This is a genomic window from Paenibacillus macerans (assembly GCF_050565405.1).
Lineage (GTDB): Bacteria > Bacillota > Bacilli > Paenibacillales > Paenibacillaceae > Fontibacillus > Fontibacillus macerans_B.
In genome coordinates this window covers 1-57,671 of sequence record NZ_JBNYYG010000012.1, presented here as the reverse complement: position 1 = coordinate 57,671, position 57,671 = coordinate 1, and the positions used below count along the sequence as shown (strand labels likewise).

Sequence of the window (57,671 nt, the reverse complement as noted above, 5' to 3'; positions counted from 1 at the left end):
TCAGCTCGCGAGTGTCGCGGTTCCGGCCGGGACGGCGCATTCTTTTCAAAATCGAGTCTTCGCTATGCTGCAGCGGCATATCCACGTATTTGCAAATTTTCGGATTGGTGGCCATCATGTCGATCAGCTCGTCCGTAAAAAAGCCGGGGTAAGCATAATGCAGCCGCACCCATTCGATGCCGTCCACTCGACTGACCCGATCCATCAATTCAGGCAATTTGAATTCTCCGTACAAATCAGTGCCGTAGTTGGTGGAATCCTGGGCGATCAGGCTGATCTCCTTCACCCCTTGGGCAGTCATGCCCCGCACTTCCTCAAGGATCGATTCCATTGAGCGGCTGCGGAAATTGCCGCGCATCAGCGGGATGCTGCAGAAGGTGCAGTTATTGTCGCAGCCCTCGGCGATTTTCACATAAGTCGTGTAACGGGCCGTCGTCAGCTTGCGCGGCAGCGCCTGCTCGTAGTTAAAGGCGGGATTGCCGACCAAAGCCGGCTTTTTGCCTCTGAGCGCCTCGTCCACGATCCGGTTGATATGGTGAAAATCCCCGGTACCGACGATCCCGTCGATCTCCGGCATCTCCTCCATTAAGGCTTGCTTATATCGCTGCGTCAAGCATCCGGAAACGATCAGCGCTTTGAGCCTCCCGCTCTCCTTGAGCTCGGCCATCTCCAGAATCGTATTCACCGACTCTTCCTTCGCCGCATCGATGAAGCCGCACGTATTGACGATAATGACCGTGGCATCCTCGCAGTCATCCACCAGGGAGTACCCGCGTTGATCAATCAAGCCCGACATGATTTCCGAGTCGACCAGATTTTTCTCGCAACCGAGCGTCACGATTTTAACTTTTTCCGTCATGAACATTTTCCCCCATCAGTTTTCAAGCCATGATCCCCATCATATCAAGGATTTAAACAACCTCTACAAGTATAATATTCGGGAACCGATGCTGTCAAAAATATGAAAATGGCCTCACGCAGCGCGTAAACGCCGCTAGAGACCCCGTTTGCCTTATTTGAAGTTCGTAAACTGCAAATCCACCGTCAAATCCGCTTTGCGCAGCATCTGCATGATATCCTGCAGGTCGTCCTTGCTTTTGCCGGTGACGCGGATTTGGTCGCCTTGGATCTGGCTCTTGACCTTGAGCTTCGAATCGCGAATCAGCACGTTGATTTTCTTGGCGTTCTCCTGATCGATGCCCTGCTTCAAGTTGATCCGTTGGCGCACCGTGCCAAGCGAAGCCGGCTCCACCTTGCCGTAATCCAGGTTCTTGATCGGCAATCCCCGCTTGATCATCTTCGACTGCAAAATATCAATTACGGCGCCCAGCTTATAATCGTCGTCGGAAACGATGACAAGCACGTCCTTCTCCAGCTTGAGTTCGCTTTTGGTCCCTTTGAAATCAAACCGGCTCGCGATTTCCCGTTCCGTTTGGTCGATCGCGTTGTTTAATTCCTGCATGTCCATTTTCGAGACGATGTCAAATGAACTTTCCGAAGCCATAAGTCACATTCCTTTCGCTTTCCAATCTTTTCTTGATTAAATTATATGTAAAAAATTTCGCGAAGTCGAGTGGATCCGTCACCCTAAGCCATTTCCAGCAAAAAAAAGCGCCGTTCAACCGGTTGGTTAGAACAACGCTTTGAAAGATTCCGTTGCTTGCGGGGCAAGTAAGCTCCGATTTATTCGCCGTCCGTCGAAGTGTTCCCGCTATCGTTGCCGGCGGTATTGCCTCCGGCATCCGTCCCGGTATCTCCCATTGGGCTGTCGGTGCCCGTGCTGCCGTTATCCAGATTCAGCAAGAAGCGGGAAGTCGTTTTCCCGTCCGTGATCGGCTGCCCGGCAACGGCAATCGCGGTATTGGCGGAATTGCCCGAAATAATATACAAGCCTTCCGGGGCGATGTCATACGTCAGAACGTCGCCATCCTTCGTTTTGCCGAATTGCAGCTTTTCGCCGTTTTTACTGCCTTTGCGCACTTCCACCCAGCTCTCGCCCGTTGCCGTAATTACGACTTGAACCGGATCGGTGCCGGCGTTCTGAATTTTGTATTTGGTGACGTTGCCTTCTTCTCCGTCAGCCACGACCGCGATGCCGGGCTCTCCGGCATCGCCGCCCGTATTGCCCGTGCCCGTATTGGTACCGTTACCGTTGTTCGTGTTGGCGCCTGTATCGGTACCGTTGTCTACTCCGGCGTTACCGGTGTCCGTCCCGTTCCCGCCGTTTGCGGCATTGTTGCCGCCGATGGCGTCGCCTTCCGCGACGTTGCCGGGCTTGCCGGCATTATTGCCGTTGCCCGCAGGCGCTTTTCCTTCGGTCACCGGCGTAGGATCCGTCAAATCGCCATCGGCCTTATCCGAATTGTTGCCCCAAACCGTAAAATACATATAAATTACGATCAGGATCAGCACGGCAAACGACCACATCAGCGTCGTGGAGAGCCACTTCGAATTGCGGTCGGTGTGCTGCCGGCTGCGGCGTTTCTGCATGACCGGTTCCATCGTAGGTTCCGGAGCAGTGGAAGGCACATTTTGCCGATGTTCGGCGAGCAGTTCGTCCGCATCCAAGCCGACGGCCTCCGCATACGTTTTGATAAAAGCCCGGACATAGAAGCTTCCTGGCAGAACCTTATAATCCCCCGCTTCGATGGCTTCCAAATATCGTTTGCGAATTTTCGTCATTTCTTGTACGTCTTCCAGCGACAAACCTCTGGCAAGGCGGGCTTCCCTCAACTGCTGGCCCAAATCCGACACGACCATCACCTCCTGCTATGAATTCATTATGTGGTTGTATCATTACACATCGTCCGTGTAAATTGTCGTAAACGTATCATAAACGATTTGTTCCTCCGGATTGTTACGCAACTCGATAATTATGTCGAAATTGTCATAATTGTATTCGGATTCCTTCACGAATACGTCCGGATGCTCAATGACTTTGGTCGAGGGCATGGACATCAGATCCTGCAACAATTGATGATGCTTCTCGTTGGAACGCAAAGTACTGATGATTCCGTCGATAATAAACACGTTATGAGGGTTCATTTCGTCTTCGGACAATTGGCTACGCACCGTTTGGCGAAGCAGCGTCGACGATACGAAGGTCCAGCGTTTCATGGCGCATACGCTTCCCGCGATAATCGATTCCGTTTTGCCGACGCGCGGCATCCCTCGCAGACCGATTACCTGATGCCCTTCCCGCTTGAATAGCTCGCCCAGGAAATCCACGAGTATTCCCAGCTCATCCCGGGTAAAACGGAACGTTTTGCGATCGTCGGAATCCCGGTCAATATAACGCCCGTGCCGAACCGCCAGCAAATCGACGAGCCGCGGATTGCGAAACGCAGTCACCGTTATGCTGTCCACCTTGCTTAGCATGGTGCTGACTTGTTCGATTTTACCGTCATCGTCGGTCTCCAGCAATAGTCCCCGCGTTTTCCCTTCTACGCCGTTGATCGTTAGGATATTGATCTCCAGCATTCCCAGCATAGAAGCGATATCCCCCAAAAGTCCCGGGCGGTTTTTATGTATTTTGTACTCTAAGTACCACTGTTTCTCCAACATTTCGACACCTTCTTCAATTCCTCATTAGCACCATTCGACAAAATAGGTCTAAATCCCTGCTTATTTTTTGGAAATTTTTTCAACACATATCTTTCCAGCTTTGATAACAAAAGTTCATATGTGTTTTATGATATATAAAATGAAAATGAAAGGCAAGCGGAGGATCACAAAGGGGGAAAAGCTCCCTTTTAGGGGAGCTTTTCGGTGCGAAACTATGCGTTTTTCTTGGCCAGCTTCACCATCAGACGAGCAATGGTCTTCCGCTCTTCCTCGGTCCCGACGTCCCAAATTTCTTTGAGCGCCCGGTTGGAATCGTTTTGCGGATCGACCTTGTCATCCAAAAAGCCGCCGATTTCATACGCCAGATTCGCGATAGCTTCTTCGCTGAACCCGGCTTTTTCCGCATGCTCGACGCGTTCGCCCAGGAATTTCTTCCATGTATCGAAATTTTTGAGTACTGTTGACATGATTAAATCCTCCTTCGCTTGGCGATTTAAGATCAACAGTCGTAATATGTGATTTAAACGTTCGTTTTATGCGCAAGGCTTTGCCCGTCTCAAAGAAAAATGCTGCGAAAACCGGTGAATTCAGGTAAGCCAACCGCCGTTTGGGCTAATAATTTGACCCGTGATATAGCCGGATTCCGGTAATGCCAGGAAATAAACGAGGGAGGAAATTTCCTGCGGCGAAGCCAGCCGTCCCGCCGGAATATCTTCTTTCAGCTGCCGCAGCTCATCGGCATCGAATTGCTCCATCATATCCGTGTTCACCGCGCCAGGAGCAACGGCGTTCACCGTTACGCCGGAGGGTGCCAGCTCTTTGGCCAACGCTTTGGTAAAGGCGTTGACTCCGCCCTTCGCCGCGGAATACACGGCCTCGCACGAACCTCCGGAAATTCCCCAGATGGACGAGACGTTGATGATCCGGCCGAAGCGCTGGCTGATCATGTAAGGCATAAACAGCTGGCTGCACAAGAAAACGCTTTTTAAGTTGACGTTCATGACATCGTCCCAGGTGTCTTCCGTTACGTCAGAGAGCAGTCCATAATGCGAAATGCCCGCGTTGTTAACGACAATATCGGGATATAACCCGTAATTCTCCAGCCGTTCCTTCATGCGCAATATTTGCTCCCGGCTGCGCAAATCCGCCGCTACCGTGTAGGCTTTGGCGCCCAGCTCAAGGCATTTGCGGGCCACCTCATTGGCCGCCTCGTGCGACTTCATATAATGAATCACCACGTTCATGCCGACCGCAGCAAACCTCAGCGCCACCTCAGCGCCGATCCCCCGGCTCGCTCCGGTGATGAGGACGGTCATATCCGCGATATTTTTCCCTATCCCATGTTCTTGCGTCATCTACGGGCTTACCACAAGCGACACGGCAAGCTGATTCCAGTCGATATGCTCGCGCAGCCGCGCATTGACTTCATCCAGCGTAAGCGATTCGTAAAGCGGAAGGACCGCAAACAAATCCCCGCCGCGGAAACGGTAACGGGTAAACTCGTGAGCGATGTTCTCCGGAGAATTCAGCATGCGGAGATATCCGCCGATCTTCTTCTTCCGCGCCCGTTCGAAATCCTCCTGGTGGAAGCCGGAGGCCAGCAGCGCTTCCGTTTCTTCTTTAATCGCGGCAAGCATCCGGTCCGGATCCTTCGTATCCCCGCCGATGGCCGAGAAAGCGTAATGCGGGTTGCTGTTGTACTCATGGCCGAAGCTGTCGGAAATCAGGTCCATGTCGTACAGCTTCTGATACAGCTTGGTACTTGCGCCGAACAGCAAGTCAAGGGCCAGCTTGGTGGTCAGGTCCCGGCGCACCAGTTCCGCTCCGGATAACCCCAACCGGGTCTCCTTGAAGCCGAACAGGCACTTCGGCTGCGAAACCGGCAAACGTGTTTCCCGGCGTATCTCCGAAACCTCGCGAGGCTCCGGCTCAAATAACCGGTCGATCGCTCCCTGCGCTTTATATTCTTTTTGGGCCTGATTGTTCCGGACCAGCTTGAACACTTCCTCCGGATCGACGCCGCCCACGACGAACAACAGCATGTTGCTCGGATGGTAAAACGCGTTATAGCAGGTGTAGAGCGTTTCCTTCGTGATGGTGCCGATGGATTCGACCGTACCCGCAATATCTATATGAACCGGGTGAACCTTATACATCGCTTCGATCAGGCCGAAATACACCCGCCAATCCGGGTTATCGCGGTACATGCCGATTTCCTGTCCGATGATGCCTTTTTCCTTCTCCACGTTCTGATCGGTAAAATAAGGATGCTGCACGAAATTGATCAACGTCTCCAGGTTGGCCGGAATGTTCTCGGTGGCGGAAAACAGGTATACCGTTTGGTCAAAGCTGGTGAACGCGTTGGCGGAAGCGCCCTGGGAAGCGAAGGTGGCAAAGATGTCGCCCTCCGGCTCCTCGAACATTTTATGCTCCAGGAAATGCGCGATGCCGTCCGGTACGGAAATGTCCGCTTCTCCTTCTACCCGAAAATGATTATCGATCGAGCCGTATTTGGTCGAAAACGTGGCGTACGTTTTTTGAAAGCCCGGCTTCGGAAGCACATAGACCTGAAGGCCGTTATCCATCGTTTCCCGGTATAGCGTTTCCTGCAAGGCATCGTATTGAATCGTTTCCATCCGGCTACCCCTCCTTTTGGCCTGTCAAAAAGTATATCGTGTCGAGCTGGACGGTTTCCGCGGCCTGAACGACGTCCTGCGGCGTTACCTGCTCCACCTGGCGGAGCAATTCCTCGGCCGGGCGGTCTTTGCCGGACAAAACGCGGTTAAAATCATAAGCGACCATTTCGAACGCGGAATCCTGCATTTCCAGCAGGCTGTTGCGAATCATCGCCTTGGTTTGGGACATTTCCAGCTCGCTGATCTCGCCCGCGCGCATGCTGGCCAGCTGCGCCTCGATGATCTTCAGCGCTTTCTCGTAATTGGCGATTTCAATGCCCGATTGAATGCCGACGATCCCCTTGTGGCCGTCGAAACGGGATGCGGCGTAATAAGCCAGGCTTTCTTTCTCCCGTACGTTGATGAACAGCTTGGAATGCGGATAGCTGCCGAGAATCCCGTTGTACAGAAGCGCCGAGGCATAACGGTCATCCGCGTAAGTAATCGGCGTGCGCAGCCCAAGGTTCAGCTTGCCCTGATTCACGTCGAGCGTTTCCTTGACCGTCCGCACTTCCCCGCTGCGGACTTCCACTTGTTCCAGCCGATACTCCGGCGCAATCGAGCGGCTCAGGTTAAAATGCTTCGCAACCAGCTCTTCCACCTCGGCCAGCGTCGTGTCGCCCACAACGTACAAATCGAGATGAGCCTGCGCTAACCAGCTTTGGTAAGCGGCATACAGCGATTGCGGCGTTATTGCATCCAATTCGCTCCGTTCTCCCAGCGGGTGAAGCCGGTACGGATCGTTGCGAAACATCTCTTCCGTGCAGCGCTCCGCGGCATAGCGGATCTTATCGTTAATGATCCCTTCCAGCTTCTTGCGGACCGATTCCCGTTCCGAATCCACGTAAGAAGCCCGAAACGCCCCGTTCTCCTTGGCCGGCTTGGTGACGACCTCGCCCAGGAAAGCAAAGCTTTTGCCTAGAAGCGAATCGCTGCTTTGCACGAAAGAATCATTGATCGTATCCATCCGAAATTGGACAATCTGATAATTGCCTCGTTTATATACATCAAATCCAAAGCCTGCCCCGTATAAATGCTCCAGCTGTTCCCGGAACTCCGTCGTTTCCGGGTAGGATTCCGTACCCCGGCGCAGCACGAATGGGGTGAGGGCCGTAGCCGTAACCGTTTGCTCGCTTAGCGGCAACCCTGCATAAAGGGAGACGGCAAATGTTTTGAATCGGGTTGTAGGCAGAACGTGAAGGCGGATATGGCCTACGCTGCCGCGCTCGAATACTGTTTTGTTCAAAACCAAAACTCCTTTGCAAGAGACTTTAGAGGTAGTGCCTCCATTTTCGGAACTTTCAACATTATGAAATTCAGTTCCATTCTATACCAATCCAAAGGAAAGAAGCAACCTGACGCTAAGCGGCTGCTCCTTTGATCTATCAGCTATTTACATGCAGAAAATATGCTCTCCGATCGTCTTCACCTGCGGACGGGACCAGATCCATTTCGACGTTGCCGTTTTCGGATTGAAATAATAGATACAGCCGCCGGATGGATCCCAGCCGTTTAATGCCTGCTGTACGGCTTTACGCGCCTGTTGGTTCGGCTCCAGCCAAATTTGCCCGTCCGCCACCGCGGTAAATGCACCGGGTTGGAAAATGACGCCGGAGGCGGTATTGGGGAAACTTGGCGATTTTACCCGGTTCAAAATGACCGCCGCCACCGCGACTTGGCCTTCAAAAGGCTCGCCGCGGGCTTCGCCGTATACGGCATTGGCCATGATCCGCAGGTCGTTTTCGGACAGCCCCATGGCATTCGACGGAGATAGTTCCGTGGATTCCGCTTTGGCTTGATCATTTCCGGTATTTTTCTTCTTGTCCGTGCCAGCCGCAGGTTGTTTATTGGCTCCGCCGGATTTTACGTATTCCATGCCCGGCTTCCAATTTTTCGTCGCGTTGTACAGCTTTAATTTCGTTTTCGCCCCGGCCAGGCCGTCGGCCTTCATCCCGAATTCCGCCTGGAACCATTTCAGGGCGTCGCGGGTCTTCGGTCCGAAGTAGCTGTCCAGCTCACCGTGATAAAACCCGAGATAAGCCAGCCGTCCCTGCAGCTCATACACGTCTTTGCCGAAAGCTCCATAGTCGATCACTTGCTCACTGAATGCGGGCCGCGCTTTATGCGTATTGTCTATACCTTCGTCCAGCGTATGCCGGAGCACCTGAGCACCGTATCCGATTCCGAACAAAAGCAGCACTAAACAGGAGGCAAACCATATTTTCGCTTTATTCATACGTTTAGCTCTACCTTTCTTTTAGAAGTAGTTCAAAAAGTCATCTTTTGATCACGAAGCAGGTCATGAAGTGGATTCGACATCGAATCTTGAATTCAGCCGGGGGGGCTTCATCCAACCTTCTCGGTGCTCAAAACCGTCATTTTGAACTCCACTTTTAGTGGATTAACAAGGATGGGTAACTTTAGTATGACAAGCGTCGTCCCTTCCTATGCACCCTAAAATGTCGGGCAAGCTATAAAATGAAAGGGAAGGATCCCTCCGATCCGCAAAGATCAAGAGGAGATCCTTCCCATTTTGTATTGCTCGATAGACATAAGCACTTCCCGCGGTTTGCTGCCTTCATACGGCCCGACGATCCCTCTTGCTTCCATGGAATCGATTAGCCTTGCGGCCCGGGTATACCCGACGCGCATACGCCGCTGCAGAAGCGATACGGAAGCCTGCTTGGCCTCCAGTACGATCTGTACCGCTTGATCGTAAAGCTCGTCCAGAACCTCTTCCGTTTCCTGTACTTCATCGTCCACTTCGGGTACGAGGCTTTCGTCGTATTCGGCCTGTCCTTGGCCGCGCACGTAATTCACGATCGTCTCGACTTCCTGGTCGCTCATGAAAGCGCCCTGTACCCGAACCGGCTTCGAAGCGCCCATCGGCATGTAAAGCATGTCCCCGCGGCCCAGCAGCTTCTCCGCGCCGGCCATATCGAGTATCGTCCGCGAATCCACCTGGGACGAAACGCCAAACGCGATCCGCGACGGAATATTCGCTTTGATGACGCCGGTAATGACATCCACCGACGGCCGCTGCGTGGCAATGATCAAATGGATGCCCGCCGCGCGGGCCATCTGCGCGAGCCGGGCGATGGCATCCTCGACGTCGCTCGCGGCTACCATCATCAAATCGGCAAGCTCGTCCACGATAACGACGATATAAGGAAGAATTGCGTCGGGGTTGTCTTTCATCATCTGGTTATAGCCCTCAATGTTCCGGGCCCCGGATTTGGAGAACAGCTCGTAGCGTTTTTCCATCTCGACGACGATTTTCTTCAGCGCCAGCGACGCTCTCCGCGGATCGGTGACGACCGGCGTAAGCAAGTGCGGGATTCCGTTGTATACATTAAGCTCGACCATCTTCGGATCGACCATCATGAACTTGACTTCATCCGGTTTCGCCTTGAACAGGATGCTGGTGATGATCCCGTTAATGCAAACGGATTTCCCCGAGCCCGTCGCCCCCGCCACCAGGAGATGGGGCATCTTGGCCAGGTTGCCGACGATCGTCTGGCCGGAAATGTCGCGGCCGAAGGCGATGGTCAGCTTGGATTCGGCATCCATAAACGTCGGCGTCTCCATCACTTCGCGCATCGTCACGAGCGATACTTCGTTATTCGGCACCTCGATGCCGATCGCGGATTTGCCCGGGATCGGCGCTTCCATCCGAATATCCTTCGCCGCCAGCGCCAGGGCGATGTCGTCCGTCAGGTTCACGATCCGGCTGACCTTCACGCCGATGTCAGGCTGGATCTCATAACGGGTAACCGCCGGACCGCGAACGACCTCAAGCACCCTGGCCCTGACCCCGAAGCTCTCCAGCGTGGCTTCCAGCTTGCGAGCCGTCTGCATGTAATCGGCTTGATCACCGGACTTGCCCGCCCCGGCAGGTTTGGCCAGCAAGCGGAACGAAGGCATCTTGTACGGCTTCGGCGCCGGTTTGGGCGGCAGTATTACCTCGGCGGCGGTCGGATCGGCGGATGCCACGCGAGCCTCTGCGTGTTCCGCATCCCCCGTCAGTCCTGCCCCCCCGCCGGAGGATTCCCCGGCTTCCGCATCCGCCATCCCTTCCATGGCATCTCCCACCCTATCGCGGGGCTCGGCCGAAGACGCATTCGGCGCCAGGTACGCGGCGCCATTCTCCGCTTCGTCACCGTCATCGTCATGCAGCACGCCTTCTCGCTGGATATGATCGAAGAAGTCGCGGATGATCGGACCGGTATCGTTCGCAGCACTTGCAGGCGGTTCATTGTGCATACTTCCGGCGTAGTCCAGCTCATTCCAGTTAATTGCCGCCGTTGTTGGCGCGCCGCTTTCGGCCTCGTGCGCCACCGGATCAGCCTCGGAACGATCCGAAGCCTTCCCTTCCTCATCGGATGAACGCGCCTTGAAATTCAGCAGTTGAAAAAATACCGGTTTCTTGCGGACAGCCGCGGCGACCGGCTCGGTGCCGGAAGGCTCCTCCTCCGAATCCTCATCATACAGCGTGACGGCGGGAACCGCCTTCTCCATCCGCTTAGCCTTGCCCTGGACCGGTACCGGCCGCAGCATCCGCATCTTTTTCCCCAGACTTTCGCCCAGCACGCCCAATTTGGAACGCAGCAGGCGAAACAAATCGACGTACGACAGTCCGGTCACCAGCATGAAGCTGATCGCCAGCATTACGATCATGATAAGCTTGGCTCCAGCCATTCCGAACAAGGAGTACAGCAAAGCAAACTCCAGCCCGCCCACGTAACCGCCGCTGATATCCATGCCCAGCAAGCTGAACCCGGCATCCGCAGCGGATGGATGAAACAGCGCGCCTTGCAAGTCCCGATGGATTTGCCCCATGATGTTGCCGGAAGACAACGGCACCGCCGGGGCGATTTTCTGGGCCATGGCCGAAATGGTGCTCATCAGGGAAAACGCAAGCACTGCCAGCAACACGCCGCTGCGCCGCGCATTCCAGCGATTCGGCCATTTCCGGTTGATCATGACGGCCAGTCCTATGTAAATACCGATCAAAGGGATCACAAAATAAAACTTGCCGAGAATCAATGCGGCCATTTTCGATAACGTTCTCCCGACGGCCGCCTCCCCGGACAAGGCAATAATCGATAAAGTGATCAGGATGATTCCGTAAATTTCGTATTTGAGCATACTGCCAAAGGCAGCTTTCTTCTTCTTCCGTTTCCGTGCCAAACGAAAACACCCCCTAGATGAATATTATACCATATTCACAAAGGGGGTACCTATAGCGGATCCGCGAAAAGCGCGCCCGTCTTACTTGATAAGCGTAGGAAAAAAAGCGATTTGCCGGCCCGGCGCCAAATCCGGGTTTAAATAATCGTCCAGCTGACAGCGTAACAGACGAATGATGGTCGCCCGGTTACCGGCCTCCATCCGCACCTGCATCAAAACGCCGTTTAACTCGATTTCACCATACGCTTCCTGGTTTTCGGCGTTTTCCCAATAAGCCTCCTCCGGCAAAATCGTGTAGTGGGTCATTGCGTGATCCCTCCCGCTGCGTTCGAATTACGCCGTGCTTCGATCATGGAATTCAATTGGGTCAATCCTTCTCCGATACCTCCGATCGCATCGATCAGCCCGTATTTGACCGCATCGTTCCCCCCCACCGCGGTTCCGATATCCCGGTTCAATTCCCCCGTCTTGAACATCAGCTCCTTGAACATTTCCTCCGAGATCCGCGAATGGGTCGTGACGAAACGGACCACCCGTTCCTGCATCTTCTCGATGTATTCGAACGTTTGCGGAACGCCGATCACGAGCCCGGTCATGCGGATCGGATGGATCGTCATCGTAGCGCTCTCGGCGATCAAGGAATAATCGGACGCCACCGCGATCGGCACGCCGATGCTATGGCCGCCGCCGATGACGACGGTTACGGTCGGCTTGGTCAAAGAGGAAATCATCTCCGCAATCGCGAGACCGGCTTCCACATCGCCGCCTACGGTGTTTAATATGATTAACAGCCCCTCGATTCGGGGATTTTGCTCGGCGGCGACCAACTGCGGGATGAGATGCTCGTATTTGGTCGTTTTATTTTGCGGCGGCAGCACCAAATGCCCTTCAATTTGTCCGATGATCGTTAAACAATACACATTCGATTCGCCGGGCGTCGGCACCGCCGTTTGCCCCAACTGCTGAATCATTTCGGGAACGGTGGCTTCCTTCTTCTCCGGATCGGTTTGAGGCTGAGCGGGAGGCAGCTCGGATTCGCCCCGGACCGGCGTTTTGCTAATGTCCTTATTCATCGTAAGCCTTCCTTTCGGTTTCGGCCAAGTTAGCCTAGAGTCTCTTTTCTTTACGCAACCTCTAGTATGCCGACAACCTTCTCCTCTCTATGCAATGGCCGCGAAACGCAAGAAAAACCTGGCTCCTGTTCGCCAAGCTTTTGCGATTCCTATACCGTACTGCGTTTAAAGCAAAAAAAGCCCCTTCTCCCGCTAGGAACCGTCCAATTACCGGCGAGAGAAGAGGCGACTGTGTGCTTAAAGCCAAATTCTTGTATTACGATCCTTTTTTTATACTTCCATGATGATCGGCAGGATCATCGGTCTGCGACGCGTTTGTTCGTACAGGAAACGGCCGAGCGAGTCTTTGACGTTGGTCTTCAGCGAAGCCCATTCGTTAACGTTCTCGCTCATTAATTTCTCCAGCGTGCTGGAGACGATCCGATTCGCTTCGTCCAGCAAGCCTTCCGACTCGCGGACATACACGAAACCTCTGGAGATGATATCCGGACCGGAAACGATCGTGCCGTCCTGCTTGCTGAGCGTAACGACAACCACCAGAATTCCGTCCTGCGACAGCAGCTTGCGGTCGCGCAGTACGATATTGCCGACATCGCCGACGCCGAGGCCGTCGATCAGCACGTTGCCGGCCGGAACCTTGCCGGCTTTGCGGGCAACGCCGTTTTGAATCTCGATCGTTTCCCCGATATCCACCAGGAAAATATTGTCCCGTTCAACGCCCACCGACTCGCCCAGCAACGCATGTTTGCGAAGCATCCGATATTCGCCGTGAATCGGAATAAAGTACTTAGGCCGCATCAGATTAAGCATCAGCTTCAATTCTTCCTGGCTGCCGTGACCCGATACGTGAACGCCGGAATTCGAGCCGCTATAAATGACTTCCGCTCCCAGGCGGAACAACTCGTCGATGGTCCGGCCAACGTACTTCTCATTTCCCGGAACCGGCGTTGCGGCAATGATGACGGTATCGCCCGGCAAAATATCGACCTTGCGGTGAGTCGAACGGGCCATCCGCGTCAAAGCGGACATCGGTTCGCCCTGGCTGCCCGTGCAAAGAATGACGACGCGGTCCGCAGCCATTTTGTTGACTTCCTCGGGCTCGATGATAATTCCGTCAGGTACGTTCAAATACCCCAGCTCATCGGCAATCGTCACGACGTTCACCATGCTGCGGCCGATGATCGCCAGCTTCCGTCCGGTAGCGTAAGCGGCGTCGATAACCTGCTGGATCCGGTGCACGTTCGAAGCGAACGTAGCCACGACCACCCGCTGCTGCGCTTTATGGAAAATGTCGCTCAGCACAATGCCGACGTTTTTCTCCGATGGGGTAAAGCCCGGTCTTTCCGCATTCGTACTATCAGACAGAAGAGCCAAGACGCCTTTCTTCCCGATTTCGCCCATCCGGTGCAAATCCGCATATTGATCATTGACTGGGGTATGATCAAATTTGAAGTCCCCGGTATGAACGACGTTGCCTTCCGGCGTTTCGATGCAGACGCCGACCGAATCCGGAATACTGTGATTCGTCCGGAAGAAGGTGGCTTTCATCGTCGTACCCAACTCGATGGTCGAATCGGCGTTGATCAACACCCGTTTCGTTTCGCCGAGCAGGCCCGCTTCTTTCAGCTTGTTCTCCACAAGCCCTAAGGTCAGTTTAGTCCCGTAAACCGGAACGTTCAGGTTCTTAAGCACGTAAGGCAATCCGCCGATATGGTCTTCATGGCCGTGCGTCAGCACGATGCCTCTTACTTTATCACGGTTCTCCGTCAAGTAAGTGATATCGGGAATGACAATGTCGATGCCGAGCATGTCCTCTTCCGGAAATTTCAAACCGGAATCGATAACCACGATGTCATTGGCATATTGCACGACATACATGTTCTTCCCGATTTCAGCGACGCCGCCCAAAGCGAAGATCGACAATTTTTCATTATTCATTTTTTTAGACAAGTGAATCTAACCCTCCTAATTGATTTGGACGTCGTATCAAATGTTTCATATGGAAATGGCTCCGATCACTGCTTAACGATACAATTATCGCAGGAATAAACAACCGTCTCACTATGGACGGTCTGGCCGTTTCTCAAAGTCATTGTCTTTTAGAAAAAATTTCACCGCACCCAGTCACTTGAAACCATTATACATGATTAATTTGGTAAAATACAAGTCAGCGCTTAACCTACGTTTAACGTTACCTTGCTCCATAGCAAAAAAACCGATGCCTCCTTGCATGGCATCGGTTTCTGGAAATGCAGCACATATCTGGTTGGCGATAGCGTCTTACAAATTCAGCAAGTCGCGTATCCGCAAAGCTTCCTGCTCGCTTGGCGGTACGAGCGGGAGCCGAACCGAACCGACTTTATGGCCCGTTTCGTTCAACCCGTACTTGACGGCCACCGGGTTCGGGCACTCAAAGAGGCCTTTAAATAACGGCAACAATTGACGGTGCAGCTTGCCTGCCTCTTCCACGCGGCCCGCCAGGTACCTGCTAATCATCTCCTTGATTTCCTTTCCGGCCAAATGGCTAGCTACGCTCACAATTCCGTAAGCGCCTACCGCCATCGCCGGCAGCGCCGACGAGTCGTCCCCGGAGTATACCCTGAAATGATCGGGAGCTTTATTCACGATTCCGGCCACTTGATCCAGCGGTGCGCATTCCTTGGTAGCGACGACGTTCGGAATTTGGGCCAGCCTCAGCGTCGTATCCACGCTGAGGCTGACGATCGTCCGGCTCGGCACGTTGTACAACATGACCGGTAGGTTCGTCGAGTTTGCAATGGCTTCGAAATGGCGATACAGTCCTTCTTGATTCGGCTTGTTATAGTACGGAGCCACCAGCAATGCTCCATCGACCCCGAGTTTTTCCGCTTCCTGCGTCAAATGGATGGAGTGGGCGGTATTGTTGCTTCCCGTGCCTGCGATAATTTTGCAGCGCCCCGCAGCTTGTTTTACCGCGTAAGCGAACAATTCCAGCTTCTCTTCATCGCTTAGGGTAGGAGACTCACCCGTTGTACCGCAGATGACGAGGCTTTCGGTTTTTTGCTCCTCCACCAAATAATCGATCAGGCTGGCTGTTTGGTCCCAGTCTATATTCCCTTGCTCATCAAAAGGCGTTACCATGGCTGTAATCATTCTTCCGAAATCAATCACGCCATTTCCTCCTTCCATCTCCCGCATCGCGATTTATTGGCACCTCAATAGCATTCCCTGTCCCCTCGCCTCGTACCGATTAGGACATTAACGCATTAACGCCCCAGCTCGAATTTGGCATGCAGCGCTCGCAGCGCCTGAACCATATCATCCTTATGGACAAGTACCCAAATCGTCGTATTGGAATCCGCCGATTGCAAGATTTGAATCTCCTGTTCCGTCAGGGCCTCGACGATGTTAGCCATGATCCCCGGAACGCCGTTAATCCCGCCGCCGATGACGGAAACCTTGGCGCAGCCGGAACAAATTTGCGGAGAAAGCTCCAGCGATTTCAGCACCGCCTCGGCTTTGGCCGAATCTTTGTCGAATACGGTATAAACGACTCCGGTTGGGGTCACATTAATAAAATCAACGCTAATGGCATTTTCCGCCATCGCCTTGAACACTTGCAGTTGGAGGTTATGGGCACCGTTACCCGCGGATTCAACCCGGATCTGCGTCACATTCGCCACATAGGCTATCCCAGTCACGTAACGGTCCACGATGCCCAGCTGAACGTCTTTAAATCCTTCAGGATTGGCGACCAGCGTTCCTTCGCCCTGCGAAAAGGTCGAACGAACCCGTACCGGAATCCCGGCCTGCATGGCGATTTCCACCGCGCGAGGATGAATCACCTTGGCTCCTTGATGAGCCATATTGCAGATTTCCGCGTAACTGACGTAATCCAGCGGTTTCGCGTCTTCCACGATCCGCGGGTCGGCCGTCAGGATGCCGTTGACATCGGTATAGATATCCACCATTTCGGCATGCAGCGCAGCACCCAGCGCCGTAGCCGACGTGTCGCTGCCGCCGCGGCCCAGCGTCGTGAAATCTCCGCCTTGGTTCTGCCCCTGAAATCCGGTGACGATCACCACGTCTTTATGCTGAAGTTCTTCCAGCACTCTCGTAGGAACGATGTCCAAAATTCTCGCGTTGCCGTATTGGCTATCCGTGCGGAAGCCCGCTTGCGCGCCGGTCAATACCACCGAAGTGATCTCGGCCTCAGCCAGAAGGCTGCACAGCTTGGCGGCAGAAATAATTTCGCCGCAAGCCAGCAATAAATCCTGTTCGCGCGGAGGCAAAGTGCCGTTTCCTTCGGCAACCAAATCCAGCAGCGTATCCGTCGCATAGGGATCGCCTTTCCGGCCCATGGCCGAAACCACCACGACGAGCCGAAAACCGTTGTCCAGTTCCCGGCGAATGTGTGAGATGACATGCTCTCTCGCTTCCTTTGTAGAGAGGGACGTGCCACCAAATTTTTGCACCAAAATGCGCATGGGTATTCCTCCAGTTAATAGTTGCGGAGTAAAGCGATGACTTCATTCCGTTGTTCAATTAGTTGTGCGTACGAAGGGCTAATGCTTACCCTTTAGCCGCAATGATCTCCGCGATTTGTACGGCATTCCATGCTGCGCCTTTGAGCAAATTGTCCGATACGATCCTCGTTTTAAGGGTCCGATCCTGATTCAACGCGGCGCAAACGGCCACAAAAACATCGTTTTTGCAGCAGCCGAGTTCGCCAAAGGATAAGCTTGGTTAGCCGGGTCGTCTACGACCTGAACACCGGAATTTGGCCGGAAGCCGTTTCACTTCCTCCAAATCGCAAGCCTGCCTGCGATGCGCATGCCGATTTGGAGTGGCCGTATACAACGGGAATGCGAACGCAAGTCCAGCGACTTCCATCGGCGCATCCCCGAATATTTTCTTCGTTCCGGCAAAGAGCCTCCTTTACTGCATTCAGCCCTTTGCTGGCGGCAGACTTAAACGGGATCAACCATGAAAGCGTTCAATAATTAGCGGTTGCAGCTGTTTACCTTCAAGCGCTGCATAGCAGGCTTCCGGAACCAGCTCCATATTCGCCACAAGCGAGTTTGGTTTGCCGGTTGGATTGTCTTGGCCGAACGGGACGAAATATACGTTTTTGGCCACGATCAGCTTGGCGATGTTCGCCAAATTAAAACCTAAACCGTCATTTGTCGACACCGCGATGACAAGCGGACGTCCGTTCCGCAGCTGGGCTTTGGCCGCCATCAGCACGGGACTGTCCGTTACCGCATTGGCCAGTTTGCTCGTGCTCGTTCCCGTGCAGGGAGCAATGACCATCACGTCAAGCAGCTTGCTCGGACCTAGCGGCTCCGCTTCGACAATTGAAGAAATGATATCATTCCCTGTAATATCTTTCAACTGTTTTCGCCAATCTTCCGATTTACCGAAACGGGTATCCGTCATCAGGACCGACTGGGAAATAATCGGAACCACATTCGCCCCTCCGTCGACAAAACGCTGAACCTGAGGCATCACCTCAGCAAACGTGCAATGCGAGCCTGTAATGGCATAACCTACCGTTTTCCCCTGCCAATTCACTCTTCATCCCCCCGTAAATGATACTCATCCAAAATCGACTGACAAATCGTGTTGGCCATAATGATTCCAGCCGTTTTGGGAGCGACGATTCCGGGAAGACCGGGCGCGAGGATCGCCTTGATTCCGCGCTTCTCGGCAAAACGGAAATCCGTTCCGCCGGGAGCCGAGGCAAGGTCGATAATCACGGCCCTACGGGGCAATTTCGAGATGATCTGCGCTGTGACTATCATAGTCGGAATTGTGTTAAAAATCAAGTCAACATCCCCGACATTAGCGGCCAAATCCCTTGTCGCAAAAGGCTTCCAGCCCATTTGCACCGCCCGTGCCACATCGTCCTCCCGCCTTACCCCAACCTTCACCGTCGCCCCTAAACCCTGCAAAGTGCCCGCCAGCGTAAAACCCGTTCGCCCGATCCCCAGCACGATGCAGGCTGATCCGTGAATCGTAATGTCCGTATTCTGGATCGCCATCATGACGGCGCCTTCCGCCGTCGGAATCGAGTTGTAAATGGCGACGTCGTCGCGCTCCAGCAGCTCGATGATTCGGAAGCCGTGTTCGGCGCCCATCCGCTTCAAGAAGCTTTTGGCAATTCCCGTATATACCAAAGCATCTTTCCGTACAGCCGAGAACCATTCCTGTTTGATGACAAGCTGTTCCGCGGAGAACGGTGCCGGAATGACGCCGTGATCATCGCAACCGATTACCGGAAGGATAATGACGTCAGCGCCGGCAATCAATCCGGGACTTAACGTTTCCTGTGATACTCCCGTGAGCGGAGTATCCAGCCGGTCGAAGCCTGCGACTCTCACCGTAGCATCCAGCTCCAGGCATTTGTTGATCACCTCAACCTGGCGGGCGTCTCCACCAAGGAACACAATCGTTATTCCGGTCAGCATTCTTAGATGGCACTCCTTCCAAGCAACACAGTATAGACCATCTTATGCCGCTGCCTACGAAGTGGTGAAACACGGAGCCCTATTCTTGCGCGCAGACGGCGAGAACCAAGCAGGTGTGAAATGAATCATAGCGATTGGGATACTTTTATTCGTAGGATACACCCAATATATGGTGGCGGGTCGCGCGATGCGAAAACGCGCTCTATTTCCGGTCATGTCCATAGCTTGTTTACTGCTCGTTCTGACTGTTTTTCTTGTCTCGAACCGATTTGGAGCCAAAGAACCCGAGCCTAAAATCGAGGCAGCCAAGCAAACTCAGCAGGACGTCTCCAGCAATGAACTTTCAGATTCTTCGCTATTGAGCGAGACCGAAATGAAGGAAGACCTGGACTACCTCTTAAGTACGCTGGGGCAGGTGCACCCGTCGCACATCGACGGCTGGAACGAAGAACAAAAAAACGTGATTGAGCAAATATACCGCTCGGCCTCCCAACAACCCTTGACGTTGGAACGATTTTATTTTGGGGCCGATGAGATCGTGGCCTTGCTGCATGACGCCCACACCAATATCAGCCCTGCTTCCTCCTCTACTTACTTTTTGAACCTGCCGCTGTTTTGGACCCCGGAGGGACCCGTCGTGCTGAGATCGACACCGGAACTACAACGTGGAGACCTTTTGCTCGAGTTAGGCGGGCTTACGCCACCGAAGTTGCTGGACCAGTTGTCCAAAGTGATTCCGGCGGAAAACGAAAACTGGGTGAAAGTTCAGGGCGTTTCTTTGCAGGCCAGCAAAGCTTTTCTGGATCGCCTGAACCTGTTGGAGGACGGAAAATCCCGTTTGAAAATCGACCGGAACGGCGAGATCATCGAAGCGGAGCTGCCGCTGGTTAATCGGCCGCAGTATCTTGGATTATCGAATACGCCGTACGAAGTCGGCGGAAGCTTTTTTAATTATTCGATCGACGAAAGGTTGTCCTTAGGTTTGCTGCGAATCAATACATGCGCCGTAAACGACGAGTATCTGGACACCGTGGCAGATTTCTTCGCCGAAGTCCGGCAGAAGGGCATTCAGCACATTGCCGTCGATTTGCGGAATAATTTGGGGGGAGACTCCACCGTAATTGACGTATTCATGAGTTATGTCGATGTGGACGAGTACCGGAGTTACGGCCTTGCTTCGTTACTCTCCTCAAGTCGTCGAAAAATACGGAGGAGACGTGGATAGCGGCCTTCGCCGATTCCAAAAACTAGTCATCCGGAAAACGCAAAAAGACCGTCCGATTTTTTGGGACGGTCTTTAATGTGTACGCGTGGCATGGCCTGAAAAAAGGGACTTTTTTAGCCTTATTTTGCCGTCTTTACTCTTTGCATAATAAAAAGGGGCAATTTATGGCCTTATTTCCGCCGGAAACTCGAGAAATTACGGTTTTTTAGCGTTTTGATGAAAATTAAGGGCACAAAATTCCTCTATTTTACCGAGAAGCCCTGCATTTACGAAAATAAGACCACTTTATGCCTCTATTTCCGGAGGGTACTGACCAATGGGTGCTTCCCGCTCACGATCCTCGTGGTTACTTCGTTCCGGTGTGTCCGAAACCGCCGGCGCCGCGTACGGTCTCGGACAACTCGTCCACCTGCACCAGGTTTACCTCGGGCACGATCTGGAACACCATTTGCGCAATCCGCTCGTTGCGTTTGATCGCAAACGGCTCTTGTCCCAGGTTGATCAGCAGCACTTTGATTTCGCCGCGATAGTCGGCATCGATCGTGCCCGGCGTATTAAGGCACGTAATGCCGTGCTTGTACGCCAGCCCGCTGCGCGGGCGGATTTGGGCCTCCAGCCCGCCGGGCATCGCGATCGCGATCCCGGTCGGCACGAGGGCCCGCTGACCCGGCTGCAGCACCAGATCCTCCGTAACGGCCGCATACAGATCAAAGCCGGAGGCCAGCTCCGACATTTTGCGGGGCAGCTCGATATCTTCATTCCCCGCCAAACGGTTTAGTTGCACTTCAAATGACAAGTTCATCTCTCCTTACTCCCGATATGACTTTGTCCGACGAGCCCACCATGGCGAGCGAAAAAGGCTGCTTAAACATCCCCTTCAGCACTTGGTTCACGTCGTCCATCGTCACCGCCTCGATGCGGGCGATCATTTCGTCCAGCGTATAATGCCGGCCGAGCATCAACTCGTTTTTGCCCAAACGGTTCATCCGGCTGCCCGTGCTCTCCAGGCTTAGGATCAAACTCCCTTTCAGTTGCTCTTTCCCCTTGCTCAGCTCGCTATCGGTGATCCCGTTCACGGACACGTCATGCAAAATTTCCTTCGTTAATTCAAGCACCTCTTTGGTTTGCCGCGGAGCGGTCCCCGCATAAACGGTAAACAGCCCGCTGTCGACGTGGGAGCTATGGTAGGAATATACCGAATACGCCAGCCCCCGCTTCTCGCGGATCTCCTGGAACAGCCGGGAACTCATCCCGCCGCCAAGAGCGTTATTCAGCAGCACCATGGCATATTGCTTCTCCTCGCCCACGGGCAACCCCGGAAAGGACAAGCAGATATGATTTTGCTCCGTTTTCTTGCGATGGAATTTCAAACCTCCGAGAAAATCGGGGGCCGCCAGCGGAGCGGACACGCCCCGGTTCCCGAAATCGCCGAAAACCTTCTCCAACAGCTCGATCACGCTATCGTCAATGTTTCCGGCCACGCTGATGACCGTATTTTCGATCGTATAATGCTCGCGCATATATTCCCGGAGATGTTCGGACTCCATCGCGCGCAGTTGCTCTTCGGTGCCCAGGATCGGCAGCGCCAGAGGGTGATCTCCGTAAGCAGCCTGGGATACGAGATCATGCACCATATCGTCCGGCGTATCCTCGTACATGGAGATTTCCTCGACGATGACGTTTTTCTCTTTCCGCAGCTCCTCGGCATCGAACAGGGAACGGAAAAACATATCCGACAGCACATCCACCGCGATCGGCAAATGCTCATCCAGCACCTTCGCATAAAAACAGGTGTATTCTTTGGACGTAAACGCGTTCACGTTTCCGCCGATCGCATCGAACTGCTCGGCGATATCCTTGGCGCTGAATCGCTCCGTTCCCTTAAACAGCATGTGCTCGATAAAATGCGAAATGCCGCCCAATTCGGGTCTTTCATTGCGCGATCCGGTCTTGACCCATATGCCGAACGATACCGAGCGGCAAGTCGGTATTTTCTCCATAACCACCCGGAGGCCGTTTTTTAATTGCGTTTTGTTCACGAAAGGTCCTCCTAAAAGTTTTCCAAAGCATTACCCTTTGATTTGCTCGGTTAATAAATGCATCCCTATCCTACCAAAAAAAGGCGTCCAGCTCAACTCTGCGGAACTTCGACCCGATCAGGAGAGAGCGTCTGCTCCACCGTTCCAAGCGCCAGCCCCTTGCTGCGGATCACCCGGATCATGTCGCTTAAGGCATCGCGGCTGGAAGCCGTTGGATGCATCAAAATAAGCGAGCCCGGTCCTACTTTGCTGCTGATTTTGCTGACGATGCTGGATGCCGGAGGTTTTTGCCAGTCCACCGTGTCCACGGTCCACAGCACCGTCTTTAATCCCTGCTCGGCGGCCAGCTTGACGGTTTGCATATTGAAATCGCCGGATGGCGGAGCGAACCAACGGTTGTCGACATCGAGTTTCTCTTTTAGCAAATCCTTGGTTTTGGATATCTCCAGCCGGGCCCGGGAGGCTTCCAGTTGACTCATGTTCGGGTGCGAATAGGCGTGATTTTCGATCTGATGCCCCCGTTTCTTGATTTCGGCGGCCAGTTCTCCGTTCTTCTTCAGCCAGCTGCCATCGAGGAAAAAGGTGGCCTGTACATTGGCCTTGTCCAACGTGTCCAGCATCGGAACCAGATACTCGTTGCCCCATGCCACATTGATCATGAACGCCGCCATCGGCTTGTTCGGGTTGCCCCGGTAAATCGGCTGTGCACCTAAGTCGTCCAGGCTCACCTTCGGTTTGATTTCCCGGTACACGTATTCGATCTCCGCACCCTCCGGCAACTGTTTGGCCTTCGCATAGGTTCGCTCGATATCCACTTCCCGCCCGTTGTATCCCGGCACGGCTTTCCAAACCCGATCCACCACGGCATCTATCGGCGCAATCCACCGTTTGGCGCCCTCCTCGCGGATCTTCGCTAGCAGGTCGTCTTCAAGTTCGCTTTTGCCGCCGTTTGGCGTTCCGTCATTCTTCTCTTGCCGGCCGTCGACGATATCATTGAACAGCCTGAACGCATAGCTGCCGCGCTCCGAGTCCCCGCTCCCGTTCACAAACGCCCGGATCCCGGCAAATTGGCCTAATATCATGACAAAGGCGATGCATATCGCGATGATGGCGAACTTGTTCCGACCCATGTTAGGCTCATCCCTTCAACCGTTTTAGTCCCCATCATATGTTGACAAGCCCGGATTTATGCAGAAATTAGCAAATGGCCTAGGGTTCGCGGACCGAAGCGCATTAAAAAAGAGCCAGAATGTTGGTATTCTGTCTCTTTTCCCGCATATCTTGCAGCTGCTTTGGTTAGGGTTCTTTACTTCGTGGAACTTTCCGTATCGGCGGTTAATACCGCTTTGCGGGAAAGATTGATGCGGCCTTGATTGTCGATTTCAGTGACCTTCACCGTCACGGTATCGCCGATGGCAACCACATCCTCCACTTTGCCGACGCGTTCGGTCGACAGCTGGGAAATATGGACCAAACCGTCTTTGCCCGGCAAAATTTCCACGAATGCGCCGAATTTTTCGATCCGTTTGACGGTACCCACATAAATTTCGCCAACCACGACTTCCTTCACGATGCCTTCGATGATCGAGCGGGCTTTGTTGTTCATCTCTTCGTTGGTGGAAGCGATAAATACGCGGCCGTCTTGTTCGATATCGATTTTTACGCCGGTCTCTTCAATGATCTTGTTGATGATTTTGCCGCCGGCCCCGATCACGTCGCGGATTTTATCCGGGTTGATGTTCATGATGACGATCTTAGGCGCATACGGAGACAAATGCTCCTTCGGCTTTTGGATGCGTTCCATCATTTTGGACAGGATGAACATCCGCCCGTCTCTGGCTTGCGACAAGGCATCGGTCAAAATCTGCCGGTCGATGCCGTCGATTTTGATATCCATCTGGATCGCCGTCACGCCATCCGCGGTACCGGCAACTTTGAAGTCCATATCGCCGAGGTGATCTTCCATCCCCTGGATATCGGTCAAAATCGAAACATGCTCGCCGTCTTTGATCAGACCCATCGCAACTCCGGCTACCGGTGCTTTGATCGGTACGCCCGCATCCATCATCGCCAAGGTGCTCGCGCAAATGCTCGCCTGGGAGGTGGAGCCGTTGGATTCCAGCACTTCCGAAACGAGACGGATCGTATACGGGAATTCGGATTCCGGCGGAATGACTTTCGACAGCGCGCGTTCGCCCAAAGCGCCATGGCCGATTTCGCGGCGGCCCGGTGCCCGCAGCGGACGAGCTTCGCCTACGCTGAACGGCGGGAAGTTATAATGGTGCATGAAGCGTTTGGACTCTTCCAAATCGATTCCGTCGAGGATTTGCACATCGCCCAGCGCCCCAAGCGTACATACGCTCAGCGCTTGCGTTTGCCCGCGCGTGAACAACCCGGAACCATGCGTACGCGGCAGCAGGCTAATATCGCATTCGATCGGACGAATCTCGCTCAGCTTGCGCCCATCCGGACGTACCTTGTCATGGGTGATTAATCGGCGCACCTCTTCTTTGACGATGTCGTGCAGCACTTCTTTTACATCGGCAAGCAGCTCCGGCGATTCTATGTATTTCTCCTCGAAATGAGCCACCGTCTCATCGTTGATCGCGTCGATCGCATCCTGGCGAGCATGCTTCTCGGCAATTTTCACGGCTTCCACCAAACGGTCTTGCGCAAAAGCGCGTACATCCCGGTTCACGTCTTCGTTGACGGCATGAAGCTTAACTTGCATTTTCTCTTTGCCGGCTACTTTCACAAGCTCTTCGATGGCGGCAACGATGTTCTTGATCTCGTCGTGGCCGAACATGATCGCTTCCAGCATAACCTCTTCCGGCACTTCGTTCGCTTCGGCTTCAACCATCATGATCGCGTCTTTGGTACCGGCAACGACCACATAAATGTCGCTGGCTTCTTGCTGTGCCACGTCCGGGTTAATCACGAATTTGCCGTTCACGCGTCCTACGGCAACGCCGCCGATCGGGCCGTTAAACGGCACGTCGGAGATGCTAAGCGCCGCCGAAGTACCGATCATCGCCGCAATTTCCGGCTCGCAATCCTGATCCACGCTCATCACGAGATTGACGATTTGCACGTCGTTGCGGAATCCTTCCGGGAACAGCGGACGAATCGGACGGTCGGTCAGACGGCTGGCCAGAATCGCCTTTTCGCTCGGACGTCCTTCCCGTTTAATGAAGCCGCCGGGAATTTTGCCGACTGCATACAGCTTTTCTTCATAATTGACGGTCAGCGGAAAAAAATCCAGGTCTTTCGGTTCCGACGACGCCGTTACGGTACAAAGGACCGCCGTATCGCCGTATCGCACCATAACCGCCGCATTGGCCTGCTTGGCCAGGCGGCCGGTTTCCAGGATTAGAGGTCTTCCCCCTAACTGCATTTTCACTTGATTCTCCATGAAATCCCTCCTTATCACCAATACAAGTTCGGTACTGAGTTCATTATTTCCTGCTTTGCCCCAATTCATAAGAAAAAGGACCCTCGTTGTTACGCAATACCCCGTAGTTTTTCGTGCGAAGATAGATTTGCGCGGCTTCGCCGTAAACTTCCGCTCACAACAAAAGCTCCTGACGGAGCTTATGGCTACAATCTTATCATCGCCCTAATTTGTAAAAAGCAACCCGGCCGCACACCGTACGCTTCGCCAGCGTCCGCCATGCAACTAGGCTGCTTTTATGCCAAATGTCAAATTAACGACGCAATCCAAGCTTCTCGATCAAAGCGGAGTAACGTCTTACGTCTTTGTTCTTCAAGTAAGCCAACAGCTTACGACGTTGACCAACCATTTTCAGAAGACCGCGACGGGAATGATGGTCCTTCTTGTGCGTACGCAAGTGGTCCGTCAAATTCACGATGTTCTCCGTAAGGATAGCAATTTGTACCTCTGGGGATCCGGTATCGGATTCATGAGTTTTGTGCTCTTGGATCAATTGTTGTTTACGTTCTTGAGTCAATGCCATCCTGTTCACCTCCTTTATCTCAAATCGCCGTTAGCCTCGTCGCCGGCGGTGAAACCGCGCAACCAAGCCAAGGTTCTCGTTGTCCGGCAGCAAATCTACTCAACCGCGACAACGTTACATAGTATACCATAGCTTATGGGCAAAAGTAAATGCTCTTCCGAACGCTGGACGCTAGGCGATTATTCGGCCGCGGCCAGCAAACCTTTTGCCGTTTCCGCGTCCCTGCCGATCTGCGCGATCAGTTCGTCCAACGAGCCGAACTTGCGCTCCGCCCGGATATAATGCATCAGCTCCACGGACAGGCTTTCGTCATAAATATCGCCGGAGAAATCGAAGAGATGAGCCTCCAGCCAAAATACCTTGCCGTCGTTATGGAAGGTAGGCTTGACGCCAACGTTCATCACTCCCGCATACGTGTTGCCGTTGTGGCTCGCCCGAACGGCATAGACGCCGCTGGCCGGCACCACGTAGTGCTCCTCCAGCTTAAGATTGGCGGTCGGAAAGCCGAGCTGCCGTCCGCGTTTCTCCCCGTGCATCACGGTTCCCTTCAGCGCATACGTCCGGCCCAGCCAATGGTTGGCCAGCTCGATGTCGCCCTCCTGAAGCGCTTTGCGAATGCCCGAGCTGCTTACCTTCTCCCCGTCGATCAGGAAAGGCGGTACCGTATGGACGTCCAGCGAGTTGTCGCTCAGTTCGCGCAGGATGCCGGCATCTCCCTCGCCCCGGTAACCGTAACGGAAATCAAAGCCGACGACGGCCGTATGGACCTGCAGCGGCACCAGGATGCCGGCTACGAAATTTTGCGGGCTTACCCGGGAAAAGGCATCGTTAAACTCAACGATATAGACATAATCTACGCCCAGCTCGCGCAAAATACGTTCTTTCTCCTGAGGCGGCGTCAAATACCCGTCATAATCGCCTTTCTTCATGACTTCCTTCGGATGCGGGTGAAACGTCATCACGGAAGCGGGAAGCCCGATGCGGGCCGCCAGCTGCACGGCGGACCGGATGACGCTGGCATGCCCCAAATGCAGGCCGTCGAACTGGCCGATGGCCAACACCTGCGACCTTGCATTTTTGTCAATAAATTGTTCTGTTAAAGGATAAGATAACCTTATCGTTTCCATATCGTCTCACCTGCAATTTCCCTCGGATTGGCGCATTGCTTACGTGGCCTGTTCAGGTAAAAACACTTTGACCGCCTTCACGGCCAGCGTCTCCTCTTCTACCTGGAAAATGCCTAAAAACTGCTGTTCCGGATCATAAAGCCGGATGGTCTCCCCCCGCTTGACCGCCGGGGACACAACCGCAGAAGATAATCGCTGGCCTTGCAAAGCCGCTTTTACCTTCTCCGCTGACACCGTATGCGCGGGCAGATGCTCCACCGCCTTGTCTACCGGCAGCAGATAATCCTGGAGCTTCCCTTCCGCCGCGTAACGAGCCACGTCCTCCAGGGACAGGCAGCTCCGTTCCGTCATGCCTGCGGACATCGTCCGCTTCAGCTCCGTCATCGCCGCAGGCACGCCAAGGGCTCGGCCGATATCGACGCATAGCGTACGGATATAGGTGCCTTTGGAGCATAACGCCCGGAACGATACCTGCGGATGCGGCCCCTCCGGACGGAAGCCGGTCAGCTCCAGCTCATAAATCGTGACCTCGCGGGCTTTTCGTTCCACGACCTTGCCTTCCCGGGCCAGCTCATACAGCCGTTTGCCGTCCTGCTTCAAAGCGGAATACATCGGCGGAATTTGCGAAATAGTCCCGACAAACCGTTCCAGCACGCTTCGGACCGCCTCTTCCGTAACCGATACCTGCTCTGCCCGTTCAACGACATTGCCGGTCAAATCCTCCGTATCGGTTGCCAGACCCAATACCAGCGTAGCTTCGTATTCCTTAGGCAGCTCCTGCAAGTACTCTACCATTCGCGTCGCCCGGCCCAAACATAAAGGCAGCACGCCGGTTACGGCAGGGTCGAGCGTTCCGGTGTGACCGATGCGTTTCATTCTCAAGATGCCGCGGCACTTGGCGACCACATCATGGGAAGTAAAACCGGCGGGCTTGTGGATGGGCAAAATGCCTTCATACGGCTTCATAACTGCAACCTCACCTGCTCCAGGACCCGTGGAACGATGCTGTCCAGCGTTCCTTCGATCCGCGCTCCGGCTGCCCGGACATGGCCGCCGCCGCCGAAGCTTTGGGCTACCAGGGCAACGTCAACCTTGCCGGCGGAACGCATGCTGACTTTGACGGCGTGCTCGTCAATCACTTTAAATAACAGCCCGACCTCTACCCCTTGAATATTTCGGGGATAGTTGACGATGCCTTCCATATCCTCATGAACCGCGCCGGTCGCCAGCAAATCATCGTCGGACACGGCCACCCAGCTGATTTTGCCGTCCTCGCTGAGCTGAAGGCCGTTTAAAGCCCGCGTGAGCAAACGCAGTTGCGGCAGCGTCATTTGCTCCAGCAACAGCTCCGACAGCCCTGGCCCGTCCACGCCGTATTCAAGCAGCTTCGAGGCCGCAGCCATCACTTTCGGCGACGTATTCGAATAACGGAAGCCGCCGGTATCGGTAAGCAAACCGGTATAAATGGCCGTTGCTACCGGCTCATTTAATTCAAGCCCCATATAAAGAATAAGTTCGAATAAAATCTCTGCGGTAGCAGCCGCCGTCGGCACCACTAAATTGACTGCGCCATAGCGGTCATTGGTTGGATGATGATCAATATTCAGCAATCGGGCCCCTTCGGCAAAGAATTCCTTCGTTTTCCCGACCCGTTTGAAATCGGCGCAGTCGACGCATATCACATGATCGAATTTCCGATCCAGCGGCTCGGCCGATAGATCGCGAATTTGCTCCGCCTGCCATAAATAACCCATCCGCTTCGGAATCGGCCCTTCGTTGACCATAACGTATTTTTTACCCAGACATGACAGAAGCCAGCCCACCGCTAGGGTGGAACTGACTGCGTCTCCGTCCGGCTGAACATGCGACACTACCAGGAAATGATCATGCTCCATCAGAAATTCCTTGCTCTGACGCAGCTCCCGTTCAATGGTCAGCATTGCCGCCTCCTTTTAGAGGTAATCAAAAAATCGGCTCTTGATCTCGAAGCAAATCAAGATTTTGATTCGGCATCGAATCTTGAATTCAGCCGGGCCTTCCGTTGCTCACGTAGGCTCCGCTACTCAGACCCTAGCTTCATCCAACCTTCTCGGTGCTGAAAACCCGATTTTTTGATCTCTATTAGAATCATTTTTCTTGCTCGTGCGTTATATCGCCAAGAAGCTTCTCGATCCGGCTTCCGTAAGCGATGGATTCGTCGATTTTGAAGATCAGCTCCGGCGTATGGCGCAGCCGGATCCGCTTGCCGAGCTCGGTTCGCAAAAAACCATTGGCTTTTTCGAGACCTTTGAGCGACTCGTTTTTCTTCTCTTCGTCCCCGAACACACTGAGGTAAACTTTGGCCTGCGACAAATCGCTTGTCACATCAACCCCGGTCACCGTGACAAAACCGATGCGCGGATCTTTCAGTTCACTCTGGATGAGCACGCTTAGTTCTTTCTTAATCTGTTCGCCTACGCGGCCGGTACGATTTTTGGCCATCTATGACACCCCACCTTACTTCGGTTCAACGGTTTCCATGATGAACGCCTCAATCACGTCGCCTTCTTTAAGGTCGTTGTAATTGTCCAGGGTAATCCCGCACTCGTAACCTTGAGCGACTTCTTTGGCGTCGTCCTTGAAACGTTTCAAAGAATCGATCTTGCCTTCGAATACTACAATCCCGTCGCGGATCAAGCGCATTTCCGCCGAGCGGGTGATTTTGCCGGAAGTAACCATACAGCCTGCGATCGTCCCCACTTTGCTGATTTTGAACGTATTGCGGACTTCGGCGTGGCCGATGACGGTTTCTTTGTAAACCGGATCAAGCATCCCCTTCATCGCTTGCTCGATCTCTTCGATCGCATTGTAAATGACGCGATGCAAGCGGATGTCCACCTTCTCCTGTTCGGCCGTGGCCTTTGTCTGGCTGTCCGGACGGACGTTGAAACCGATGACGATCGCGTTCGATGCGGACGCCAGGATAATGTCGGATTCGGTAATCGCTCCGGCACCGCTGTGAATGATTTTCACGCGTACGCCTTCGACCTCGATTTTTTCGAGCGCGCCTTTGAGCGCCTCGACCGAACCCTGCACGTCGGCTTTGATAATGACGTTCAGATCCTTGATCTCGCCTTCTTTGATGTGGCGGAACAAATCATCCAGCGTGACGCGGGTGTTGACGCCAAGATCGGACTGCCGCTGCGTAATCGCACGTTTATCGGCGATCGAGCGGGCTTTGCGCTCGTCCTCGAACACCATGAGCGGATCGCCGGCTTGCGGCACTTCGTTGAGACCGGTAATTTCCACCGGCGTCGACGGCCCCGCTTCCTTCAGGCGGCGTCCCCGGTCGTTGACCATCGCCCGAACGCGTCCGAAGCAGTTGCCTGCCACGAAAGCGTCGCCGACCTTAAGCGTGCCGTGCTGTACCAGCACGCGGGCTACAGGACCGCGGGCTTTGTCGAGCTCGGCTTCGATGACCGCCCCCCGGGCGCGTTTGTCCGGATTGGCTTTGTATTCGTTCACTTCCGCTACCAGCAGAATCATTTCAAGCAAGCCTTCCAGACCCAGTTTTTGCTTCGCCGAAACATTGACGAAAATCGTGTCGCCGCCCCATTCTTCCGGTACAAGTTCATATTCTGTCAATTCCTGCTTCACTTTATCCGGATTGGCATCCGGCTTATCGATCTTGTTGACGGCCACGATGATCGGCAATCCTGCCGCCTTGGCATGGTTGACTGCCTCGACCGTTTGCGGCATCACGCCGTCGTCTGCCGCAACCACGATAATCGTAATGTCGGTCAACTGGGCACCGCGGGCACGCATCGCCGTAAAGGCTTCGTGACCCGGGGTATCGAGGAACGTAATTTTCTTATTGTTGATCTCGACCTGATAGGCGCCGATATGCTGGGTAATGCCGCCGGCTTCCCCGCCCGTCACGTTCGTTGAACGGATGGCGTCAAGCAGCGTCGTTTTCCCGTGGTCGACGTGGCCCATGATCGTCACGACCGGCGGACGTTCTCTCAAGTCCGCTTCGTCGTCAACCTCTTCCAAAGTTTCGAAACGGTCTTCCTCGACCGGAATTTTCACTTCGACTTCAACGCCGAAATCGCCCGCCAAGAGCAGGATTGTATCAATGTCCAGCTCTTGGTTAATCGTTGCCATCACGCCGAGCAAAATCAGCTTTTTGATGACTTCGGAAGCATCCTTATGCAGCAGTTTGGCGGTTTCGCCCACCGTCATCGTACCGCGTACGATAATTTTCTTCGGCGTATTGTCGATCTTCTCGCGCGGAGGCTGCTGCTGTCCGCCTCTTCCGCCGCGTCCGCCTTTACCCCCGCGGTTGTTTTTGAAGTTGCCGCTCCGGTTGTCGTCATATCCTCGCCCGCTTCTGCCGCCACCGTTATTGTTGTTCCCTTTTCTTTGTCCTTGGCCGCCTTGATTGCCTTGACCCCCTTGGGATCGGCCGCCGAAGCCATTTCCGCCGCTGCTGTTGCCGCCGTTGTTATTGCCCGGCGTGAAGCTGCGGTTTTGTTGCTGCGGGCCACGGTTCCCCCCGCCTTGTCCTTGCCGGTTTCCTGCGTCATTGCGCGGTCCGCCGCTGCCTTGGCCCGGTCCGCGATTGCCCCCCGGGGCACGGTTTGCCGAGGAGGAATTCCCTGCGTTTTGGCCACTCGGACGGCTTTGTTGAGTTCCGCCATTTGTACGACTTTGCTGATTTCCGCCATTGGGACGGTTGTTTCTTTCCTGGACAGCGGTGCTGCCGTTCTTTACATTTTGAGTTTGGTTCGGTCTATTATTCATGCTTACCTGCTTTTCTTGTTGATTTTGGTTTCTTCCTTGCCCTTGATGGTTACCCTGAACTTGACGTCCTTGTTCTCCACGAGTGCCGGAACCTTCTCCGGCCGATGTTTTCGGTGTTTGGCTTCCTCCTGCGGAAGCCGGAGCCGGCGATTTGGCGGAAGCTTCAGTACGTCCCGAATTCTCGCGCTTTGCAGCGGCGTTGCTCTTAATATCCTTAAAAAACTGTTCCACACGACCGACGGTATCGTTCTCCATGACGCTCATGTGGTTGTTGACCGGGATATTAAGGCGCTTAAGAATCGTAATAATTTCTTTGCTGCTCATGTTGAGTGACTTTGCATACTCGTACACCCTGAGCTTATCTTGTTTTTCTTGTTTACTCAATATACTCCACCTCCGACGTTTTCACGATTGCTTTACGAATCATATCGGCAAATCCCTGATCCGTCAGAGCCAGAACGACGCGTTCCGGCTTTCCGACGCTGGATCCGAGCCGCTCCCGGTCGAATCCGATCATCAAAGGGATGTTATAGGTCCCGCATTTATCGCGGAACTTCTTCTGAGTATTGGCAGACGCGTCTCCGGCCACGATCACCAGCTTGGCTTCCGCAGTCCGGATCGCTTTCGTTACGATTTCATCCCCGGTTACCAGCTTGCCGGCCCGCATGGCCAAGCCAAGTCCGGATAACGGTTGCTTATTCATCTTCATCCTCTTCCCGCGCTTGACTTGCCAGGAACTCTTCCTCAACGGCCAGAAAATCGCGAGCCAGCTGTTCATAAACCTCGGTGCCTACCGGCGCTTTCAACGCACGGTCAAGCGCACGGGTTTTGTTCGCCAGCTTGAAGCAGGCTGCTTTGCCGCACAGGTACGCGCCGCGCCCCGATTTTTTGCCCGTGAGGTCGATCGATACCTCGCCCTCCGGCGAGCGTACGATGCGGATCAACGACTTCTTGGGCATCATTTCCTGGCAGGCCACGCATTTGCGCAGCGGGACTTTTCGTTGCTTCATTCTTACCGCCCCCCGTTAGTCCACGGAGATGGAATCTTGAGGCAGTTCGCCTTGTTCGGTTCTTTCTCTTCCGAATTCCTCTTCCGCTTGGGTTTCGCTCTTGATATCGATTTTCCAACCGGTCAATTTAGCGGCCAACCGGGCATTTTGCCCCTTGATGCCGATCGCCAGCGACAACTGATAGTCCGGCACGATCACGCGGGCCATCTTCTCCGCCTCAAATACCTGCACCTCAAGCACCTTAGACGGGCTAAGCGCATTCGCTACGTATTCCTCGACGCTTTCCGAATAACGAACGATATCGATCTTCTCCCCGCGGAGCTCGTTTACGATCGTCTGCACGCGCGTGCCTTTCGGGCCTACGCAGGAACCGACCGGATCCACTTCGCTGTTGCGGGAATAAACGGCAATCTTGGACCGGAAGCCGGCTTCGCGGGCAACGGAACGAATCTCCACCACGCCGTCGAAAATCTCCGGCACCTCCAGCTCAAACAATCGTTTCAGCAATCCGGGGTGCGTGCGGGACAGCAAAATCTGCGGCCCTTTCGTCGTATTCTCCACCTTCGTGATGTAGGCTTTAATCCGATCGCCGTGCTTGAACTTCTCGCCCTGCATCAGCTCGTTCAAAGGCAGATGCGCTTCGATTTTGCCAAGATCGACGTAAATGTTGCGCAAATCCTGGCGCTGCACGATCCCGGTCACGATATCTTCTTCCTTCTCTACGAATGCATTGTAGATAAGTCCCCGTTCGGCTTCGCGGATTCGTTGCGTCACCACTTGCTTGGCGGTTTGTGCCGCGATACGGCCGAAATCGCGAGGCGTTACTTCGATTTCGGTAATATCGTCAAGATGGTAGTTCGGGTTGATCTCGCGGGCCGCCGGCAGCGAAATTTCGGTGCGCGGATCCAGCACTTCCTCAACCACGAGCTTGCGGGCGTACACTTTGATCGCGCCGGTATGGCGGTTCATATCCACACGCACGTTTTGCGCCGTATTAAAGTTGCGCTTGTAGCTCGAGATCAGCGCAGCTTCAATCGCTTCGAACAAAATGTCCTTACTGATCCCTTTTTCCCTTTCTAATTCATTCAAGGCTTCGATAAAATCCATACTCATTTGCCTCGAGTTCCCCCTTTCATAGTCCCCTGTAGGTCACACTAAAGTAAAAACGTCATAGCGACGTACTTTCGCTTCCCGCAACAAGCTCAGGCCGCGCCTCCCGCGGCATAATCCGGCGATACAAGCAAGGTCGGCGGCTGAACCAGCCGTTTCACGCTGCTTATATCCTTAAAAAATGATGGCCAATCGGGCGCTGGCGACTTTGCTATATGGAATGGCGTGACTTTTCTTCCCCATTTCCACGACAAGTTCATCGTTATCAAAGGAAAGAAGCCGGCCTTCAAACTCTTTAAGGCCGTCTACCGGTTCGTATGTAGTAACAAACACGTCTTTTCCGACCGCCTTGGACACATCCTCAGCCTTCTTCAGCGGGCGTTCCGCGCCGGGTGAAGACACCTCCAGAAAATAAGCCGACGGAATCGGATCGTTCTCATCAAGTCTTTCGCTTAGGTATTCGCTGATGCGGCCGCAGTCATCGATGTCGATGCCTCCATCCTTATCTACGAACACGCGGAGGAACCAATTGCTCCCCTCTTTGACGTATTCCACGTCGACCAGTTCAAAGCCGTTTTCCTCCAAATAAGGCGTGACCATTTGCTCCACGGTCGCTTTGATCTTCGGTGTGCTCAAGCGTACATTACCTCCATAATGGTTCATTCCTGTATACCAAAGAGTAAAGAGTGGGTTTCCCCACTCTTTAAACAACGGTTCTATCTTCATGATTGCCAAAAAAATTATAACATAGTCCATTCATAGTGACAAGTAAAAGACCTTTACTAGAGGAAGTTCAAAAAGTCATCTTCGGATCACGAAGCAAGAACAGTGGGCTTATTCGACATCCAATCTTGAATTCAGCCGGGACTTCCGTTGCTCACGTAGATCTGTCTACGCTCCGCCACTCACTCCCTAGCTTCATCCAACCTTCTCGGTGCTCCAAACCTGCCTTTTTGAACTTTCATTGAAACGGAAGTTCAAAAAGTCATCTTCGGATCACGAAGCAAGAACAGTGGGCTTATTCGACATCCAATCTTGAATTCAGCCGGGACTTCCGTTGCTCACGTAACCATCAGCTACGCTGACGTCCCTAGCTTCATCCAACCTTCTCAGTGCTCCAAACCTGCCTTTTTGAACCTTCTGAAACAGTAGTTCCAGCTTTAAAACAACGACAGTTGGTTGCTTTCCGGCAAACCGCGGAAACAGCCCAAGGAGCCGAGCAGTTCGACTACGGTCTTGCTCGCTTTGGATTTCTGCTGGAAATCCTCGATCGAGAGGAACTCGCCTTGCTCTTTTGCCGCTGCAATGTTCTTGGCGGCGTTCTCCCCGATCCCGGCCAGAGCGGAGAACGGAGGGATCAGCGAATCGCCGTCAACGGTGAATTTGGTGGCATCAGAACGATACAAATCAATGTTCTTGAAATGGAAGCCGCGGGCGGTCATTTCAAGGGCCATCTCCAGGATCGGCAGCATGTTTTTTTCCTTCGGCAGCGCTTGGAAGCCCTTCTGCTCGATCTCCTCGATTTTGCGGTAAATCGCCTCGTAGCCTTGGCAGCAAAGCTCGATATCGAAGTCTTCGCCGCGGACCGAGAAATACGTCGCATAGTATTCGATCGGATAATAAAGCTTGAAGTAAGCGGTCCGTACCGCGGAAATGACGTAAGCGGCGGCGTGCGCCTTCGGGAACATGTACTGGATCTTCAGGCAGGAATCGATGTACCACTGCGGCACCTTGCATTTCTTCATCTCCTCGATCCATTCCGGCGTCAGCCCTTTCCCTTTACGGACGCTTTCCGTAATTTTAAAGGCCAGGCCGGCGTCCATGCCCGCTTTGTAAATCAGGAACAACATGATATCGTCACGACAGCCGATGACCGTTTTGATGTTGCAGGTGCCGTTCTTGATCAAATCCTGCGCATTGCCCAGCCATACGCCGGTACCGTGCGACAGCCCGGAAATTTGCAGCAAGTCGGCAAACGAGGAGGGCTGCGATTCCACCAGCATCTGGCGGACGAATTTGGTCCCCATCTCCGGGATGCCGTAGGTAGCGACCGGCGTTCGGATCTGTTCCGCCGCAACTCCCAGCGATTCCGTGGAATTGAACATGCTCATAACCTTCGGATCGTTCATCGGAATGGTCGTCGGATCTACGCCCGTCAAATCCTGCAGCATCCGCATCATCGTCGGATCATCGTGTCCGAGAATATCAAGCTTGAGCAGGTTCGCGTCAAAGGCGTGATAATCGAAATGCGTCGTTTTCCATTCCGCTTCCGTATCGTCGGCCGGGAACTGCACCGGGGTGATATCCTCAACCTCGATATAGTCGGGAACGACGACGATCCCGCCCGGATGCTGTCCGGTGCTGCGCTTCACGCCGGTGCATCCCGCCGCCAGACGGTTCAACTCGGCGCCGCGCCAATGCTTGTTATGCTCTTCCTCGTATTTCTTGGCGAATCCGAACGCCGTCTTCTCCGCGACCGTGCCGATCGTGCCCGCCCGGAATACGTTTTTCTCCCCGAACAACACCTTGGTGTAGTTATGGGCTACGGGTTGGTATTCGCCGGAGAAGTTCAAGTCGATATCGGGAACCTTATCGCCTTTGAAGCCCAGGAACGTTTCGAACGGAATGTCCTGTCCCTCGCCCTTAAGATTGCCGCCGCAGTCCGGGCAGACTTTATCGGGCAAGTCGAAACCGCTGGGCACGCTTCCGTCCAGAAACCACTCACTGTGCCTGCACTCCGAGTTCAAGCAGATATAATGAGCCGGAAGCGGATTTACCTCGGAAATCCCCAGAAACAAAGCCACGACTGACGATCCGACCGAACCCCGCGAGCCTACGAGATAACCGTCCTGATTCGATTTCTTGACCAGTCTTTCGGAAATTAGATAGTTGGCCGAGAACCCGTATTTGATGATCGGCTCCAGTTCCTTTTCCAGGCGCTTGATGATAACGTCCGGCAATTCCTCGCCATAAATCGATTTGGCCGTATCGTAGCAGGTCCGGCGAATTTCCTCGTCCGCCCCTTCGATGATCGGCGTAAACAGCTTATCCGGGAACAGCTCCAGCTCCTCGAACCGTTCCGCCAACATCGTCGTATTCGCGACAACCACTTCAAACGCTTTGTCTTTGCCGAGAAAAGCGAACTCCTCCAGCATTTCATCGGTCGTCCGGAAGTGGGCATCCGGTTTGCGGATATCTTTTAACGGGCTGAACCCGGTAATGCCATGAATCGTAATGTCGCGGAACAGTTTGTCCTTCGGATCCAGGTAATGCACGTTACCCGTAGCCACGACGGGCTTGTCCAGCTTCATACCGATCTCGACGATTTTGCGGACGGCGGTTTCCAGCTCGGCGGGGCTGCCGACCAACCCTTTTTCCACCAAATGCATGTACATCGTCAAAGGTTGAATTTCGAGAATGTCGTAAAATTCCGCGACCGCTTCGGCTTCCTCCACCGATTTGTTCAAGACGGCTTCAAAAAACTCGCCCTTCTCGCATCCGGACATGATCAGCAAGCCTTCGCGCATCTCCACCAGCTTGGATTTCGGGATGCACGGCACCCGCTTGAAATACTCGGTATGGGACATCGAAACCAGCTTGAACAAATTTTTCTTGCCGACCGGGTTGAGCGCGTAGATGCCGCAATGGAACGGACGCGAGTTGGATAAGTCCTTGCCGACCTTGGCATTCAGCCGGTCGAGCGTGGTGTACCCCTCGATTTTGATCGCATCCTCAATGAGGCCGTTCAAGATTTCTCCGAGCGCGAGCGTATCGTCGATTGCCCGGTGGTGATTTTCAAGCGAAACCTTGTATTTGGCGGCTAACGTATTCAGCCGGTGATTTTTCATCGTAGGAAACAGCATCCGGGCCAATTCCAGCGTATCCAGTACCGGATTCTCCATCGCCGGCACTCCCAGCTCTTTCAGCTTGGCGTTGACGAAGTCCACGTCAAACCGGGCGTTATGGGCAACCAGCACCGCATCTCCGGCAAACTCGATAAACCGCCTCAGCACCGGCTCGACATCGGGCGCATCCTTCACCATGTCATCGTTAATGTTGGTCAACTGCTGAATGTTATAAGGAATCCGTTCATGCGGGTTTACGAACGTTGCGTATCTGTCGACCTCTTTGCCTTCTTGCATTTTCACGGCCGCGATTTCGATGATTCTATTCTGCGTGACGGACAGGCCGGTAGTTTCAATATCGAATACGATATACGTCGTGGTTTTCAGATCGTCGCCGCGCGGATTCAACACGACGGCCACATTATCGTTGACGACGTTCGCTTCGACGCCGTAGATCATTTTGATCCCATTCTTTTTGGCCGCTTTGGCCGCATCCGGGTAGCACTGCACGCCCCCGTGGTCGGTGACGGCAATCGCTTTATGGCCCCATTTGGCCGCCAGCTTCACGTAATCGCCGATCGGCGTCACCGCGTCCATCGTACTCATGGTGGTGTGCAAATGGAATTCGACCCGCTTCTCGGCAGCGTTATCCTTACGTCCCGGAGGCGCGGATATCTCGTTCAAATCCGATGGAATCATCACCAGTTCGGGAATTTGCATGAAGCGGTCCATCTCCACTTTACCGCGGGCTTTGATCCATTTGCCGTTCGCCAATTGGTTCATTACTTTCAAATCTTCTTTGTTCTTGGCGAACAATTTCATTTGCAGGGAATCGGTAAAGTCGGTCAGATAAAACATAAACAACGTATTCCCGTTGCGCAGCTCTTTGCGGTCCAAGCCGAAGATCGTACCTTGAATGGTGATTTTCTTCTCTTCATCCTGGATTTCCTGAATCGGTAACGGCTGTTCCTTGATGTCGTACCCGAGTTGCAGCTTGATGACCTCGCCGTCCACCTCTTCAGGCGGGGCTTCGAAGCTCTGACTCTCCATCATTTGCTGGATGACCTCGCGTTCCTCTTCGACGATCCGCTGCTGGAACTCTTCGAAAGCTTCGGCGCTATTTTCGCCGGTTTGCAGTTTGATCCGCAAGGCGAGGGCAAAGTAGGTCTCGAAAAAGGCCACGATCGCTTTGTCGATCTGTTTCTTTCGGGCCAGCTCCAATGCGGTGGCGTCACCTAGAGTGACGGTAATCAGATCCCCGTCCACCTCAAAGCCCGCCCGGGCCATCCACCCGTTAACCGACGGAATTTGCCGCTTCACCCATTCGAGGAACAGCATCCAGTATTCGCTTACGATTTCTTTGGCCGACAGATCGCTGCCGTAAGTAAACACGAAAGAGATCAGGGCGATATGCTCCATACGCTCTTTGACCCGGAGGCAAAAAGTACGATAGGCCTGCGCCGGTACCAGCGTCTCCTTATGAATGGTGATCTTCCATTCCCGATTGCTGCGGCTTACCTCCACCCGCTCGATGCGACCGTCGAGAAAGTAAGGATCGATCAGCGAAGCGGGAACCTCCGCTTGCTTCATCAATAGCTCAAGCCGGTTTCTCTTGTCTTGACTTTCGGTCATGTCTTCTCCCCCAAACCTAGTCGAATTTTGATCACGCCGCTGACCTTGAAACCTATTCGGTGCGGAATCCGACTTATAAACATGTAAAAAGCTTTCGGCGGTAAGCCGGCGGGCGCTTAAGCCTGCCGGCCGATGACTGCCGAAAGCCTCTTTGGCTGTGCCGTTTGCCCGCATTCCTAGTTCCCCTGTTGCAGCGGGACAAATGCACGTTGTCCGTCAACTGAATTAATAGGCTCTGGCAAAAACGACGGTATGTTTCGCTTTCTCCCCGCATACAAGGCATTTTTCCTTCGTGGATTGCGGATGGAACGGGATGTTTCGGCTGGTTGCCCCGGTTTCTTCCTTGACCTGGCGTTCGCAGGCTTCCGAACCGCACCAGCCGGCCAGGGTAAAGCCGCGTTTCTCTTCGATGCTGGCTTTCATTTCGTCGAGCGTATCCACGCTGTAAAAATGCTCCTCGCGGAACGCTTTCGCCCGCTCGTACATTTCTTGATGAACCTGCTCCAGCATCGTTTGGACTTCCTCCACCAGACACTCTTGCTCCACGACCTTCTTCTCGCCGCTGATGCGCGAGACAAGGACGCAAACGCCATTCTCCATATCGCGAGGCCCGAGCTCCAGACGGACCGGTACGCCGCGCATTTCGTATTCGTTAAACTTCCAGCCCGGACGCAGGTCAGCACGGTCGTCGATGCCTACGCGGATGCCGGCCTTCTTCAGTTCGGCAAACAGCTCGTCCGCTCTGCCCACAACCGCATCCCGGGTTTTCGGCGGGCCGATCGGAATGATCATGACCTGCTTCGGCGCCACCTTCGGCGGCAACGCCAACCCCCGGTCGTCCCCATGGACCATGATCAGCGAGCCGATCAACCGGGTGCTCACGCCCCAAGAGGTCGTATGTACATATTCGCGTACATTCTCGCGGTTCAAATATTGGATATCGAACGCCGTAGCGAAGTTGGTGCCCAGGTAATGGGAGGTGCCCGCCTGAACCGCGCGGCCGTCCTTCATCATGGCTTCGATGGAAAACGTGTCCACTGCGCCGGCGAATTTCTCGGAAGGCGTTTTTTGCCCGACGATAACCGGAATCGCCAAGTAATTTTCCACGAAATCGCGGTAGATTTCCAGCATTCGCATCGTTTCTTCACGGGCTTCCTGCTCGTTTTCATGCGCGGTATGGCCTTCCTGCCACAGGAATTCGCTCGTGCGAAGGAACGGCAGGGTGCGTTTTTCCCAACGGACGACGTTGGCCCACTGGTTGATCAGCACCGGCAAATCCCGGTAGGATTGGATCCATTTCTCGTACATGTGCCCGATCATCGTTTCGGACGTCGGACGGATCGCAAGACGCTCCTCCAGCTTCTCGCCGGCGGCTTCGGTTACCCACGGCAACTCCGGGTTAAAACCCTCGACGTGCTCCTTCTCCTTTTGGAAAAAGCTCTCCGGAATAAACAGCGGGAAATAGGCGTTACGATGGCCGGTTTCTTTAAACCGGCGATCCAGCTCCGCCTGGATATGCTCCCAAATTTCATAGCCGTCCGGCTTGAACACGATGCAGCCGCGAACCGGCGAATAATCCATCAGATCCGCTTTTTTGATGACGTCGATGTACCAGCGGGAAAAATCCTCTCCCTGCGGGGTAATCTCCGTGACGAATTGTTTCTCCTCGTTTGCCATATGAACCTTTGTCCTCCCGTTAAAAAAACACAAGTTTAATGTTACGCGCTTAAGGTTACGGCGATCCCCGAAGGGATCAACCATGGATCAAGCGCAAAATATCGTTATAGGTCACCGCGATCATCAGCAGGAACAACATCGCAAAACCGATGAAATGCACCATGCCTTCGCGGTTCGGATCGATCGGCTTGCCGCGCAGGGCTTCCACGCCCAGGAAAATCAAGCGGCTTCCGTCCAAAGCCGGAATCGGCAGCAGGTTAAATATCCCCAGATACAAGCTCAATATCGCTGCCCAATAAGTCAACTGAACGATCCCCTGCTTGGCGATTTGTCCCGTCACTTCAAACGTGCGTACCGGGCCGCCCAAATCATCCATGGAGAATTGGTTGATCAGCTGCTGGAAACCGAGGAAAATGGCTTTGGACATGCCGACCATTTCCTGCCCGGCAACCTGGAAGGTTTCGCCGAACGAAGCGCTGCGCGTCGGGTAGAAGGTAATGATCGTACTCCCTACTTTGCCAGCCTCGTCATCGGCTCCCTGCGGCGTAATCGTAACGGATAACGTCTCTTCGCCGCGTTTGACCGTCCATTCCATCGGTTTATTCTTCGAAGCTTGAATCATTTCGATCATTTTATTCGCATCGGTGCCTACCGGTTGACCATTGATCGTTTCGATAATATCGCCGGTACGCAGGCCCACTTCCTCGGCCGGCATCCCCGCCATGACCTCGCCGATCTGCAAATGGCTGGGCTGCTCCAGCGGAATTCCCGCCATTTGCGTATGCAGCGCGAACAGCACGAACGCAAGAATAAAGTTCATCAGCGGTCCGGCAAATATCGATAGCGCGCGCTGCCCTACCGTTTTGCTGCCGTACTGCCGGTCTTTCGGCGCGATTTGCGTTTCTTTGCCCTTAGTCACCATCATCGCTTGCGGATGCACGCGATAGTTCAACACCTCGCCATCCACATCCAGACGAACCGCGAGATCATTCTCCAGGTCGATATGCTGCACTTCGCCGCGGATCACGTTTTTACGGCTGTCCAGACGGTCCAGGTAAATTTTCCGCACCTGATCGTTGTCCAAACGCAGCGCAACGGTTTGTCCGACGGCGATCTGGATCAGCTCCGGATCTTCGCCCGCCATTCGCGCATATCCGCCGAAGGGAAGCAAACGCAAGGTAAATTGGGTTTCGTCCCGTTTAAAAGACAACAGCTTGGGTCCAAAACCGATGGCGAACTCCCGCACCAAAATACCTGCGCGCTTCGCAAAGAAATAATGTCCCCATTCATGCACCGTAACGATGACGAAAAACATGAGCACCGTCAAAAATATGATTCTTAGCATTTCCAAGCGTAAGCATCCTCCTTTGGGCCACGGATCGTCCAACGTTCCTATAGATTAATATATTCTCCGATCAGGCACAAGAGAATACCGTCACCTCCAGCTTTTGATCACGAAGTGAATCAATGAAGTTTATTCGACATCGAATCTTGAATTCAGCGGGTCTAGCGTATGCTTCCGAAGCATGTTTCCTGCGGAAACATTTCAGTTGCTCACGTAGGATTCACCTACGCTGCGCTACTCAGCCCCTAGCTTCATCCAACCTTCTCGGTGCCGAAAAGCTGACTCTTTTGATCACTTATTACAGTGTTTCGGCCAACTCCCTTGCCCAGCGGTCAGCCTCGCGGATCGTACCCAGATCGGGCTTGGGCTGTGCCACATGCTTGGACAAGGCCGTTTCTAGGATCGTCTCGATCTGCAAGAACGGAATGTTGCCTTTCAGAAAGCGGGCGACGGCTACTTCGTTGGCGGCATTGTACACACTGGTTGCCGTACCACCTATTTTACCACATTCGAAGGCCAGTCTTAAACAAGGGAACCGCTCGAAATCCATTTCCCGAAAATGCAGCTTCCCGACCTCCGCCAGCGACAAGCGTTTCGCCCCCAGTGTCCAGCGATGCGGATAGGATAGCGCGTATTGGATCGGAATGCGCATGTCCGGTGTTCCCAACTGGGCAATGACGCTTCCGTCACGATATTCAACGAAAGAGTGGATGATGCTCTCCGGGTGCAGCAAAACCCCGATTTGCTCGAAAGGAAGTCCAAACAGCCAATGGGCCTCGATCACTTCCAATCCTTTGTTGACCATCGTGGCCGAATCGATCGTTACCTTGGCCCCCATCGTCCAGTTGGGATGCTTTAAGGCATCCTCGACCGTGACATGCCGCAGCTCCTCGCGAGTCAAATCCCGAAACGATCCCCCCGAAGCGGTCAGCGTAATCTGCTGCACTTCGTCGGCATGCTCCCCGTTCAGGCATTGAAAAATCGCGGAGTGCTCGCTGTCGACCGGAAGCAGCGCTACGCCCTTCTGACGGGCCAGATCCGTCACCAGATGGCCGGCTGTCACCAGCGTCTCCTTGTTGGCCAAAGCGATGTGCTTGCCTTCCCCGATCGCTGCCAATGTCGCCGGAAGCCCTGCGCTGCCCACGATCGCGGTTACGACCGTATCGGCCGCGGTACCTGCGGCCACTTCAATAAGCCCTTGCTCGCCGTAAAACAGTTCTACGCCCTCAGGCAGCTGGGGCTTGATCCGGTCCGCCAATTCCTTCGTGGCTACCGAGGCCTTTCGGGGCCGAAACTCGTTGACTTGCTGCGCAAACAGCTCGATGTTGCTTCCCGCGGAAAGCCCTTCGACCCGAAACTGCTCAGGGTGTTCGCGCACGACGTCCAGCGTTTGCTTACCGATCGATCCGGTCGATCCGATCAACGCTATTTTTTTCATCTCGCACCTCGTGTTTATCAAATTTCGGTAGTTGTTCCTGCGATCGCGTCAAAAGCCATTGAACAGGATATGTATGAACGGGAATACCGCGATCCAACTATCGCAACGGTCCAGAATCCCTCCGTGGCCGGGCAGCAGCTTGCCCGAATCCTTGATCCCGTAAACGCGTTTGTATGCCGACTGGATCAAATCGCCGAACTGTCCCACTACGGCGGCGGAAATGCCGATCAAAACGGCTCGTCCTAACGTTAACAATCCGCCTGATGCCAAGGCGAAAAGAATAGAGACCACAACGGCCATCACGACGCCGCCCAGCGCGCCTTCCACGGTTTTGTTCGGGCTGATTGCCGGCCAAAGCTTGTTTTTGCCGAAACGCCGCCCGGTGAAATAAGCGCCGGCGTCGCTGCTCCAAATCGCGGACAACAAGAGGAACGTCCAAAACAAACCATGCCCGTCCGGCGTGCTGCGCGTTTCCGCAATCGACGCAAATCCAATACCGATATAAACGACGCCCAAAAACAAAAGCGCCATCTGTCCGATCGGCTTCTCATTCTTGGAAATGACCGTGACGGCTAAAAATAGCAGCATGAATAGCCATAACAGCGCAGTCGCATCCAGCGGCCTTGCGAGATCCAGCAGCTTCCACGGAAAGGCGAGATACAACACGCCCAAATAGCCCAAAATGGCGGTGCCTCCAAAGGCCGGCAGCTTGGTCATGCGGACGAATTCATAGTATCCGATCAGAGCCATAATTAAGATAAGTACATGATAGGTCAATCCGCCCAACCAGCACATTCCGAGGAAAAAGCCGCCGGCGATGATGCCCGTAATCAACCGCTGTTTCACCAGTCTACACCTTCCATCGCTAGGTTAATCCGCCGTACCGCCGCGTACGCCGCTGATACTCCGCCACCGCTTCCGTTAAATGCTCTTTCCCGAAATCGGGCCAATAGATCTCCGTGAACCACAGTTCGCTATAAGCCGTCTGCCAGAGCATGAAATTGCTTAGCCGCAGCTCTCCGCTCGTCCGGATCAGCAAATCCGGCTCCGGCAAGCCTGCGGACAGCAGACGGGACTCTATCGTGTCGGCGGTAATCTCCTCGACCGTGAGCTTCCCATCCTGCACCTGGCGGGCGATATCCTTGACACATTCGGTTAATTCGCGGCGGCTCCCGTAATTCAGGGCAAAGTTTAATATCAGGCCGGTATTGTGTTTCGTTCGCTCAATAGCTTCTTTCATCGCGGCAATCGTATGCCGGGGCAGTTCGTCCGTATGTCCCATCATGCGTACCTGCACGTTTTTTTCGATCAATTCTTCCAATTCAATCGCCAAGAACTCCTGCGGGAGCGACATTAGAAAATCAACCTCATCCTTCGGCCGTTTCCAATTTTCCGTCGAGAAAGCATATAGCGTCAAAACGGAAATGCCAAGTTCGTCAGCCGCGATCGTCGCTCGTTTCACGGCTTTCATCCCCGTTCGATGGCCGACAATGCGCGGTAAACCCAGCCTGCGTGCCCAACGCCCGTTGCCGTCCATAATGATGGCGACATGCTTCGGAATGTTGTCAGGAGACAAACTTACGGATGCTGGACGCTTCTTTTTTTTCCACCAGGGTTGATTGATCATTCCTTTTCCTCCAGCCGATGATGAAAAAGAGACAAAACCCCACCGTAAAAGGAGGGGCCGCAATATGTCTCTTAAACTTCCATAATCTCTTTCTCTTTCGCGGCAAGAACCTTATCCACTTCCGCGATAAACTTATCCGTCGTTTTCTGGATATCCTCTTGATGCCGGCGTGATTCGTCTTCGGAAATATCCGTTTTCTCCAGCTTCTTGATATCGTCGTTGGCATCGCGTCGAATGTTGCGGATCGCCACCTTCGCTTCTTCGCCGAATTTCTTCGTCATCTTCACGAGCTCGACCCGGCGTTCTTCCGTCAAGGCCGGAATCGACAAGCGAATCGATGTCCCGTCGTTCGCCGGGGTCAATCCGAGGTCGGATTTTTGAATCGCCCGTTCAATGTCCGACAGCGACGATTTGTCCCATGGCTGGATCATCAACGTCCGGGAATCCGGCGTGTTGATGTTGGCCAGCTGGCCTACCGGCGTCGGTGAACCATAATAATCAACCTGGATGCGATCAAGCAGCGAAGGCGTCGCTCTTCCGGCACGCAGCGTCGAAAGATCTCTTTTCAGCGCCTGAATCGCTTTGTCCATGCGTTCCTCGGCATGTTTCTTAATCGTTTGCGGCATTAATCTACACTCCCTTTGACGATCGTCCCGATTTTCTCACCGAGAACGACGCGCTTAATGTTCCCTTGTTCGGTTATGGCAAAAACGATCAGCGGAATGTCATTGTCCATGCACAGCGAGGAAGCCGTCGAGTCCATGACACCCAGGTTTTTGTTAAGCACTTCCAAATACGTGAGGGATTCATACTTCACAGCGCTCGGATCGACGAACGGATCAGCGGAATAGACGCCATCGACTTTATTCTTCGCCATCAGGATGACCTCAGCTTCGATCTCGGCGGCGCGAAGCGCAGCCGTCGTATCCGTGGAGAAGAACGGATTGCCCGTGCCGGCCGCGAATATCACGACCCGGCCTTTCTCCAGGTGGCGAATCGCCCGGCGCCGTATGTACGGTTCGGCGATTTGCTGCATGGCAATCGAGGTTTGTACCCGGGTAGGCACCTCGATTTGCTCCAGCGCATCCTGCAGCGCCAGCGAGTTCATGACCGTCGCAAGCATTCCCATATAATCCGCGGTTGCGCGGTCAATGCCCTTGGCGCTGCCCGCAATGCCCCGCCAAATGTTGCCGCCGCCGCAAACGATGGCAACCTGAACCCCAAGCTCCACCACTTCCTTCACCTGCTGGGCGATCGATGCGATCGTCTCGGCGTCGATGCCGTATCCGTTTTGACCGGATAATGACTCGCCGCTGACCTTTAAGACAACACGTTTAAACACTGGCTGTTCCAAATGTATACCTCCACCTTGAACTCATTCACAGACCATCAGGTTAAAAAAGAAGGAACACGGCGTGTTCCAACTTTCGTTGCATCTATATCATGCTGTTGCTTAATTGTTCACTTGAGACATAACTTCTTCGACGAAATTGTCTACTTTTTTCTCCAAGCCTTCGCCCAGCTCGTAACGAACGAAGCGACGGATGCTAATGTTTTCCCCGATCGTGCTGATTTTTTCGCTCAGCAGTTGGGAAATCGTTTTGTCCGGATCTTTAACGAAAGCTTGTTCCATCAAGCAGAACTCTTCGTAGTATTTGCCGATGCGGCCTTCGACCATTTTCTCCACGATTTTTTCCGGTTTTCCTTCATTCAAGGCTTGAGCTTTCAGGATTTCTTTTTCTTTCTCCAGCTCTTCGGTTGGCACTTCTTCGCGGCGAACGTAACGCGGGCTCATAGCCGCAATGTGCATCGCGATATCGCGAGCAAATTCTTTGAATTGTTCGTTTTTGGCCACGAAGTCCGTTTCGCTGTTGATCTCAACCAAAACACCGATGCGGCCCCCTGCGTGGATGTAAGACTCTACTAAGCCTTCCGTAGCGATACGGCCCGCTTTGTTGGCGGCGGCGGCCAGGCCTTTTTCGCGCAGCAGTTCAGCCGCTTTCGTCAGGTCTCCATTTGCTTCCTCAAGCGCTTTTTTGCAATCCAACATACCTGCGCCCGTTTTTTCACGTAGTTCTTTGACCGATTTAGCATCTACAGCCATGTTAATATTCCCTCCATATCAAATATAAGAAGCCTTTAAAAAAAGGGCAGTGAGAGGTTTGACACCTACCAACCACCCTTTTTCATTTAATTTATCGTTTTACGCTTGGATGCAGCGATTAAGCCGTTGTTTGCTCGCCTTGGTTCGCTTCGATTACGGCATCCGCCATTTTACCGGTCAACAGTTTTACCGCGCGAATCGCGTCGTCGTTGCCTGGAATAACGTAGTCGATTTCGTCCGGGTCGCAGTTCGTATCAACGATACCAACGATTGGGATACCCAATTTGCGGGCTTCAGCTACCGCAATGCGCTCTTTGCGAGGATCGATGATGAACAAGGCGCTTGGCAGGCCTTTCATGTTCTTGATCCCGCCCAGGAATTTCTCAAGACGTTCTTTCTCTTTGCGAAGAATGATAACTTCTTTCTTCGGCAATACGGTGAACGTGCCGTCCTCTTCCCAAGTTTCCAGCTGTTTCAAGCGGTCGATCCGCTTTTGGATCGTTTGGAAGTTGGTTAGCGTGCCGCCCAGCCAACGCTGGTTAATGTAGAATTGACCCGCGCGCTCAGCTTCTTCTTTCACGGAATCTTGAGCTTGTTTCTTCGTGCCTACGAACAGAACGGTTCCATTCTCTTCCGCAACGCTTTTTACGAAGTTATAAGCCTCTTCCACTTTCTTGACCGTTTTTTGCAGGTCGATAATGTAAATGCCGTTTCTTTCAGTGAAGATATAACGATCCATTTTCGGGTTCCAACGACGAGTCTGGTGACCGAAGTGAACGCCTGCTTCAAGCAGTTGTTTCATGGAGATTACTGCCATCTTCACGCACCTCCTAAGTTTGGTTTTATTGTGATGCTTCCTCCGCAGGTTTCATTTCCCGCCAAGACTCGCTTGCTGTTGAAGTGAGCACCCTCGACGAAATCATCCTGCGTGCGTTATAACACCGTCAATTACTATACCATAAGTAAAATGGGGATGCAACCGAAGTTTCGCGCAATTTCGCGGGCATGAAAAAAAGGCGCCTGAAGGTGCCTTATCTCGTGCTCTTTTAGTTTCCCGACGCTTTCGGCGTGATCTTCGAGATGATCGAGTCGTAATCTTCGCCTTCGCGGAAAGTGTACGTTCCTGCACGTACCTTGTAGTTGATTTTTTTCGCGACCGCCGTTTTTAGAAAAGCTTCTTTATCCGCGATCACGCCAGCTAGCTGCAAACCTTCAGCTACGCCATTCAGCGTGGTGCCGTCGACGATCTTGTACTCGACCGCAACCGGCTGGGGCTCAGCCGGCTCCCGAGGCGAATTCGTTTTGCCCGTATTGGCATCGGAAATCGGTTTCCCCTCCCCGTTATCCGGTTGGGCCGGAGAGTCCGGGGTTTTGGGCTTATCCGGCTGCTGCGGGGAAGCCGGGCTTGACGGTTGTCCCGCGGCCCCATCATCCGGCAAGCCGGTTTCCTGGCCGGAACGCTCCAGCCACTCCTGTTCCGTCAAGAGCTCCTGATCCCCTTCTACGACCTTTAGGCCAACTTGCTCGGCGGCTTGCTGAATCTGCTCCTTGGTATACAACGCCTTTCCGCTGCCTTGACCAATCAGCATAACCTGCAGCAGCAACGCTCCGGCAATGAGTCCGCAGCCGAGGCCCAGCATGAAATGACGATTTTTCATCATCGGGACTCCTCCTTCTTGGCCAGCTGCAAAATCAGTTGCACCTCGCCCCGCTGAAGCCCGACCGCTTTGGCGATCATATCGATCGATTTTCCTTTGTCGTACCATTCAAACAACTCCGGATATCTGTCACGGACATGCTCCTGGTCAGACTCCTGTTCCGTCGGCTGCGGATCCCCCTCCAAAACAACGAGTTCGGGTTCTACAGTTTGCTTCTCTACGGCTGAATCCGTCGGCAAGACCCGCTCCGCAGCAACGGTCAGCATGGACTTCTCTCCGATTAATGCTTCCAGGCTTCCCAAACGGGATTCGCTTTGCCGTGCGGAGATCTCCGCTTCCCCCAAACGTTGGCGCAGCTCCGTAATCTGCTCCTGCTGGGCCAACTGTTTAGTGGAGAAGTCTTGCTTCATCTGCGACACTAAAGCGATGAGCTCCTCGTTTTCTTTTTCGATTTCCGACATGTACTGCTCCAGGGTGGCTTCAAGGTCTCTGGCCGTATCGGTTTTGGAATTCGCCGCGGATTGGCGTCCCGGAAGCAGCAGCGCATACACCAGAGCCGCCGCTCCCAGCAATACTATGTAGAACCAAGGATCTCCGAATGACAATGTAATCCTCACCTTTTGCTGTTAAATTTGCTGCGAGACCAAAAGCCGGCCCATCCTGACCTTTGATATAATTACAAACTGAGGTCGATGTGCCGTCCTTTATAAGGATGTTCCGCCAAATGTTCCTGTTCTTGCTCACCAGGTTTGTCTCCGGAGTGGTGCTGTTCCTGCTCCTCGGCGAAGGAACCATTTCCTTCCCGCCTTACGGTCGTATTATGGGCGCTCTCGTTTACTCCGGCACTGCGCCGGCGCTCTATCTCGCTGCCTTTGACGGTTTGTACCGACAGAAGACTTTGATCGATAAGAGGGCGATGCTGCTGATCATGTTGAACACGTCCCGCCTCGCTGGTCCGAGGGACCGCGATTTGCATTTCCACGGATTTCATATTCATGGGATCACCTCATCCAAATGAAGGACATGGATAAACGTAATACGTACTCTTGTCCTGTGAGTGCCGATTCTAGATGTAAGCCGACATGGAAATATCCCCTTCACTATAGTAAAAAGACATTCGCGAGATGGGCTCTTTAATGTATTTGGTATAACGTCCGATGACAATTTTGGAACCGCCGTAGATCATTTTCAGCACATCGACCCTTGCTTTGCCGGTATCCTCCAGCGCCTTTTCGATCGACAGCATCCGTTCCTTCATTAAATTAAGCTCTTGCAGGTTCGATTTCTTCGTCATATTCAATTTAGAACGCATCTCCACCTTATCCGGCGGAAGCTTGCCCATCGAAGCCAGCTGGTCCAGCAGCGTCAGCGCTTTTTCGGTCTTGTCCATATTGGCGAGCTGGTCCTTCACTTGTTGGCGCAGCTCCTGCAGTTCGTTCCGCAGTTCCGGAAGCGCCCCTACTTCTATGGAGGTCGTCGTCGACATCGAATTACCGATAATGCGGGCGGTGACTTTTTCCCCGGCCTGGATGTTGCCCCCGACGATCAACCCTTTGGCACCGCTGCAGATCACGTCCCTGCCGGCACGAATGTTGGAATGCATGATGCTCTGCGAAACGATGACGTCGTCTCCCGCCTGAACGTTGCCGTCTTGGATGAAGGAGCTTTTGACGTTATGACCCGCTTTGATCAATCCCTTGTTGTAACCGATGATGCCTCCGGTAATCTCGATGGAACCATCCGCAAACAGCTCGGCTCCTTCAACCCCGCCAACAACGCGAATGTCCCCGGCAGCACTGATTCTGAATCCCGTCAGTACATTACCGCGGACAACGACCGTTCCCACAAAATCGATATTCCCGATACTGTAATCCACATCCCCGTTAATCTCGTATACCGGGAACACATTCAGTTTGCCTTTGTCCGTTCGCGTCACAAGACCGTCGATCGCCGCATACATGGCGGTTTGCTCCGGATTGAGGACGACGTTCTTTCCGATCTTAAATCGAGCTTCCTTTCCCTCTTTGCAGGGAATCTGCTCTCCGGTGACAGCGGTTCCGGGACGCCCCGGCACAGGGGGGACGAGTTCGGCGATGATTTGGCCTTTCCGGATATTATTCAGCCGGGTGACATCTTTCAAATCAACCTTGCCGTCATCGGACTCCGTCGGCTTATGGTGGTTATCGTCATCGATGGCCATGGCATAGCGAATCATCCCGTTTTCCCCGTGGACCGGCTCCAGCCCCATCGCAACCGGTGTCTTGCTGAAAAAGTACTCCTTCGGGTTAGCCGCAAAACGTTTGACGATATCCTCCTGAATTCCGTATTTCAAGCCCTCGCTTTGAAGATAGAGCATCAGTTCGTCCGCCGTACAGGAAAAATCGTCTTCTTTCTTTAAGAACTGCAGGTAAGCTACGGTCTTATCGTCATTAATGGTAACGCTCAGGACATGCCTTAAATCATCTGGAAGCGCCACGAAGTCGTTCCTCCTTTCATCCATCCGCTCGTTAAAAAGTCCCGTCAGTCCTCACGCATCAGCAGATCCCGCTGCTTCTCAAGGCTGCCGCGAAGCCGCAAAATCGCTTTGGAATGAAGCTGTGAAATGCGCGAAGGCGAGAGAGACATCACCTCGGCGATCTCACTTAACGATAAATCCTCGTAATACAGCAGGGAGACGACCGTGCGTTCCTTTTCGGTCAATTTCTCGATTCCTTTGGCCAGCGAATCGCGCAAATAAAACTCCCTGACTTTATAATCCGGGTTTTTTGCCTTTTCGTCAACGAGTAAAGTGAGACGAGTCTCCGATTCTTCTTCGCGAATCGGATCTTCGAGGGAACAAAGCGTCATGACGGCCACTTCCTGGAGCATGCCTTGAAACTCTTTCTCACTAATATTTAAATAAGAGCTCATCTCGGAATCCGTGACAGAGCGGAGATATTGCTGCTCCAGTTGCTGGTAGCCTTCTTCGATTTTTTTGGCTTTCTCTCTCACGGATCGGGGAACCCAGTCACCCTGCCGCAAACCGTCCAAAATCGCCCCTCTCACTCGCCACGAAGCATAGGTTTCAAACTGAAGCCCCCGCTTGTAGTCGAACTTCTCGACCGCGTCGATCAACCCCATGACTCCATTGCTGGCGAGATCATCCTTGGAAACGTTTTTGGGCAGGCCGACGGCGAGACGTCCTGAAACATAGTCGACAATATGCAGATATTTCTCGATAAGTTGTTTCTTGGCCTCCAAATCGCCGTGTTCTTTCCACTTCTCCCAAACCTCGGCATAATTCAGAGTGGATGCCTTCCGCTCGATCAAATTGCCTTCACCCTCCTTATTGTTCTGTCAGGTGACGAATGACCTTAACCAGTTCTTCAGGATCTTTGTCGTCAGGTGTCTTTACTAATTTAGGCGGACTTAGAGGCGTAAATTGCATATCCTCTTCCGTTGAAACCGGAGACGGCTTCAGCAACTCGTTTAGTTGCTCGCTTTCCTCCGGCGTGGTCAAATCGAGGTTGCCGCCCTTTCCCTGCTCGGCAAGCAGGCCCTCATCCTGGATAGCCGTATGCCCGCTCGGCATTTCCCTCAGAAACCCGAGCATCCAGCCCGCCGCAAACGCCAGCGCAAACCAGACGGCAAAGGAAATCAGACCGCGTATAAAGCTGGTCATGAACAAATTGTTCCCCGCCGATGCGGCAAACGTGATCAGAAAACCGATAAAGCCGAGCAACAAGTAATATCGCAATTTTCCTGTCATGGCTACAATTCCTTTATCCCCATTTGTACGCTTCGAACATATAATATGCCTGTTTCGCTATCCAGCTCAATCGTTCGGCCATAGTTGCCGCCGGTATCTTCGGCCAATAGAGGAATCCCTAATTCGGACAGTTGGCTCTTGCAGGATTCCACGTTCCTTGGACCGATTCGCATCGAGTCTCCGGTGCCGGCAAACGAAAACATCTGCGATCCGCCGGCCATTTTGGCGACCAGGCGACGGGGCGCCGCTCCGATCGCCAGCAATCTCTCGTACAAAGCCGGAATGGCGGTGTCCGCATATTTAGCGATATTCAGCGTCCCTTCCCGGGCGATATCGGAAGAAGGCAGCATGACATGCGCAAGACCGGCTACTTTCAATTGCGGATCAAACATCGTCAACCCCACGCATGAGCCCAGCCCAGTTGTTCGTATCAATCCCTGCTGAGTAATGACATTCAACTCGGCCATGCCTACCTTAACAATCCGTTGTTCATCGATCATAATCGACCGGTACCCCAAGCGAGGCAAAAATTTTGGCGAATGAATCCGGATCCGGAATGAGGAAAAACTGTCCTTCTACCTCATGGTGTCCTTCAATAAAGGTGGTATCGATCAGCAGGGCGGAATCACCCATTTCACCAAACTGCAGGAGTCCGTAGCTCAGGATCGCTCCTGCCATATCCAGCGCCAGAGCCGGAACGGTAGGCGACATCGAAAGCGAAGTGAAATCGGCCAGCGAGGATAAATAGGACCCTGCCAAAATATTGCCGATTTCCGATAGCGCCGACCACTCCATCTCCGTGAAGCTGTCCTCGCTTTCTACGTGGATCCCGGCGAGGCGATGCAGCAGCTTCTTGGCCGCTTCGGGGCTAAGAATGAAAAACAGGTTGCCCGGGGCATCGCCCTCTACCCGGAAGAATACGGCCAATACCAGATTTTCGGCTCCTCCGACGCGATCCGCGATCGCATCAAACGGGAGCATTTGGACTTTAGGAACCGCCATATCGATCGGCTTGTCCAATAATTTGGAGAGCGCCGTAGCGGCGTTTCCCGCCCCGATATTGCCCACTTCCTTCAAAATATCCATTTTGAAATCTTCAAACCCTTTGAACACATCCACAGTATCAGCCCTCTAAGCTTTCCAATTGAATAATTTCCTTTCGGCTAAGCACTTCGGATAGGTTCAGCATGACTAGAAGGCGTTCTTCGGAAATCCGGGCCACCCCATGCAGATATTTTGCTTTGATGCCCCCCACCACATCCGGCGGCGAATCGATCAAATCGGAATCCAGATCGATGACGTCGTTGGCGGAGTCTACGATAAATCCGACTTCCATCTCGTTGGCGGAGACGATAATGATCCGGGTTTGATCCGTATGCTCGGCTTCCGGCAGACCGAAGCGTCCGCGCAAATCAATGACGGGAATAACGACGCCGCGAAGATTGATGACCCCTTTGACGAAGGAGAACGTTTTGGGTACGCGGGTAATCGGCATCATCCGTTCGATCGTTTGGACTTTATCCACCTCGATGCCGTATTCCTCATGCCCCAACTTAAAAACGATGACTTTCAATTCCTCTCCCATGTGAAAACCCTCCCTAGAGTTTGTAACTGGCCTTATTTAATGAAAGCATTGGGATCGATGATCAGCGCTACTTGGCCGTCTCCCAAAATCGTAGCCCCGGCGACCCCTTGCACGGACGGCAAGTACTTGCCCAGGTTCTTGATGACAATTTCGCTTTGCCCAATGAAATCCTCGACCGTGAGGGCAGCCATTCGGTCCCCTTTGCGGATGACGACGATTTCCGTCTCCTCTTCTTCGCTTTCCGAGAAACCCGGTATGTCAAACAGGTTAGCCAGCGACATCAGCGGAATATGCGTATCGCGGTAAGGAACCATCGTATATCCGTGAACCTCGCGAACCTGATCCCGTTTGATCAATCCGGTTTCGACGATCGAAGACAGCGGAATCGCATATTTCTCCGCTCCGACCTTGATCAGCATCGCCGATATGATCGACAAGGTTAAAGGAAGCTGAACCGAGAACTTGGTGCCCGAGCCGAGCCTGGATTCGACGGATACGACCCCGCTGAGCGATTCGATTTTGGATTTGACGACGTCCAGTCCGACGCCGCGGCCGGAAATGTCGGAGATAACCTCCGCCGTGCTAAAGCCCGGAGCGAACAGCAGCATATACACCTGCTCATCCGACATCAAAACGCCATCGCTTTCTTTGACGATTCCGTTTTTGATGGCTTTCTGCAATATTTTCTGGCGGTCAATCCCGTGCCCGTCATCTTCAATTTCGATAAATACGTGATTGCCGCTGTGGAAGGCGCGCAGTTGGACGGTTCCCGTCTCCGGTTTGCCTGCGGCGATACGTTCGGCCGTGGATTCTACTCCATGGTCAACGGCATTGCGCAGCAAATGCACGAGCGGATCGCCGATTTCGTCAATGACCGTACGGTCCAATTCCGTTTCCGCACCAACGATCACGAGATCGATTTTTTTATCCAGCGATTTGGCCAAATCGCGAACCATCCGCGGAAAACGGTTAAATACGGTATCGATCGGCACCATGCGAAGCTTCAAGACGATATTTTGCAAATCGCTGCCTACGCGGCTCATATGTTCTACCGTTTCCGTCAAATCCGCGCGTCTCACTTCATCCGCCAACTGCTCCAAGCGCGAACGGTCAATCAGCAGCTCGCTGAGCAAATTCATCAGCACGTCCAGTCGGTCGATATCGACCCGAATCGTACGGGAAGGAGAAGGTGCTCCGCCTCCGGTCCGCGCGCCGTTTTTGTTCTCGGCGGCCGAGCCCGCCTTGTCTGCCGGTGCTGCTGCCGATTTGTCAACAGAAGGAGCAGGCGGCGCTGCGGTCGCGGCCGTTTGCTTCACTCCAGCCGTCAGTTGGGCCAACGTTTCATGATCGAGCGCTGCCACTTGGGCCGAATCGATTTCAGACAGATTCATGATCATGCTTTGCATTTCGGCAGCTTCTTTTTGGGTTATGTAATAAAGCGAGAAACTGCGTTCAAACTTTTCTTGCTCAATGTCCTGTACCGAAGGAAAAGACTTGACGATTTCCCCGTAGCGCTCCAGCAGGTCGAAGACGAGATAGGCTCGAGCAGCCTTCAATTGGCAATCCTCACGGATGGCCACGTCGAGGTACATCACTTTATGGCCTTCGGCAATCGATTGCTCCAGCACGGAATACTGGTATTCGTCCAGTTGAATGGCCGTTGTCCCCGACGTTGCGGTCCCGGAAGCCGCCGGATGGCTTGCCGGCGTATTGCCCCCCCCTTGGAAGTCCCCACGCACGATTGATTGCAGCGAAGCGACGATCGCGCTGACGTCCGCTTTCCCTTCCCCGCCTTGCGTGATATCCTGAACCATCGATTGCAGGGCGTCCAAGCTTTTGAACAGCGTATCAAAAATAAACTCTTGCATTTTCAGTTTCTCGTTCCGCACCAGATCCAGCACGTTTTCCATCTGGTGCGTCAGCGACGACAAATCCTCGAATCCCATCGTCGCCGCCATGCCCTTCAGGGTATGCGCCGAGCGGAAGATCACCTGAACGATGCTGATATCGTCAGGGTTGCTCTCCAGCTCCAGCATTTTTTCGTTTAATGATTGCAAATGATCGTTCGACTCATCGATAAACATGGATAAATATTGGTTCATGTCCATGGTGAGGCACCTCCTCCAAGAGATTCCGTTATTTCACAACTTGTACAAGCTTGGGGCCGATTTCGTATAGCGGTAACACATGGCTGACGCATTTCAATTCGATTGCCGAGCGCGGCATTCCGAACACGACGCAGGTCTCTTCGCTCTCGGCAATGGTGGAAGTCACCCCAGCGTCATATAACCGCTTCATGACTTTCGCCCCGTCGCTGCCCATTCCCGTCAGCAGCACGATATGCCGCTTTAGCGCTTGCAGCGGGAGCAGCGATTCGTACAAGACGTCCACGGACGGCCTGTGCCCGTTGCAGGGCTCCTGCTTCGTCAGATGCGCGCGGTAACCGCCGACTGGGCCAGGCACGACGTTCAAATGGAAACCTCCCGGAGCAATGTAAGCCGTACCGCTTAGCAACTCCGCTCCTTCCTCCGCCTCAACGACGTTCAGCTCGCTTAAGCTGTTCAGTCGCTGGGCCAACGATTTGGTGAAATTCGGCGGCATATGCTGCACGATGACGATCGGTGCCGGAAAATCCCCCGGAATTTTCTCCAGTACAGCTTTCAGCGCCTTGGGACCGCCCGTGGAAGTACCGATGGCGACCAAATCGGTAAAGGATGCTTTCGGGCGGCCGTGCTCCGGCCGCCCGGCTTGCGCCGCGCCGCCGGCTGCGTCCCGGGCGGCGGCCTGGGCCCCG

General features: G+C 53.7%; 53 protein-coding genes (1 of these 53 running past the window's edge). 1 reads left to right on the top strand and 52 read right to left on the bottom strand.

Annotation, left to right across the window (positions count from 1 at the left end):
• The 17 genes from rimO to dpsA all read right to left on the bottom strand — a co-directional run.
• A protein-coding gene (rimO, locus tag ACQ4N8_RS10270) for a 30S ribosomal protein S12 methylthiotransferase RimO (RefSeq protein ID WP_430704263.1) crosses the window boundary here: on the bottom strand, positions 1–859 show its 5' portion. It extends 470 nt beyond the left edge of the window; the window shows 859 of its 1,329 coding nt (coding positions 1–859); its start codon is at positions 857–859; the stop codon falls past the left edge of the window.
• Positions 860–1,012: 153 nt separating this feature from the next.
• Positions 1,013–1,504 (bottom strand): YajQ family cyclic di-GMP-binding protein, encoded by a 492-nt coding sequence (locus tag ACQ4N8_RS10265; protein ID WP_430704262.1) that lies wholly within the window; start codon positions 1,502–1,504, stop codon positions 1,013–1,015.
• A 179-nt stretch (positions 1,505–1,683) separates the two neighbouring features.
• Complete coding sequence (locus ACQ4N8_RS10260) at positions 1,684–2,760, bottom strand: helix-turn-helix domain-containing protein (RefSeq protein WP_430704261.1); 1,077 nt, start codon at positions 2,758–2,760, stop codon at positions 1,684–1,686.
• Positions 2,761–2,796: 36 nt separating this feature from the next.
• A complete protein-coding gene (locus ACQ4N8_RS10255; RefSeq protein WP_430704260.1) occupies positions 2,797–3,564 on the bottom strand; it encodes a DUF3388 domain-containing protein in 768 nt (255 codons plus the stop codon).
• A gap of 212 nt (positions 3,565–3,776) precedes the next feature.
• Entirely contained in the window at positions 3,777–4,031 is a 255-nt protein-coding gene (locus ACQ4N8_RS10250; protein WP_430704259.1) for a DUF3243 domain-containing protein, read from the bottom strand.
• A gap of 120 nt (positions 4,032–4,151) precedes the next feature.
• Positions 4,152–4,919 carry an elongation factor P 5-aminopentanone reductase gene (gene ymfI, locus ACQ4N8_RS10245; protein ID WP_430704258.1) on the bottom strand — a complete coding sequence of 256 codons (768 nt, stop codon included), beginning with the start codon at positions 4,917–4,919 and terminating at the stop codon, positions 4,152–4,154.
• Complete coding sequence (gene yfmH, locus ACQ4N8_RS10240; protein WP_430704257.1) at positions 4,920–6,200, bottom strand: EF-P 5-aminopentanol modification-associated protein YfmH; 1,281 nt, start codon at positions 6,198–6,200, stop codon at positions 4,920–4,922.
• A gap of 4 nt (positions 6,201–6,204) precedes the next feature.
• The gene (gene yfmF / locus ACQ4N8_RS10235; RefSeq protein ID WP_430704256.1) at positions 6,205–7,485 is read right to left on the bottom strand and encodes an EF-P 5-aminopentanol modification-associated protein YfmF; all 1,281 of its coding nucleotides are present in this window, start codon (positions 7,483–7,485) and stop codon (positions 6,205–6,207) included.
• Positions 7,486–7,632: 147 nt separating this feature from the next.
• Positions 7,633–8,475: a spore cortex-lytic enzyme gene (gene sleB, locus ACQ4N8_RS10230; protein WP_430704255.1), complete on the bottom strand. Its 843-nt coding sequence runs from the start codon at positions 8,473–8,475 to the stop codon at positions 7,633–7,635.
• 275 nt (positions 8,476–8,750) lie between these two features.
• Positions 8,751–11,429: a DNA translocase FtsK gene (locus tag ACQ4N8_RS10225; protein ID WP_430704254.1), complete on the bottom strand. Its 2,679-nt coding sequence runs from the start codon at positions 11,427–11,429 to the stop codon at positions 8,751–8,753.
• 81 nt (positions 11,430–11,510) lie between these two features.
• A complete protein-coding gene (locus ACQ4N8_RS10220; protein WP_430704253.1) occupies positions 11,511–11,735 on the bottom strand; it encodes a YlzJ-like family protein in 225 nt (74 codons plus the stop codon).
• Positions 11,732–12,502 (bottom strand): ClpP family protease, encoded by a 771-nt coding sequence (locus ACQ4N8_RS10215; protein ID WP_430704252.1) that lies wholly within the window; start codon positions 12,500–12,502, stop codon positions 11,732–11,734. The genes ACQ4N8_RS10220 and ACQ4N8_RS10215 overlap by 4 nt, the downstream gene beginning before the upstream one ends.
• Before the next feature lie 270 nt (positions 12,503–12,772).
• Positions 12,773–14,452: a ribonuclease J gene (locus ACQ4N8_RS10210; RefSeq protein WP_430704251.1), complete on the bottom strand. Its 1,680-nt coding sequence runs from the start codon at positions 14,450–14,452 to the stop codon at positions 12,773–12,775.
• 330 nt (positions 14,453–14,782) lie between these two features.
• Positions 14,783–15,652 carry a 4-hydroxy-tetrahydrodipicolinate synthase gene (gene dapA, locus ACQ4N8_RS10205; RefSeq protein WP_430704250.1) on the bottom strand — a complete coding sequence of 290 codons (870 nt, stop codon included), beginning with the start codon at positions 15,650–15,652 and terminating at the stop codon, positions 14,783–14,785.
• 95 nt (positions 15,653–15,747) lie between these two features.
• Positions 15,748–16,968, bottom strand: coding sequence for an aspartate kinase (dapG, locus tag ACQ4N8_RS10200; RefSeq protein WP_430704249.1), 1,221 nt, complete (start codon positions 16,966–16,968; stop codon positions 15,748–15,750).
• A gap of 493 nt (positions 16,969–17,461) precedes the next feature.
• On the bottom strand, positions 17,462–18,055 hold the full coding sequence (locus tag ACQ4N8_RS10195) for a dipicolinate synthase subunit B (protein ID WP_430704248.1): 594 nt from the start codon (positions 18,053–18,055) through the stop codon (positions 17,462–17,464).
• A complete protein-coding gene (gene dpsA, locus ACQ4N8_RS10190; RefSeq protein WP_430704247.1) occupies positions 18,052–18,951 on the bottom strand; it encodes a dipicolinate synthase subunit DpsA in 900 nt (299 codons plus the stop codon). Before dpsA ends, ACQ4N8_RS10195 begins: the two co-directional genes overlap by 4 nt.
• A gap of 187 nt (positions 18,952–19,138) precedes the next feature.
• Here dpsA and ACQ4N8_RS10185 point away from each other — a divergent pair, with 187 nt between their 5' ends.
• The gene (locus ACQ4N8_RS10185; RefSeq protein WP_430704246.1) at positions 19,139–20,176 is read left to right on the top strand and encodes a hypothetical protein; all 1,038 of its coding nucleotides are present in this window, start codon (positions 19,139–19,141) and stop codon (positions 20,174–20,176) included.
• A 346-nt stretch (positions 20,177–20,522) separates the two neighbouring features.
• Here the strand turns inward: ACQ4N8_RS10185 and dut are convergent, their stop codons facing one another.
• From dut to ACQ4N8_RS10010, 35 genes are all read right to left on the bottom strand, one after another.
• Positions 20,523–20,978 carry a dUTP diphosphatase gene (dut, locus tag ACQ4N8_RS10180; RefSeq protein ID WP_430704245.1) on the bottom strand — a complete coding sequence of 152 codons (456 nt, stop codon included), beginning with the start codon at positions 20,976–20,978 and terminating at the stop codon, positions 20,523–20,525.
• Entirely contained in the window at positions 20,962–22,215 is a 1,254-nt protein-coding gene (locus ACQ4N8_RS10175; protein ID WP_430704244.1) for a M16 family metallopeptidase, read from the bottom strand. Before ACQ4N8_RS10175 ends, dut begins: the two co-directional genes overlap by 17 nt.
• Before the next feature lie 92 nt (positions 22,216–22,307).
• Positions 22,308–23,345, bottom strand: coding sequence for a polysaccharide deacetylase family protein (locus ACQ4N8_RS10170; protein WP_430704243.1), 1,038 nt, complete (start codon positions 23,343–23,345; stop codon positions 22,308–22,310).
• A gap of 176 nt (positions 23,346–23,521) precedes the next feature.
• Entirely contained in the window at positions 23,522–25,627 is a 2,106-nt protein-coding gene (gene pnp, locus ACQ4N8_RS10165) for a polyribonucleotide nucleotidyltransferase (protein ID WP_430704242.1), read from the bottom strand.
• Positions 25,628–25,919: 292 nt separating this feature from the next.
• On the bottom strand, positions 25,920–26,189 hold the full coding sequence (rpsO, locus tag ACQ4N8_RS10160; protein ID WP_018752384.1) for a 30S ribosomal protein S15: 270 nt from the start codon (positions 26,187–26,189) through the stop codon (positions 25,920–25,922).
• 179 nt (positions 26,190–26,368) lie between these two features.
• Positions 26,369–27,316 (bottom strand): bifunctional riboflavin kinase/FAD synthetase, encoded by a 948-nt coding sequence (locus tag ACQ4N8_RS10155; protein ID WP_430704241.1) that lies wholly within the window; start codon positions 27,314–27,316, stop codon positions 26,369–26,371.
• A 39-nt stretch (positions 27,317–27,355) separates the two neighbouring features.
• On the bottom strand, positions 27,356–28,282 hold the full coding sequence (gene truB / locus ACQ4N8_RS10150; protein WP_430704240.1) for a tRNA pseudouridine(55) synthase TruB: 927 nt from the start codon (positions 28,280–28,282) through the stop codon (positions 27,356–27,358).
• The gene (locus ACQ4N8_RS10145; RefSeq protein ID WP_430704239.1) at positions 28,279–29,256 is read right to left on the bottom strand and encodes a DHH family phosphoesterase; all 978 of its coding nucleotides are present in this window, start codon (positions 29,254–29,256) and stop codon (positions 28,279–28,281) included. Before ACQ4N8_RS10145 ends, truB begins: the two co-directional genes overlap by 4 nt.
• A 187-nt stretch (positions 29,257–29,443) precedes the next feature.
• Complete coding sequence (gene rbfA, locus ACQ4N8_RS10140; protein ID WP_430704238.1) at positions 29,444–29,797, bottom strand: 30S ribosome-binding factor RbfA; 354 nt, start codon at positions 29,795–29,797, stop codon at positions 29,444–29,446.
• Between the two features lie 15 nt (positions 29,798–29,812).
• Entirely contained in the window at positions 29,813–32,482 is a 2,670-nt protein-coding gene (gene infB, locus ACQ4N8_RS10135) for a translation initiation factor IF-2 (protein ID WP_430704237.1), read from the bottom strand.
• The gene (locus ACQ4N8_RS10130; protein ID WP_430704236.1) at positions 32,475–32,801 is read right to left on the bottom strand and encodes a L7Ae/L30e/S12e/Gadd45 family ribosomal protein; all 327 of its coding nucleotides are present in this window, start codon (positions 32,799–32,801) and stop codon (positions 32,475–32,477) included. The genes infB and ACQ4N8_RS10130 overlap by 8 nt, the downstream gene beginning before the upstream one ends.
• Complete coding sequence (rnpM, locus tag ACQ4N8_RS10125) at positions 32,794–33,108, bottom strand: RNase P modulator RnpM (RefSeq protein WP_430704235.1); 315 nt, start codon at positions 33,106–33,108, stop codon at positions 32,794–32,796. Before rnpM ends, ACQ4N8_RS10130 begins: the two co-directional genes overlap by 8 nt.
• Positions 33,109–33,123: 15 nt before the next feature.
• Positions 33,124–34,221 carry a transcription termination factor NusA gene (nusA, locus tag ACQ4N8_RS10120; RefSeq protein WP_430704234.1) on the bottom strand — a complete coding sequence of 366 codons (1,098 nt, stop codon included), beginning with the start codon at positions 34,219–34,221 and terminating at the stop codon, positions 33,124–33,126.
• Positions 34,222–34,392: 171 nt separating this feature from the next.
• A complete protein-coding gene (gene rimP / locus ACQ4N8_RS10115; protein ID WP_430704233.1) occupies positions 34,393–34,854 on the bottom strand; it encodes a ribosome maturation factor RimP in 462 nt (153 codons plus the stop codon).
• A 524-nt stretch (positions 34,855–35,378) separates the two neighbouring features.
• Positions 35,379–39,695 carry a PolC-type DNA polymerase III gene (locus tag ACQ4N8_RS10110; protein ID WP_430704232.1) on the bottom strand — a complete coding sequence of 1,439 codons (4,317 nt, stop codon included), beginning with the start codon at positions 39,693–39,695 and terminating at the stop codon, positions 35,379–35,381.
• Between the two features lie 225 nt (positions 39,696–39,920).
• Positions 39,921–41,372: a proline--tRNA ligase gene (proS, locus tag ACQ4N8_RS10105; protein WP_430704231.1), complete on the bottom strand. Its 1,452-nt coding sequence runs from the start codon at positions 41,370–41,372 to the stop codon at positions 39,921–39,923.
• 76 nt (positions 41,373–41,448) lie between these two features.
• Positions 41,449–42,723, bottom strand: coding sequence for an RIP metalloprotease RseP (gene rseP, locus ACQ4N8_RS10100; RefSeq protein ID WP_430704230.1), 1,275 nt, complete (start codon positions 42,721–42,723; stop codon positions 41,449–41,451).
• Positions 42,724–43,015: 292 nt separating this feature from the next.
• On the bottom strand, positions 43,016–44,155 hold the full coding sequence (locus ACQ4N8_RS10095; RefSeq protein ID WP_430704229.1) for a 1-deoxy-D-xylulose-5-phosphate reductoisomerase: 1,140 nt from the start codon (positions 44,153–44,155) through the stop codon (positions 43,016–43,018).
• A 48-nt stretch (positions 44,156–44,203) separates the two neighbouring features.
• Positions 44,204–45,001 (bottom strand): phosphatidate cytidylyltransferase, encoded by a 798-nt coding sequence (locus tag ACQ4N8_RS10090; protein ID WP_430704228.1) that lies wholly within the window; start codon positions 44,999–45,001, stop codon positions 44,204–44,206.
• Between the two features lie 19 nt (positions 45,002–45,020).
• Positions 45,021–45,782 (bottom strand): isoprenyl transferase, encoded by a 762-nt coding sequence (locus tag ACQ4N8_RS10085; RefSeq protein WP_430704227.1) that lies wholly within the window; start codon positions 45,780–45,782, stop codon positions 45,021–45,023.
• A 71-nt stretch (positions 45,783–45,853) separates the two neighbouring features.
• A complete protein-coding gene (gene frr / locus ACQ4N8_RS10080) occupies positions 45,854–46,408 on the bottom strand; it encodes a ribosome recycling factor (RefSeq protein WP_430704226.1) in 555 nt (184 codons plus the stop codon).
• Positions 46,408–47,136 carry a UMP kinase gene (pyrH, locus tag ACQ4N8_RS10075; protein ID WP_430704225.1) on the bottom strand — a complete coding sequence of 243 codons (729 nt, stop codon included), beginning with the start codon at positions 47,134–47,136 and terminating at the stop codon, positions 46,408–46,410. Before pyrH ends, frr begins: the two co-directional genes overlap by 1 nt.
• Before the next feature lie 99 nt (positions 47,137–47,235).
• Positions 47,236–47,886: a translation elongation factor Ts gene (gene tsf / locus ACQ4N8_RS10070; protein ID WP_430704224.1), complete on the bottom strand. Its 651-nt coding sequence runs from the start codon at positions 47,884–47,886 to the stop codon at positions 47,236–47,238.
• 118 nt (positions 47,887–48,004) lie between these two features.
• A complete protein-coding gene (gene rpsB, locus ACQ4N8_RS10065) occupies positions 48,005–48,703 on the bottom strand; it encodes a 30S ribosomal protein S2 (protein WP_430704223.1) in 699 nt (232 codons plus the stop codon).
• Positions 48,704–48,932: 229 nt separating this feature from the next.
• Entirely contained in the window at positions 48,933–49,547 is a 615-nt protein-coding gene (locus tag ACQ4N8_RS10060; RefSeq protein ID WP_430704222.1) for a hypothetical protein, read from the bottom strand.
• A complete protein-coding gene (locus tag ACQ4N8_RS10055; RefSeq protein ID WP_430704221.1) occupies positions 49,544–50,149 on the bottom strand; it encodes a hypothetical protein in 606 nt (201 codons plus the stop codon). Before ACQ4N8_RS10055 ends, ACQ4N8_RS10060 begins: the two co-directional genes overlap by 4 nt.
• 71 nt (positions 50,150–50,220) lie before the next feature.
• On the bottom strand, positions 50,221–50,541 hold the full coding sequence (locus ACQ4N8_RS10050; protein ID WP_430704220.1) for a hypothetical protein: 321 nt from the start codon (positions 50,539–50,541) through the stop codon (positions 50,221–50,223).
• A 69-nt stretch (positions 50,542–50,610) separates the two neighbouring features.
• Entirely contained in the window at positions 50,611–52,044 is a 1,434-nt protein-coding gene (locus ACQ4N8_RS10045; protein WP_430704219.1) for a DUF342 domain-containing protein, read from the bottom strand.
• Between the two features lie 20 nt (positions 52,045–52,064).
• A complete protein-coding gene (locus ACQ4N8_RS10040; protein WP_430704218.1) occupies positions 52,065–52,853 on the bottom strand; it encodes a FliA/WhiG family RNA polymerase sigma factor in 789 nt (262 codons plus the stop codon).
• Between the two features lie 16 nt (positions 52,854–52,869).
• Positions 52,870–53,292, bottom strand: coding sequence for a hypothetical protein (locus ACQ4N8_RS10035; protein WP_430704217.1), 423 nt, complete (start codon positions 53,290–53,292; stop codon positions 52,870–52,872).
• 2 nt (positions 53,293–53,294) lie between these two features.
• A complete protein-coding gene (locus ACQ4N8_RS10030; protein WP_430704216.1) occupies positions 53,295–53,792 on the bottom strand; it encodes a chemotaxis protein CheD in 498 nt (165 codons plus the stop codon).
• Positions 53,782–54,378, bottom strand: a complete 597-nt coding sequence (locus ACQ4N8_RS10025; RefSeq protein ID WP_430704316.1) for a chemotaxis protein CheC — start codon at positions 54,376–54,378, stop codon at positions 53,782–53,784. Before ACQ4N8_RS10025 ends, ACQ4N8_RS10030 begins: the two co-directional genes overlap by 11 nt.
• 37 nt (positions 54,379–54,415) lie before the next feature.
• Entirely contained in the window at positions 54,416–54,877 is a 462-nt protein-coding gene (locus ACQ4N8_RS10020; RefSeq protein ID WP_430704215.1) for a chemotaxis protein CheW, read from the bottom strand.
• A gap of 32 nt (positions 54,878–54,909) precedes the next feature.
• The gene (locus ACQ4N8_RS10015) at positions 54,910–56,985 is read right to left on the bottom strand and encodes a chemotaxis protein CheW (RefSeq protein WP_430704214.1); all 2,076 of its coding nucleotides are present in this window, start codon (positions 56,983–56,985) and stop codon (positions 54,910–54,912) included.
• A 28-nt stretch (positions 56,986–57,013) separates the two neighbouring features.
• The coding region (locus tag ACQ4N8_RS10010) for a CheB methylesterase domain-containing protein (RefSeq protein ID WP_430704213.1) at positions 57,014–57,671 on the bottom strand (658 nt) is incomplete at its 5' end.

Bases quoted from the DNA above. Each gene is read 5' to 3' on its own strand.
- ACQ4N8_RS10265 (WP_430704262.1), bottom strand. From the start codon at position 1,504: ATGGCTTCGGAAAGTTCATTTGACATCGTCTCGAAAATGGACATGCAG.
- ACQ4N8_RS10260 (WP_430704261.1), bottom strand. From the start codon at position 2,760: ATGGTCGTGTCGGATTTGGGCCAGCAGTTGAGGGAAGCCCGCCTTGCC.
- ACQ4N8_RS10255 (WP_430704260.1), bottom strand. From the start codon at position 3,564: ATGTTGGAGAAACAGTGGTACTTAGAGTACAAAATACATAAAAACCGC.
- ACQ4N8_RS10250 (WP_430704259.1), bottom strand. From the start codon at position 4,031: ATGTCAACAGTACTCAAAAATTTCGATACATGGAAGAAATTCCTGGGC.
- ymfI (WP_430704258.1), bottom strand. From the start codon at position 4,919: ATGACGCAAGAACATGGGATAGGGAAAAATATCGCGGATATGACCGTC.
- yfmH (WP_430704257.1), bottom strand. From the start codon at position 6,200: ATGGAAACGATTCAATACGATGCCTTGCAGGAAACGCTATACCGGGAA.
- sleB (WP_430704255.1), bottom strand. From the start codon at position 8,475: ATGAATAAAGCGAAAATATGGTTTGCCTCCTGTTTAGTGCTGCTTTTG.
- ACQ4N8_RS10220 (WP_430704253.1), bottom strand. From the start codon at position 11,735: ATGACCCACTACACGATTTTGCCGGAGGAGGCTTATTGGGAAAACGCC.
- ACQ4N8_RS10215 (WP_430704252.1), bottom strand. From the start codon at position 12,502: ATGAATAAGGACATTAGCAAAACGCCGGTCCGGGGCGAATCCGAGCTG.
- dapG (WP_430704249.1), bottom strand. From the start codon at position 16,968: ATGCGCATTTTGGTGCAAAAATTTGGTGGCACGTCCCTCTCTACAAAG.
- dpsA (WP_430704247.1), bottom strand. From the start codon at position 18,951: ATGCTGACCGGAATAACGATTGTGTTCCTTGGTGGAGACGCCCGCCAG.
- ACQ4N8_RS10185 (WP_430704246.1), top strand. From the start codon at position 19,139: ATGCGAAAACGCGCTCTATTTCCGGTCATGTCCATAGCTTGTTTACTG.
- dut (WP_430704245.1), bottom strand. From the start codon at position 20,978: ATGAACTTGTCATTTGAAGTGCAACTAAACCGTTTGGCGGGGAATGAA.
- ACQ4N8_RS10170 (WP_430704243.1), bottom strand. From the start codon at position 23,345: ATGGGTCGGAACAAGTTCGCCATCATCGCGATATGCATCGCCTTTGTC.
- pnp (WP_430704242.1), bottom strand. From the start codon at position 25,627: ATGGAGAATCAAGTGAAAATGCAGTTAGGGGGAAGACCTCTAATCCTG.
- rpsO (WP_018752384.1), bottom strand. From the start codon at position 26,189: ATGGCATTGACTCAAGAACGTAAACAACAATTGATCCAAGAGCACAAA.
- ACQ4N8_RS10155 (WP_430704241.1), bottom strand. From the start codon at position 27,316: ATGGAAACGATAAGGTTATCTTATCCTTTAACAGAACAATTTATTGAC.
- truB (WP_430704240.1), bottom strand. From the start codon at position 28,282: ATGAAGCCGTATGAAGGCATTTTGCCCATCCACAAGCCCGCCGGTTTT.
- ACQ4N8_RS10145 (WP_430704239.1), bottom strand. From the start codon at position 29,256: ATGCTGACCATTGAACGGGAGCTGCGTCAGAGCAAGGAATTTCTGATG.
- rbfA (WP_430704238.1), bottom strand. From the start codon at position 29,797: ATGGCCAAAAATCGTACCGGCCGCGTAGGCGAACAGATTAAGAAAGAA.
- ACQ4N8_RS10130 (WP_430704236.1), bottom strand. From the start codon at position 32,801: ATGAATAAGCAACCGTTATCCGGACTTGGCTTGGCCATGCGGGCCGGC.
- rnpM (WP_430704235.1), bottom strand. From the start codon at position 33,108: ATGAAGCAACGAAAAGTCCCGCTGCGCAAATGCGTGGCCTGCCAGGAA.
- nusA (WP_430704234.1), bottom strand. From the start codon at position 34,221: ATGAGTATGGATTTTATCGAAGCCTTGAATGAATTAGAAAGGGAAAAA.
- ACQ4N8_RS10110 (WP_430704232.1), bottom strand. From the start codon at position 39,695: ATGACCGAAAGTCAAGACAAGAGAAACCGGCTTGAGCTATTGATGAAG.
- proS (WP_430704231.1), bottom strand. From the start codon at position 41,372: ATGGCAAACGAGGAGAAACAATTCGTCACGGAGATTACCCCGCAGGGA.
- ACQ4N8_RS10095 (WP_430704229.1), bottom strand. From the start codon at position 44,155: ATGAAAAAAATAGCGTTGATCGGATCGACCGGATCGATCGGTAAGCAA.
- ACQ4N8_RS10085 (WP_430704227.1), bottom strand. From the start codon at position 45,782: ATGATCAATCAACCCTGGTGGAAAAAAAAGAAGCGTCCAGCATCCGTA.
- frr (WP_430704226.1), bottom strand. From the start codon at position 46,408: ATGCCGCAAACGATTAAGAAACATGCCGAGGAACGCATGGACAAAGCG.
- tsf (WP_430704224.1), bottom strand. From the start codon at position 47,886: ATGGCTGTAGATGCTAAATCGGTCAAAGAACTACGTGAAAAAACGGGC.
- rpsB (WP_430704223.1), bottom strand. From the start codon at position 48,703: ATGGCAGTAATCTCCATGAAACAACTGCTTGAAGCAGGCGTTCACTTC.
- ACQ4N8_RS10060 (WP_430704222.1), bottom strand. From the start codon at position 49,547: ATGATGAAAAATCGTCATTTCATGCTGGGCCTCGGCTGCGGACTCATT.
- ACQ4N8_RS10050 (WP_430704220.1), bottom strand. From the start codon at position 50,541: ATGAATATGAAATCCGTGGAAATGCAAATCGCGGTCCCTCGGACCAGC.
- ACQ4N8_RS10045 (WP_430704219.1), bottom strand. From the start codon at position 52,044: ATGGATGAAAGGAGGAACGACTTCGTGGCGCTTCCAGATGATTTAAGG.
- ACQ4N8_RS10035 (WP_430704217.1), bottom strand. From the start codon at position 53,292: ATGACAGGAAAATTGCGATATTACTTGTTGCTCGGCTTTATCGGTTTT.
- ACQ4N8_RS10030 (WP_430704216.1), bottom strand. From the start codon at position 53,792: ATGATCGATGAACAACGGATTGTTAAGGTAGGCATGGCCGAGTTGAAT.
- ACQ4N8_RS10025 (WP_430704316.1), bottom strand. From the start codon at position 54,378: ATGGATATTTTGAAGGAAGTGGGCAATATCGGGGCGGGAAACGCCGCT.
- ACQ4N8_RS10020 (WP_430704215.1), bottom strand. From the start codon at position 54,877: ATGGGAGAGGAATTGAAAGTCATCGTTTTTAAGTTGGGGCATGAGGAA.
- ACQ4N8_RS10015 (WP_430704214.1), bottom strand. From the start codon at position 56,985: ATGGACATGAACCAATATTTATCCATGTTTATCGATGAGTCGAACGAT.